Consider the following 52,924-nt stretch of genomic DNA (forward strand, 5'->3'; position numbering starts at 1 on the left):
AGTATTCAGGCAATAATAACTTGAGTAGGTCTTCTGTTTTCATCCTCTGCAAAAATATCAATTTTTAATATTAATCCCCAACTTTTGTTACTGATCCATGTAAACACCTGATATTATTGATTGTAAACCACCCCGTATTATATGTAAACCACCCCGTCAAAATTTTATCAAATTTTGCCACCCCTCCAAAGGAGGGGAATTTTAAAACAAACTCTCATCCACAAAATTCGGCAAGGTCACTTTCAGATTGGGTTCTGCTTCCATGGCACGTTGGATGGCGAAAATAGCACCTTCATTTCTTGCCCAGCTTCGTCGGGAGATACCGTTGTTCACATCCCAAAAGAGCATCGATTTTAAACGTCTGTCGGCATCATTGCTACCATCCAAAAGCATCCCGAAACCACCATTGATAACCTCGCCCCAGCCAACGCCACCTCCATTGTGGATACTCACCCAGGTTGCTCCGCGGAAACTGTCGCCGATGACGTTCTGGATTGCCATATCTGCCGTAAATCTGGAGCCGTCATAGATATTGGAAGTCTCACGGTACGGCGAATCTGTCCCCGAAACATCGTGATGGTCTCTACCCAAAACCACTGCCCCTATTTCTCCGTTTGCAATGGCTTTGTTGAAGGCTTCTGCAATTTTCATTCGACCTTCTGCATCGGCATAGAGAATTCTCGCCTGCGAGCCAACTACTAATTTGTTTTCCTGAGCCCCTTTAATCCATTGGATGTTGTCTTTCATCTGCTGTTGAATTTCTTCGGGCGAAGTTTTAATCATTTCCTCTAAAACTTGGCAGGCGATGTCATCGGTTTTTTGCAAATCTTCCGGTTTTCCGCTTGTACACACCCAACGGAAAGGGCCGAAACCATAATCAAAGCACATTGGTCCCATAATATCCTGAACATAAGATGGATATTTGAATTCTCTTCCCAAGCTCGGATTGGGGTTCATTACATCAGCTCCGGCTCGCGAGGCTTCTAACAAAAACGCATTTCCGTAATCGAAGAAATAGGTTCCTTTTACGGTATGTTTGTTGATGGCTGCAGCGTGTCTTCTCAACGTTTCCTGAACTTTTTCTTTGAATAATTCAGGATTTTCTGCCATCATTGTATTCGATTCTTCAAAACTTTGCCCAACCGGATAATAACCGCCCGCCCAAGGATTGTGAAGCGAGGTTTGGTCTGAACCGATGTCAATTCTCAAATTTTCTTCATCAAATTTTTCCCAGACTTCAACAATATTTCCGAGATAAGCTAACGAAACGGTTTCTTTATTTTCTCGAGCTTTTCTTACTCTTGCTACCAATTCATCCAGATTTTCGTGGATTTCGTTCACCCATTTCTGGTCGTGACGGATTTTGGTGATTTTCGGATTCACTTCTGCAATCACCGTTACACAACCTGCAATATTACCGGCTTTTGGCTGAGCTCCGGACATTCCGCCCAGACCAGAAGTTACAAATAATCCGCCTTTTGGTTCTTTATTGATTTTTCTGAAAGCGTTGAGAACCGTAATCGTCGTTCCGTGAACAATTCCCTGCGGACCGATGTACATATAACTTCCCGCCGTCATTTGCCCGTACTGAGTCACCCCCAACGCATTGAATTTTTCCCAATCATCCGGTTTGGAATAATTCGGGATCATCATGCCGTTGGTTACAACCACTCTTGGAGCATCTTTATGGGAAGGAAACAAGCCCATCGGATGACCGGAATACATCGTCAAAGTCTGTTCGTCTGTCATTTCAGAGAGATATTTCATCGTCAGAAGATACTGTGCCCAGTTGCTGAAAACTGCGCCGTTTCCGCCATAGGTAATCAGCTCGTGCGGATGTTGTGCTACGGCATAATCCAGATTATTTTGGATCATCAGCATAATGGCTTTCGCCTGTTCAGATTTTCCAGGATACTCTGCAATATCTCTGGCTTTCATCTCGTAATCCGGGCGGAAGCGGTACATATAGATTCTTCCGTATTGTTCCAATTCTTCCCGGAATTCCGGCAACAATTCTGCATGAAATTTTAGATCAAAATACCGTAAAGCATTTTTAAGCGCAAGTTTTTTCTCTTCTTCCGTTAAAATCTCTTTACGTTTAGGAGCGTGGTTGATGCTGTTATCGTATGGTTTTGGCTGAGGTAATTGAGAGGGAATCCCTTGTTGTATTTGCTCTTTAAAAGTCATGATATTGGGTAATCTTCTTTAATTTAAGGTTGAAATTACAATTGAAAAATCAAGTTTTAAAGATATAAAGAAAAATTTACCCGTGAAACAGACTGCAATAGATGTTCAGAGTAAGAAATGAAAAATATTTTGAGATTATTTGCGTGTTTTTAGGATAAATTTCATTGAAACTATTAAAAAAACAAAGCAAGTTGTTTATATTTGGCACTTCACAATAAGGAGATAAAATCTTTGTAATATTTGCAGGTTATGGAAGAAAAATTTATTGTTTATTATGCCGGAAACAGAAAAGGACCTTTTACAATTGAAGAATTAAAGCAATTTAAAATACAGAGATATGATCTTATTTGGCAGGAAAATACTTCTACCTGGATTGAAGCCCATAAAGTTGAAGCTCTGAAAAGTCTTTTTGATGATTTTTTACCCGCTCCAAGAAAAGAAAATTTGCCAGAAGTTGATAAAAAAGTAATGTACAGCAATTCCAATATCGGTAATATTGAATTTCTTTCTAACCGTACTGTAAAAATCTACTATCCCAATTATATTGTGCATTATCGTTATGCAAGCTTTATAGAAAGGCTGTTAGCGAGAATTATTGATATTTTCATCATTATTATTCCTGCTGCAATTATTCCTATTTTACCGGCTTGGCTGTACTTCTCTCTCATGCATTGCAGTACAGACCAACAGACTTTGGGACAAAAAGTTTTCAATATTAAACTGGAAAGTGCAGACGGAAAAAAAGTAACTTTCGGACAGTCTACCGGTAGATTTTTTGCCAATATACTTAATGCTCTTACTTTTCTTATTGGATATCTAATGTTTTTCTTCAACAGTAAAAATCAGTGCTTACACGATATGCTTGCGGATACCATTGTAGTCTCTGAAATTGGGAGGGAAAAGAGATAACAAGAATATAAATATCATGTTATCAGGCTTTATCGTGCTTCACCCAAATTAAATGATCTGTATTATATCCTAACTTTTGGGCTTTTGCAATAAATCTCTGTTTGAAACTTTCGGGAATTTCGGTGGTTCGAGATAAAATCCAAATGTATTTTGTATTATTTCCTACCACTAAAGCATATTGATAATTTTCGTCGATATCAATAACATTGTATCCAGACCAAATAGGTTTAAAAAACGAAACTTTAAACCTTGCTTCGGATTTATCATTAACAAATTTTGCTTCTCCTATAGATTCTTTCCATTGTTTTTTCACATAATCGTAGCCACGATTCTGAACTTTAATGGTTCCATCCGGATTTAGAGAATAAGAAGCGGTAACATTATCCAGATTTTTCTCGAATTTATAATCGAATCTCGCAATTTCGTACCATTTGCCGAGATATTGATCGGAATTAAAATTGTTAACAGCTACAGCTCCCTTGGGAATTCCTACTGAACAAGAATTCAGAATCACAAATCCTAAAACACCTAAAGAAATCGGAATGGCAATTTTTTTAAAGCTTTTCATAATATTTTGTTTATGATATATGAAAACTCAAAAACAATGCCCAAAATAGCCTTTTACAACTGATTACGATATAAAAATTTTAGAATTTTTACGCAAAAACTTTCAGAAACTGATCTTTAAAGCTTCCTGAAATTTCAATCTCTGTTTGATCGGAAAGTGTTGCGGTTCCGCTTTTGTGATACGATTTCACAAAATTGGTATTGATGATATGAGAACGGTGAACCCTTACGAAAGGCTTTTCCAGCAAATCATCAAAATGCTTCAGAAAGCGGCACACCATTTTCCTGGAACCGTCCGTAAGATAGACCTGAGTGAAGTTTCCATCTGCCTGAAGTCTCATAATATCTTCCGTTTTAACCACATCAAAACCTTGGAGAGTTGGCAGAATCAGCTGTTGCTTTTCGGGCTTTAATTTTAGATTTTCGAGGAGAATTTTATTTCGGTTGAGTTCTTCTTTATTCTGAATGCTGTCTGCTGCTTTATTTACCGCCAAAATCAGCTCCTGAATGTCTATCGGTTTTAAAATATAATAGCTCGCAGATTTGTTTAAAGCCTGAAGAGAATACTGTGAAAATGCGGTAATGAAAATAGTTTCATAGGAGAAATCTTTGGTAGCTTCCAATACGTCAAAAGCATTTCCGTAAGGCATTTCAACATCAAGAAAAACCAGTTGCGGCTGTTTTTGGGCAATCATGGGAACAGCTTCTTTAATATTTTCCGCTTCACCCAAAATTTCAATCTGCGGACAGTATTTTGCGAGATAACTCCGGAGAACTTCTCTTGCAATAAGTTCGTCATCTACAATTACGGCTTTTATTTTCATTCTGTAGTTTTGATTTAAAGTTCAACCTTTTAAATTAAAATCTAGTTTGATAATTTATAAGTTATTTCAACAAAAACGCCTTGTGAATCTATCTTATCCGTGATTTTGCATTCTATATTTTGTTTGTACAAATCATTCAGCAAGGCAATCCTTTCAAGTGTATTTTTCATTCCGCGGCCTTTTCGGGTTTTCTGATGTTCGGTTTTTTGTTTTTTGCTTTCTTCAATGCCGATTCCGTTGTCTTCAATGGTAATTTTCAGGCTTTCTGAAGATTTTTCGAATTTTAATTTTAAAAAACCTTTAGTTGTTCGGTATCTTAAGCCGTGCCAAACTGCATTTTCCAGAAAAGGCTGCACCAGCATTCCGGGAACTTTCAGGTTTTGAGTGTTTAAATTTTCATCAACTTCAATTTCGTAATCAAATTTGTCGGCGAAGCGGGTTTTTTCTAAAGCTAAGTAATTTTCCAGCAAATCTAATTCCTGCTGAAAAGGAATAAAATCATCCGCAGAATTTTCCATCACGCCACGCATCAGTTTTGAAAATTTGGTTAAATATTGGTTGGCTTCCATCTCATTATTCGTTGCTATAAAATGGTTTACGGAGTTTAAGCTGTTAAATATAAAATGCGGATTCATCTCACGGCGAAGCGACTGTAAAGCAATTTTTTTGTTTTTAATCTGAACTTTTTTCAAGGTCCTGAAAATGAAAAAGATTAAGCCTATTAAAATAATTAAAGCACCCATTAAACTGTAATTGAATAGATTTTTTTTGCGGATAAGCTCGTCTTTTAATTTTTTTTCCTGCTCAAGCTGTTCAATTTTCTGCTCGGTATCTTCCAGAATTTTTTCATCTACCAGACTTTTGTCTTTAGAGACCAGGGCGGGTAATTTCCCCAGAAAATCTCGGTATAAACCTATGGATTCATCAATATTTTTAGAAACCTGATACAAGCTGTCGAGCTTTTTTACACTTTTCTGAGCTTCCAGAGTGTGACCTTTTTCAAGGGCAATTCCGTAAGATTTTTTCAATAAATTAATAGCTTCTTTAGGGTCATCTTTCTTGATGTAAATATCTGCAAGCTCCTGAATTTGCTCAACCTGCTTTTTTGAATTTTCTTTTACGAAGTCTTCTTTTAAAACCTTTTTTTTGACTTCAATTGCTTTGTCAAAATTTTTATTTTCAACGTAAAGGTCTGCTAATTTCTGATTAATCGCTATTGCCTGCAAGGGGGCTTCCTCTTTAGAGATTTTATAGGCTGTATTAAGGTTTTCTTCTGCCTTAGGAACATTATTCTGTTCAATATTTATGTCTGCCATCTGGCTGTATCCTGCAGCAAGATCTTCTTTATTATTCTCTTTTTCGCTGATGACAAGATTGTTCTTTATTGCCAAAGCTTTTTGCACGGTTGAAGGAGCAGAAACTCTGGATGCATCATTAGAATTCATCGTTTTCGCTGCTTTGGAATATCCAATTTTTGATGCAGTTTCGTAATTGGACACGGCATCTTTAAGCTTATTCTGGCTTTCCTGGGATTGGGCGAGCTTTCTCGTGGCTTTTTCTAAATTCTTTTTGTCATTGATCTTTTCGTAAAGGTTTTTCGACTTTAAAAAATACTCTTCACTTTTGGCAAAATTTCCGTTTTTCAGATAAGTTTCTGCAATATTATAGTAAGAATCGGCTTCTGCAGATTCGTCTTTAGAATCCACTGCTTTTTTGAGCTTTGAAGATTCTGCCACAATTTCTTTTGTGTTCGCACTCTGCGAATAGAGACAACCCACAGAAAATAAAAAAGAAAACAGCAAAAAAGTCCTGAACAAATTCATAAAACAAAGATATACATATAATTGATGTGCAGAAAATGATTCACCAAGTGAAAAGTTTGCTTCACCAAGTTTAAGGCAATATGCTTTTGGTAAGCCACTAAGTTTGCTTCATAATTTAAAAATTAATCGTTATGAAAAATCATTTTTACAACATCAAAACTCAAATTTTAATTGTTTTAGTTCTCTTTGTTTCAACAATTTTGATTAAATCACAAATATCTGGAAATCAAGTTTATAAAAACCAAAATTCTTATCAGAACAACCGAGTACAAATTTCAGACTCAAAAAACATTTATACAACCGATTCTACAATGGTAATAAATGTGAATGTACTACTCAATAAAAAAGCAGATTTTTTAAAAATTACATTAGGGTTGAGTGAAGAAGCTGAATCTCCTAAAAAAGCAATTGAAAAAATTAATGTACGAATACAAAATTTTATCAGAAAACTTAGTCTTCTAGGTATCAAAAAAGAAAATTTCTTTGTTGATTTTATTGCGCAGACAAAAGTGTATGATGTGAGTCTTTCCGACGATAAAAAACTAATCAGTGAAAAAATAAAAGGATTTGAAATTAAAAAAAATATCATTATTACAATTTCTAATCATTCTGAAATTGAAAAAATAATTTCCTATGCATCAGATTATCAAATTTATGACATTATAAAAGTGGATTACATGAATGATGATTTAGAAAAAATTCATCAGGAATTACTATATGAAGCAAACAAAATTGCCAACAGAAAAAAAGAGGAGTATTTAAAAAGCTATAAAAAAGAAATTATTGGAAATCCAACTATGAATTACAGTTTAAACTATATTTTTCCTGCATCGCAATATCAACAATACTCTGCATATGAAAGCTCTGATTTTGATTTGATGAGAGGATATTACAATAATGATTTGATGATTAAAAAAATGGAACGCAAAAGTAAAACTTTTTACTATGAAGGAATACCTTACAACGGTTTTGATAAGATAATTAACAATCAAGATCCTGAAATCGGAATACAATATATTATGAATATAAGTGTTAAATACGATTTTAAAAAGAATCGTTAAAATATTAAAACTGAAACTAAAAAACCGTCTTGAAATACTCTTCAAAACGGTTTTTTACAATATTTAATCTAAATTTTATAAACCTGCCACCAAATCTTTCCACTCCTGAAGTTCAGGAACACCAGGTTTTCTTTTTCCGAAAAGCTGAACGATAAATTCTCCATCTTTATTAAAGACCTCAACTGCAGTAACTTCTCCATCTTCAGTAGGTTTTTTCACAATCCACGCTTCTGCAATTTTGGTAACGTCCAGATGAAGATTAAAATCCGGATCCATCACGTTAAACCATTGCTGATGCCATAGAGTTTTTTTCACATTTCCTGTATGAATCTGTATAATTCCTCTGTTTCCTACAAAAACCATGATAGGAAACTGTTTTTCTGAAGCATCTTCAAGCAGATTAACCACTTTAGAAGGCTCTATTTTTATGGCAAAACCTTCAGGAGCCAGTCTTAAAGCCTGTGTTCTGCTTACTCCGAATTTTCTGGTCATCATAAAGAAATCATGGGTATCTTTAAGGTTTGTCCAAGCATTTTGGAATCCTTCTTTATCAATTTCAGAATCGGCTTTTTCAGGAGCTTTTGGTGCAACAGATTCAAATTCTGGCTTAATATTTTGATCTTCTGCTGAAAACTGTTCTACCAAAGCTTGAAAAGCTTCTTCATTGCTATCTTTTGTAAGGTAAATTTTATGCAATGCCAAACCATCTTTCCCGAAAAACTGAATGCTCTTTTTATCTCCTTCTACAACTGCAACTGCAAATTTCCAGTGATTAAGGAAAATTCTAAGATCAATATCCTCACCCACAAAAAGCTGAGCATGAGGGCTGCTGAAATCACCATTCTGGTAAATTCCTTTTCTTTCGTGCACACATTCGTCATTTCTCGTGAGTGCCATTACTTTTCCTAATTTTTCTACTTCTGTTAAGATATTGGCAAATTCCGACTTCAATACCGTAACTCCTTCACCTACATTGGTTAACAGTAATTCTGCTTCGCTTACCCCAAGCTGATCTGCTGCATTTCTTATTCTTACATGTGGGTTTTCTGCTTTTAGAGCTTCCCATTTTTCTTTCAGTTCGTTTACTAATGTGCTCATTTTTAATTATTTATTTATGGTTAAAACTGTGTATTTTCTTTTAATAAATTCTTCTCCGGTTTTGCTTTTTATTTCTTCTTCTTTTTCGGAGATTTTCATTCGTTTGAAATGGCTTTCAGAAATCAACTGTTCCATTTCATCATTATTGTAAAGCTTAAAATTATAGGGCGTAAAAGGTAATTTCTCCATGAAATTTCTTTGCCCAAATGTGAGAACAAATGTTCCGTTATCTTTAAGGATTCTGTAAATTCCGTTTAAAAAATTCACTGGATTTTTCCAGAAGTAAACAGTGTTTACGGTAAAAATTTTGTCGAAAGTTTTATCCTCAAACGGAAGTATTTCTCCTTCATATAAAACAAATTCAGCCTTATCTTGAAATTTTGTATTATTTTTTTCTGCTTCAATATGCATTGTTTCAGAAATATCAATACCTATATATCGTAGATTTTCTGCTCTCGCCAAAAGGTTTTCTACGTGTCTGCCATTGCCATGTCCGATTTCCAGAATATGGTTGCCATCTTCAACCGACAAAGCTTTTATGCTTTCTAACGTCATCCCAAGATTGGTTTCATTCATCATTTCTCCAATCTCAATACCTTTCTCACCTTGCGGATTTGCAAGATTCTGTGCCAATATTTTCAGTTCGTTCTGTTCCATTTATCCAAAAACAATCATTGGGTTATCATTTACGGGATGTTTGCAAATTGTACAAGGGAAATGATATGCTGCCGAAATATTTTCTTCGGTAAAAACTTCCTTTGGTGTTCCGTATTTTGCAACTTTCCCTCCTTTCATCAGCAAAATTTTATCTGCAAACTGGGCTGCAAGATTCAGATCATGAAGCACCACTATGGCAGAATTCGCTTTTTGAGTAAATTTTTTAATGATCTCTAATGCTCTGTACTGATGCTTAATGTCTAAATTATTAAGAGGTTCATCCAAAAAAACCAATTTGTGAGCGATTTCATTTTTCATCTGTGCCATAACTCTCGAAATATGCACCCGTTGCTTTTCCCCTCCCGACAAAGAATTATAATCTCTCTCTTTTAAATGAATAATTTCCGTTTCCAGCATCAATTCATTTACTGCTTCTACATCATTTTTGTGCGGTTGAGCATCAAAATAAGGATAGCGTCCCATCATCACCACATCTTTTACCTGTAAAGGAATTTCGGCAGAGTTATGCTGGGAGAATTTAGACTTATGTTTTGAAATTTCTCTCAAATCCCAATCGGCAATCGGCTTATTTTTGAATATAATTTTGTCTTTTTCTGCTTTCATTTCATTGGCAAGAATACTGAGAAGACTAGACTTCCCTGCTCCGTTTGGACCTACTATGGCTAAAAATTCTCCATATTCTACCGAGACGTTTACCGCATTGAGAATATGAAAATCTTTGTGCTTGTAATTAATATGATCTGCCTTAATCATTACAGTGTTTTTCTGAATTTAATTAAAATAGCAATGAAAACAGGACCTCCCATTAATGCCGTTAAAATTCCTATTGGCAATTCTGACGGGGCAACTATGCTTCTGCTTATTGTATCTGCCGACAAAAGCAATATACTTCCAAAAACTGCCGATAACGGAAGTATGAAAACATAATTAGATTTAAATAAAAGCCTAAGAATATAAGGGACAATTAAACCTACAAAGCCAATTGTTCCTGAAAACGCTACACAAGTTCCTATCATGAGTGCTGTGGTAAGAACTATTTGCTTTTTCAGTCTTTCTACATTAATACCCAAATGTTCTGCATCTTTTTCGCCCAACATCATTGCATTCAAAGCCTTTCCTTTCGGTAATAAAATGAGATAGGAAACTATAAGAACAACAGTAAGGATGAGATTTTTCGTCCATGTTGCTGCTGCAAGACTTCCCATATTCCAAAAAGTAAGATCTCTCAGCTGCTCATCTTTGGCGATATAAATTAAGAATCCAGTAATAGAGAATCCTATTGCGGTAATGGCAACTCCACTTAGTAACATCATTACAACATTGGTTTTTCCTTCACTAGTAGAAATCCTATACACAAGAAGCATTGCTAATAACGCTCCCACAAATGCAGAAATTCCTACTAGAGAAAACTGTACTGCTTCCGGCAAATATTCTTTAAAATAACTGCCTAAAACAATTGCTATTGCTGCAAGTAATGTTGCTCCGGAGGTTAACCCTATTAAATCTCCGGTTGCCAAAGGATTTTTGAACATTCCCTGAAGACTTGTTCCAGATACCGCAAGAAGGCTTCCCACCAAAACAGCCATCACAATTCTGGCACTTCTCACTTCCCAAATTACATATCGGTCGCTTAAAGAGACATCTGTACTACCCGACAATATTTTTTGCAGAATGATGAATGGTGAATTTTCTCCGAAATCGTAAACACCAATATTAAGAGAGCCTATTGCCAGTAAAACCAGCAATAGAAAACTCAAAAAGAGATAAAAATATAATTTACTTTGTGCTTTCAACTAAAAGTTTGTTTAATGCTACCGCTGCTTCACCTAATCTTGGTCCGAATGACGAAACCAAACCACCGTCCATTGCAATAATTTTCTTATTCTTACCGGCATTTGTCTGCAAAACTCCCGGCATTTTCAGCACTCCTTCATTTCCGCCTGCACCTTGCAAACCAGAAGAAAAGAAGAACAATACATCCGGATTGGCTTTTACAACAGCTTCAGGTGTAAGAGGTTTAAAATCCTCAAAATCTTTTACTGCATTTTCTCCGCCTGCAATTTCTATTAATGAAGCCATAGGAGTATTTTTACCAGAAACCATCATCATATTTCCTCTTGCATAAATAGAGAGCACTCTAGGCTTTTTTGCAATGGGCTGAATCTGTTTTAAATCTGCATCTATTTTATCATTAAGTTTTTGATAATCTGTATTTCCTAATGCTTTTGCTACTTCTTCAATCAGCTTTTTGGTTCCGTCTACCGTATATTCCTGTTTAAAAAGTTCTGTTTTAATTCCGGAAGATTTCATTTTACCTAAAAGTTCAGGATTAATGTCTTTATCTGAAGCCAGAATTAAAGTTGGATTTACTGCCATAATTGGCTCAATTGTCATAGATCTTACGTGTCCTAAATCTTTGGAAGTAGATTTCAGCGATTCGGGATAGGTACTGGTAACATCGTTTCCTACAATTTCATTTTCGTGTCCCAGAGCACTTACAATTTCTGTAATTCCGCCACTTAGAGAAACAATTTTCTGATTAGATTTCGGAGTTTCCGAAGCAATTTCTGTTTTATTTTCTGCCTGATTCTGATTTTCTTTTTTACAAGAATAAACTACAGCCAAAAGAGAGGCTGCAAGAATTATTTTTTTCATTTTTACTATATTTTTATAAAGGTTGATATTCGAATTGAGGATAACCGCGTTCTCCCAAAGTATTGGTTATTCGTGTAAATTTTAATTTAAAATAAAATCCGTCTGCATCTTTTATAACATAAAAACGATCTCCATACACTTCCAGACCATTGGCTCCTACAGGATTCCTCCAGTTTCCGCCAATAACTCTCTGGTCGTTATAAACCAGTTTGGAAGGATCTATATTTTCTGCCTTAAAATTATTATACGCTTCTGTTCCCGATGTCTGTGCTGCTACTTTAACTTCATAAGCTCCAACTCCACCAACATTATTATTTAAAACAAAATCTGCATATACATAACTTCCTGCATTGGAAATTATATTGGTAAATACTGTGAAACACAAATCCCACTGTTTCTTCTCCGGCTGAATAAAAACTTCTTTATCCTTTGTAAGACTTACAAAATTGTAATTATATGAAGGATTTTTTTCTACCAGCAATTCTTTATGAGTTGTATCATTCAGTTTGGCATATTTTATTTTGTACCCCGAAGAATTTCTTACAACCTGAACTTTCATCCAACCTCGGGAATCTCCACCAGTAGCTACAGAACCAACTGCAACGCTTCCAGTGTAAATTTCTTTACCCATATTTACAAGATAAACAGCATTTTGTCCTTCGTTTTCTTTTATACTTTCTATTGCTGTATAGCCCGTTGGGAAATTTCCTTTTACATCATCTATATAATGTTCGTTATCCGGATTGAAACTTCCTACCTGAACCAGTTGCATTAAAGCAGAAACATCCGACTGAGTAACAAGATCAATATTATTGGCACCTTCAATTTTAGCTGCCGCCATCATTATGGATGAGTTGAGGATTACTTTAAAATCGTTTCCGGTATATAAAGCAAGATCCCAATCGGTACGTTTGGTAAGAATTTCTTTTCCTTTGCTTAAATCGAACCATATTTGGTTAGGCTGCGTTGCTCCTCCAACATGCGGACTTACAACAGAACCCTGAACCGGTGCAACAGGCACAGGATCTTCATTATCATTTATGCAGGAATGAGAAATAAAGGACGTTCCCAAAATGAACGCAAACAGTATTTTTTTCATATCTAAATTTTATTTTTCTTGTTGATGTATAATCTTACAGATTTCTATGCTTCAAAATTTAAAACTGATAATTGAGTCTCGCGAAATAGCTTCTTCCATAGAATAAATTTTGTGATCCTGTTCCGGAATTGTGTGCACCACCGGAAATCACCGTATTTCTTACATCAGAAACATCAAAAATGTTTTTAACGCCAAGACTTACCTCTAAATGATTATTAAAAAATGGCTGACTCACCGTAAAATTCATCATATTAAATGCCCCTATTTCTCCCAAAACATACTCTGGTGTTTGACCAGGATTTTCTAATGCTTTCTGCGTAAACTGTTTTTGCACACCTGTATATTTATAGTAGAGCGCGAAAAGCGTTTTCACTTTTGGAAGGGTATAATTTGCAGAGAAATTGGCTTCTGTATAAAATTTGTAATTTTCTGGTGAATTCATATTGCCCGTTGTAAGACTTTGTGAAATCCCCATCACTGAAACCCCACCATTGAATGAAAGCTGATCTTTTCTCACACTGAAACCTCCTCCAAAAAGCAAAGAATTATAATTATTGACATTCAGAAATGTATATTTTAGCGGACTGTTGCTTACAATAACACTTTCAATTCTGTCTTTCACATCCAGATACATTGCCGAAATACTGATATTGGTTCTCCATGCATTGGTTTTAGAATTGCTGAAATCATAAAACAAACCTAAAGAATAGCCCGTTTCCGGTTTAAGATTTTCATTTCCTCTGATGTCGTGGTTGTTATCTACTACAAAAGTGTAGAGTTCATCGTAGACAGGAAATCTGTTTGACGACCCAAAAACAGCCCTAAAATCTGATTTTTCTGATGGATTAAATCTTGCCGTAAAAGAATAATTATATTGAGAATCGAATTTATCACTCAATGCTAATCTTACGCCGGGACGAAAGGAAATTTGGTTGTTTACTTTCCATTCAGCAGAAAGAAAATTGGCATAATTAAAAATAGATCTGTTGATATTAATCCCGTTGTTGTTAAATGCAAATGTTTCAGATCCGGCAAAACCACTGGTACGATCTAATTCGTAACCCAACTGAAAATCTATTTTTTCGTTATCCAGAAAATTACTGAACATTCCTCTTGAATAGAATACCTTAGATTCATAGAATAATTTTTTATCTTCTTCAGACAACGTTTTTCTGTTGGGAATATCGTAAACAAAGTCCTGAGATTTTCGTTCCTGACTCTGATATGAAAAATCTCCCAAATAATTAATTCTAGAACCTATTTTTGTCTGAATATTAAACTGATGAATCCATCTTGTAGTAAAATAATTCCTATCGTTTGCAATATAGGTACGGTTACCATTTCCTAAAGGTAAATCTTCAATTACGCGGTTATAAAAGTTAATATTTTCGTTGAGAAAATTCGATTTTAAAAAGAATGAAGTATTATTTTTAGAATATCTTACGGCTGCATTAGCTGTAATCTGGTCTTTTGGCAACCAATTATAACCTCTTTTTTTATCATTATTATCGCTAAAATATTTGTAACCCTCTAGTTCGCCCTTATATCCCTGAAAATCATTACGGTTGACATCTGCTGTAAGAGACCAGTTTTCTGAGATCCTGAAACCCAGATTAAGGTTCTGAATATGGCGACCGTTTCCTTTTTTATACCAATCATAATCTTTACCAACAGTTTCCTCCTGCAATGAAACCAAGGCAGAAACTTTTTTAGAATAATTTTTCTTGGTGATAATATTAATAACTCCCGCAACAGCATTATTACCGTACTCTACACCCATCGCCCCTTTTACGATTTCAATTCTTTCGATGTTGTTTACGTTAATTTTACTTAAGTCAACCTGATTTCCCATACCCTGATCGCTTACTACAGGAATATTGTCGATTAAAACTTTAGTGTAAGCTCCTCCAAGTCCCATGATTTTAGCATTAGAATCTCCACTTCCACTATTAGGCTCAATAAGGATATTAAGATTCTGGCTTAAAACTTCAGATGCGGTTGTTGCAGCCATATTTTTAATCTGTTGTGCATCAATCACTTCAACTTTATAAATTGATTTATTAATAGACTGCTGCTTATACTGACCGGTGATAACCACCTCATCTATTTTTGAGAACTGCAAAGAGTCTTTATTCTGAGCTTTTATCCAAAAAACAGCAGACAATAAACCAACAGACAATACCTTCCTATTCATTACCTAAATAATTTTCAGCAAATATATAATTTTATTTAGAATGAATAAAAATTAATTATTACTTTTGTGGAATAATTCTAAATAAATTTAAATAATATATTATGAAAACAAAGCTACTTTTAGCAGCAGGACTTATTTTAGGCATTCAGCAGGTAAACTTTGCACAGACAGATGCCAATGGTTACACCACAGTAAATATGTCTATGGGCAATGGTTACCAAAACAGAGTATTTTTCGATTTATCTTCTAATACAAGCATTTCGCAGGCAGCAGATACTTGGGATATTGCATTTTACAGAAATAATGCAATGGATAAAGGAATAAAAATTAACGATGCCAAAAATGTAACCGTTTATCAGACTTCTGCTACTCCTTCGTCTTTCGATACGGTATTACCTTCGCAAAAATCTTCTTGGGGAAGTCCTATTTATAACCCAGATCAAACAACAAGGATTCAGGACGGGGTTTTCGATTCTGCAACACTAATTCCTGCATGGAATTTGAATTTTGGCTGGGGAACCTACGACGTGGCAACTCATAAAGTATTGGGACAGGTGGTTTTTGTACTCGATTATGGTAATGAAAATTATTATAAATTCTTCATCAACGAATTTTCTGGGGGATATACATTTAAGTATGCCCAGTGGAATGGTACTTCTTGGAATGCAACCCAAACCAAAACACTAGCCAATGGTACAGATGATGCTTTCTTCAATTACTTTTCCTTTGCAACAGGTGATAAAGTGAATAATCTGGAGCCACAGAAAACCAATTGGGATTTTATGTTCACCAGATACTACACAAATTATACTTATCCGGGTGGAGCAATGATGTATAAAATGGCGGGAGTTATTCAGAATCCAAGTATCTCAATAGCAAAAGTACAGCCAGAAACACAAGCTACTTCAACAGCAACATTACCTGCTTCGACATCTTTTTCAAATATTATTACCAGTGTTGGTCATTCTTGGAAACCTGCTTCTGGAGCACCTTACTCTGATGTTGTATATTATGTAAAACAGGGATCAGACTATTACAGAATGTATTTTATTACAAACGAAGGCACTGCTACGGGAAATATGTATTTCAAATATAAAAATATTACTTCTACATTAGGTGTAAAAGAAATTGGTAAAGCAGCAAACTTCGGAATTTATCCAAATCCTACAACCGCTGACAAAAAAGTAACTGTTCTCTTTGATGTAAAAGAAAAATCTGACAGCAAAGGAAATATTGAAGTATTCGATATGAATGGCAGAAAAGTTTACAGTTCCGAACTTACCAACAATACAGGCTTTTATAAGCAGGATATCAGTTTATCTCATCTTACATCAGGAAATTATTTAGTTAAAATTACTTATGCAGGAAAAACCGAAACCAAAAAACTGATTGTTAAGTAACATCATCTCTTACACAAATAACAAACTCTTAATATTAGTACTTTCTATTTTTTCTAAGAAAGGCAGATTCAAACCACTGAATCTGCCTTTTGCTTTTAATAGATTTTAAATCCTTTATACACCTGTGTACTTTCTTCTAGAATTGAAGAAATATTTTTTCTGAAATCCACGAGATGCTCAACACTGTCATGAATATGATGATGTTCTTTGCTTTCCCAAAGCTCAATAAGGAAAAAAGTTCCTTTATTTACAGAATCTTCAATTAAATCATACTGAATACATCCACTTTCTTTTCTTGTTGCATATACCAGTTTCTGAAAAAGCTCAACAGCTTCCATCAAATGATTTTCTTTAATTCTGAAAAGTGCAACGATATGTAAATTCATATTTTATTTTTTTCGAATATAAATGTATAAAAATTTTCCTCTGAAAAGAGGGCTTAAATAATTAATTCAGCCAAAATTCAAAACTGTAATCTGTTTCATCAATGTGAGTATTTGATGGTTTCGATAAAAAAATCACTAACTTTGAAGTTCAATTTTTAGAAATGGAGAATTTAGTTCAGGATACAACCGTTCAGAAACCGAAATGGATTAGAGTAAAACTTCCTACCGGTAAAAATTACCGAGAACTTAGAACTTTAGTAGATAAGTATAAACTCAATACCATTTGCCAGAGCGGAAGCTGTCCTAATATGGGAGAATGTTGGGGTGAAGGTACAGCAACTTTTATGATATTAGGAAATATCTGTACCAGAAGCTGTGGATTTTGCGGTGTAAAAACGGGAAAACCTCTTGATGTAAATTGGGATGAGCCCGAAAAAGTGGCGAGATCCATCAAACTCATGAAAATAAAACATGCTGTTTTAACTTCCGTAGACAGAGACGATTTAAAAGACATGGGTTCTATTCTCTGGGCAGAAACTGTAAATGCTGTAAGAAGAATTTCTCCAGGAACTACAATGGAAACTCTTATACCAGATTTCCAAGGAATTACAAAACATATCGACAGACTTGTGGATGTGGCACCCGAAGTAATTTCCCATAACATGGAAACGGTTAAAAGATTAACACGCGAAGTGAGAATCCAAGCTAAATATGAAAGAAGTCTGGAGGTTTTAAGATATTTGAAAGAAGCTGGACAAAGACGTACCAAAACCGGAGTTATGCTTGGTTTAGGAGAAACAAAAGATGAAGTTTTTCAGACCATTGAAGATATTAGAAATGCCAATGTAGATGTAATTACGCTTGGGCAATATCTGCAGCCAACCAAAAAGCATCTTCCTGTAAAAAAATTCATCACTCCTGAAGAATTTGATGAGTTTGGGGATTTTGCAAGAAATTTAGGTTTCAGACATGTAGAAAGTTCTCCACTCGTAAGAAGTTCTTATCACGCAGAAAAACATATACATTAAAACTTAAAAATCGCTTCTTTTTCTTTAATGAAGCGATTTTTTTATAAATATATTTCCTAATCCAACTAAACCTCTACTCTACTCAAATGTTTCTTTTTGAATGCAGATGGAGTTTCTCCAATATATTTTTTAAATAATTTATTGAAATAAGAAAGACTTTCAAAACCCACATGAAAGCAGACATATGTTATAGATTCATTCTGAAGAAGCAGTAATTTTGCCTGATTGATTCTGTAATTATTTACAAAATCTGTAAACGTCATGTTCGTTTGTTTCTTGAAATAACGACAAAAAGCAGGTATACTGAGATTTACGTCTTCTGCAATTACATTTACATTGGGATTTTTATCATAATTTTCATGAATATAATCATAAATAGTTCCCATTCTGATTTTATCATTAAAGAACCATTTCACTCTTGTATCTTCTGTATTCAATTCTTTACAATCATAACTTTTAGACAGAATTTGTAAAATTTCTATTAAACTCATAAAAGAGTTAAAAGAATCTTCATTTTTAATTTGAAGAAGCTTTTTTACAACCATTTCTTTGGTTTCTCCGAAGAATGATAAACCGAGATAAGAACGTTCCAACAATTCTTTAATACCTTGAAATTCTGGAACAGGCATTATTACTTCATGAAAAAAATTTTCTCTCATCTGTAAAACAAGCTGCTTGCATTCGGTCTGAATTTTATAATCGAAATTGAGATGCGGAACATTAGAACCAATCAGCAACAGATCACTTTCTTCAAAATCAGAAATATTTTTTCCGACATGCCGAATTCCTTTCGATGCTTCCACATAAACCAATTCTATTTCGGGATGATAATGCCAGAAGAAACAATCCTTCAAAGAAGGCGAAAATAATTTAAAAGATTGATTATCTTCAAAACAAATTTCTTCTTTCTGAATTTTCATTTTGTTCTCATTTGATTAATATTATATTCAAAAATAATTAAAAAAGTTAATACAGAGCAAACAATTATCATTTCAGTTAAAGTGAGAATAATAAATTCTTTAGAATTTTGCATCTTAAAAAGTAAAATATCATTTTTACTAAAAAAATAGGTTTTAAAACATTTTCAGATGCAGATTGATAAAAGAATAATTCCGCTCGCAATTGGCGGTTTGGGAATAGGTACGACAGAATTTACCATTATGGGACTGTTACCCGATGTAGCAAAAAGTCTGCATATAACGATTCCGGAAGCAGGTCATCTCATTTCTGCTTATGCTTTTGGAGTAGTTGTTGGTGCACCGCTATTAATAGGATATTCGGTAAAACATCCTCCGAAAAAGGTTTTAATAGCACTTATGATTATTTTTACATTATTCAATGCTTTATCTGCGATTGCTCCGGATTACGGAACGATGATGGTTATCCGATTTTTATCAGGACTTCCACACGGTGCATTTTTTGGGGTAGGAACCGTTGTTGCAACAAGAATGGCAGCCAAGGGCAAAGAAGCTTTCAATATTTCTCTAATGTTTACAGGCCTTACTATTGCCAATTTGGCAATGGTTCCTTTGGTTACCTATATTGGGCACGAATTTCACTGGCGGTGGTATTTTGCTATCGTTGCCGTAATTGGGCTTTTCACTTTATTATTCCTTAAATTATGGTTGCCCGCGATGGATGCGAATCAGGACACCCATTTCAAAAAAGAAATTAAGTTTCTTCAGAGAAAGCAGACATGGTTCGTTCTTGCCATTACGGCGATAGGTTTTGGTGGTCTTTTTACATGGTTCAGTTATATAACGCCTTTAATGACGGTCGTTTCAGGAATTTCTCAAAGCAATATGGCGTATGTAATGATTCTTGCCGGTGCAGGTATGGTAGTTGGAAATCTTGTCGGCGGTTATTTATCGGATCGATTAAGTCCGGAAAAAACATGCATTATTCTTCTCGCATTAATGATGACAGCTTTATTAGGAGTGTTTTTATTTTCAAAATATCAAAACCTTTCTTTAGTTCTTACATTTATCTGTGGTACACTATCCATGTCTGTTGCACCTCCTATTAATATCATGATGATGAAGACTGCTCCAAATAGTGAAATGATGGCGGCTGCTTTTATGCAGGCTGCTTTTAATATCGCCAATGCAATGGGAGCATTTTTGGGCGGAATCCCTTTAGATCAGGGTTTTTCTTACAACTACGCGTCTTTAGTAGGTGTTTTTATGACATTAATTGGATTGATGATCAGTATAAGATACTTTTACAAATACAGCTCTCAGAAGTCATTAGAAGAGAACGTAATGATGTAATTTCATTGGTTTTAATATAAAAAAACAACAGCCGATTCAATATCTGAATCGGCTGATTTATGATGTATGAAGAAATATTAGAAACCTTTAATTTAACTCTGAACTTCATTACCGTTTTGGCACCAAAACAGAGCATTATAAAGGTTTTCTCTAGGAAAAGATTTGAATTCTCCAGGCATTAAAACACTAAATATTTCCGTAAAATTTTGTATTCCGGATTTATCTGTTACAATCGCTGCACGATTCCATTTAGAAAGATTTTTTATACCCAGTAAAACATCCTGAAACCAAGCTCCTGCGGTAAAGTTTTCTAAATCTGTATCTAAATACATAAGATAATTGAGTTCATCGAACTGTTCTACTTTCTTTTTAACGCGCGGAATAACAACATTTTCGAAATCTTCTTTGGTAATCTCTCCACTTGCACAGAATGCGGCAACATTTTCTGGGGTATCATTAATAATTGTGATCATATATTTAAATTTTTATTGGTGTTTGTGTGATGAATTTATCAATAATTAAACCATATCGAAAAATTGTGACAGTTAAGGCTTAATTATTGATAAGTTTTTGAAAAATAAATTTTTATGGATCTGAAATCTAATGAACCTTTTTGGCTGATTAAAAATGGATTGATTTCTTCTTATCCGTCCTTGAAATCTGACGAAGAATGTGATGTTCTGATTATTGGAGGCGGAATTACAGGAAGTCTTATCGCCCATCAAATGATAAAAGACGGACACAAAACTATTCTCATCGATAAACGAGAAATCTGCAACGGAAGTACTTCTGCAACAACCTCCATGCTTCAATATGAAATTGATACTCCTTTATACGAATTAATGGAAATGATCGGCGAAAAAGGAGCAGTAGAAAGTTACAAAGCCTGTTCAAAATCTATAGATGAATTGGAAAAACTTACCAAAGAAATAAAATCCAGAGCAGGCTTCAAAAGAAAACAATCCCTTTATTTTGCAAGTAAAAAGAAAGATGCGGTATGGCTGGAAAAGGAATTTGAAGTCAGAAAAAAAGCAGGTTTTGAGGTTTCTTGGCTGGATAGTAAAGATGTAGAAGAAAAATTCAGTTTTCAGAATACTTATGGAGGAATTTTATCTAAACAGGGTGCAAGTATTGATGCTTTTAAATTCGCCCATGAACTCCTCAGATTTAATGAAAAGAAAGGACTTAAAATATTCGACAAAACCGAAATGAAATCGGTGAAATATCTGCGAGATTACAATTTGGCTTTAACGACAACAGGACATAACATTAAGGCAAAAAAAATAATTTATTGTGTTGGGTATGAAAGCAGTACAATGATTAAAGAGCATTTTGTAGATTTAAAAAGTACGTATGCCGTTGTGTCTGAAATAGATCAGGATAAATTTAAAAATATTGAAAGTACCTTAGTCTGGAATACCGATGATCCTTATATTTATATGCGAACTACCGACGATAACAGATTGTTGATTGGTGGTGGCGATGAAGATTTTTCTGATCCTATAAAAAGAGATTCTCTTATTGACAAAAAAGAAAAAGAAATCTTACGTGTTCTGAAAAAAATAAAACCCGATTATCCTTTTTACACCGATTTTGTCTGGACAGGAACTTTTGGCGAAACAAAAGACGGACTTCCCTACATCGGAACGCACGATAACTTTAAAAATTCTTATTTTGTTTTAGGTTTTGGCGGAAACGGAATTACTTTTTCTGTTACGGGAATGGAAATGGCTTCTGCCTATCTTAAAGATAAAAAACATCCACTTACAGAATATTTCAGATTTGGAAGATAGTTTACTTTATTATTTCATCTTGTAAATTATTGGGCACGGCAAAGCCGTGCCCAATAATTAAGAAATATTTTCTCATCAGAAACTGTAACCATTTTTCTTTGCAATTTCTTCAATAGATTTTCCTATTGCTTTTCCCAAATCATCTTGATCTGAATTACCCCGTTTTTTAACTTCAGAATTAATAAAATCTTGTCGTTTTTTAGCTAAAACTTCAATTTCTCGTTGAATTTTTTCTCTATCGGCTGATTTTTGAGAAATAATCTTTGTAATTTCAGCTTTTGTTTTTCCTTTCAGTTCCGAAGGTAAATCTTCCTCTTTGAGAGTTGAAATATAAGACTGATCTTTTTCTACCTTATCTACCAAATCCCAATGATCGTTTTTATAAGCATTTTTCTTAGATTTACTTACTGTTCTTTCTACAGCATTAGAGGCCGATAAAGATTTTGCATTCGAATCCTGCAACATCTGTTTATTTTTCATCTCATAGCCTTTGTTTCCGTAAGAAATATAAGTATCATTAAGCAAACCGTTGCACTCATAAATTTTCTCATCAAAAGGAGTTTTAATAAAGATCACTTTCTCGTTACTGTCGATATTGAAATATTTTCCTTCACCCAAAACAGCACCATTTTGCCATAATGCCTTAATTCCTTCTTCCTTTCTGCCACAGAAAATCGTATTGGTATAGATATTTTTATTTTTTGCCTGATTAACAGCATCTTTATAATTAATTCTGCCTTGGTTAAACGGTTCATTTCCGGCTATATAAATGAGTTTCATGCTTTTTTCGTTGGCATCCCAATTCAAATTTTCAGATGCATCTCGAATTACCGCTCCACAATATTCGTTTCCCCCATTGGTTTGTAAGGCGAAGAGTTTTTCCGAAATCAAATCTAAATCCTGCGTAAGCGGAGTCACCTGTCTTATGTAATTTTCGTCCTGCAATCCGTCGTTTCCATATTCATATAATGCAATTTCCACTTCGGGAGCTTTTCCGTTATACTTTAAAGTTGTTAAAGTGTTTACAATATTCCAAAGTCGGGATTTTGCCTGTTCGATAAGTCCGTCCATACTATTGGAAGTATCCAGAAGTAAAGCAACCTGAATTTTATTTTCACTATAAACTGAATGCTTTGGATGAAATGAAACATTTTTTTGAATTATTTTCGAGTCCTCAATTTTTCTACTGTTGAAATTTTTAAAAATTTCTTCTGTCCCGATAAAAACAACGGAAGTTGCAGCTAATGCTATAAATTTTATTGTGTTCATAATGATTTTTTTTATTAATATTTTTGATGAATTTGCAATTGAAACCAATATCTGAACTCCTATCGACTGTAATATTGAATCTGCATTTCTTTCGGATATTTTATCTCATAAGAAAAACTGATTTTTTCGGTAGCTCCGCTGTTTATTTTTCTATTCCAAAGAATGCTTCCTGTTTTATCATCATACAACCCATCTCCGATATTTAAAGTTTTAACGGTAATTTTCTGATTTTCACTTAGCGGAATCTGGTCTAAAATTTCGAGTTCAATATTTTCTTTAGTATTGTTTCTTACAGATATTTCGTAAGCTTCGGTTTCAAACTTATTGGAGCTGAAAGATTTTTGAGCAGTTTTGTCCTCCACTTTATTTCGTTTTACCACAATTCTTTCATCACCACCGAGAGAAATAGGAAATTCATCCTTTACATAATTACTGGTAATGTTGGTTTTCCCGATATAATTGTCTTCAAAATAAATATTTGCTTCGCCGGAAATAAGGTTTAAATTCTGCCAGTTTTTCACAAATGCCATTAAGAATACCTGATTGTTTATCTTCGGAACTGTGTGATATTTATATGTAGATTCCACATTCTTTTTATCTAAAATGACATATTGCTCTTTTTCCTGACTCAGAATTGTTTGGCTGTAATTCAATTCATACAAAATATTCATCTGACTGTCTGAAACGGTTGCTACAGGAATCTGACTAGGTGTTGCAACTTCAGCTCTCATCTGGTAAGAATTGGATATATCGGCTGCCACTTTCTTAGTATATCCCAACTTTACGTCTTCATTATTATATGCTCTATATTCTGCAACATACAATGGAGATAAAATAGGCCGGTTTTGGTTGTAAGAAGGTCTGTAAGTAGAAACAAAAAGCTTAATATTACTCCAATCCTGACCGGTTTTTTGGTAAATTTTACCTTTATAGACAATTTCTAACGGTTTTTTAGTAGATAAAGCCCTCAAATCATACGATGGAACCCAACCTGCATTAGAAACAATATAACTTAGTCCGAGATTCAGATTCATTTCATTTTCTGCAAGAATCTCAAGAATCAATTCTTTTCTGTTGGTATTTTTATGAGTCTGTTCTTCAGAAAACTGATTGTTGATTTTGGTAATACTTTCATCCAAAACAGATTTTTTTTCATTAAGTTCAAAAACCTGATTATCTATTTCCAGCATTCTTTTTCTGTAAAATTCAGTCAGTTTTATAAGCTGTTCCTGAGGCGTAGATTTATCATTGGTAGAAACTTTAAGATTATCTTGAATGATGTTTTGTTCACCATTAAGATTTTTAATCTGAATAGCAAGCAAATTTACCTGTCTTTGCAATTTTTTTCTTTCAACGTCGAGTTTTTTTTCGCTCTCTGTAAGTTCATCGTTTTTAAGATAATTGCTTTGCGGTGTAATGGATAGAAGTGTTGTTGTTTTTTCCAGATTTATTTTGTAGGTATTTTCGTCCAGATCATTAGGAAGATTAAAAATGGTAACGGTATTTCTACCTTTTTTAAGATTTACATTGGTGGTTCCAAAAACTTTGGCACCTTGCAGAAATACAGTTGCCTGTTTTACCTCAATTTCTTTTTTGATTTCCTGAGATTTCAAAAACAAAATCGCAAAAACGAGTATGAGAGAATAGATTTTCATTGTTTATTATTTAAAGTTCTAGAGTAAAATTACCCTGAAATAACAATGAATCTCTTCAGACTTGGTAAACTGCCATTTTCACTTGGTGAAATTTAAACTAAATTGAATTCTTATAACTGTTTTAAAAATATTTTCAAAAAATGAATACAATTTTTCTTAAAATGTTTTTACAAGATGATTTTTATCTATTTCAATTCTCAAAAAAAATTGAAACTAGTTGAGAAAACATACACTTAATTGAAAAAAACTTCACGACCTTTACATGCTGTAACCATTTTATAATTTTTATGAAAAATATTCTTGTTGCGATTTTCGTTGTAGGGTTTTCGGTCTTAAATGCGCAAAACTTTAAGCCATATCAGTTTTATAATAAAAAAGGAAAAGCGGTGAAAGCAGAGAAAATGATTAAAAATCTGGCAGATTACGATGTCGTTTTCTTTGGTGAATTTCATAATAATTCAATCGTACATTGGCTTCAGCTGAAAGTTACCCAAGCTTTGTACGAAAAAAAGAACAAAGAAATTACGCTGGGTGCTGAAATGTTCGAAAGGGATAATCAGCCACAGATTAACCAATATTTAGCCGGAAAAATTGATGCGAAAAACCTGAAAGATTCTGTTCGTTTATGGAATAATTACAACACCGATTACCAACCTCTTTTGAATTTTGCCAAAGATAAGAACCTGAATTTCATTGCCACCAATGTACCTAGAAAATATGCTTCCCAAACAGCCAAAGAAGGTTTAGAATCTCTCAATAAACTGTCCCAAAAAGAAAAATCTTATATCGCAGAATTGCCCATAGAAGTTAGTTTAGAAACCCCGGGGTATCCCGAAATGAAAAAAATGATGGGAGACCACGCCGAAGGAACCAAAGTAATGAATTTTATTTCTGCACAAGCTATAAAAGATGCTACAATGGCAGAATCTATCATGCGAAATTTACAGCCGGGTAAAACTTTCATTCACTTTAACGGTAATTTTCACACTAAGGAATTTGGCGGTATTTATTGGTATTTAAAAAAGAAAAATCCCAATCTTAAAATAGCGGTTATCTCAGTTTTCGAAACGGAAAACCCGGAATTAAAGACACCTGAAAAAGATTACTTCCCAACAGATTATAATTTAATTATCCCAAGTGATATGACAAAAACGTACTAAAAATTCTATAAATTTTAATTTTTTTAAAAATATTCTACTTACAAATCTGAATTTGCTCCATAATTTAAAATGAAAAAAAGCCTATTATTTTTTATTGTATTCACTACTTTTTTCCAGGCACAGAAACTATCGAGAGCTGAAATTAAGCTCATTAATGAAGGCGATATTCATTCGGCGTTACCCATTTATCAGTCTACAGACGAACTTCAGCATCAAACTTTGCTTGCAGTTTCCCAAGAAATAGATCCTTTGGATAAAAATACTGCGGTTCTCGTAGATAGAATGAAACTTGCACTACTTTCTACCGATAGCGGTGTAGGAATTGCCGCTCCACAAGTCGGAATTAACAGAAAAGTAATTTGGGTACAGCGTTTTGATAAACCTAACGAACCTTTAGAATATTTTATCAATCCAATTATCACCTGGAAATCTGAATTGCAGAATCTCGGACCGGAAGGAGATTTGTCGATTCCTGAGTTTAGAGATCTGTTTTACAGAAGTAAAGTCATTCAGCTTGAATATGTAGATCTACAAGGTAAAAAACATACAGAAATTGTTGAAGGCTTTACAGCAGTTATTTTTCAGCACGAAATCGACCATCTTTTCGGAATTTTAATTTCAGATAAAAAAAAGAAACAAGAAAATGATGAATATCTTAAAGTGGATGCCTTTAAAAAGAGTGATTCTCTCGGAAGATAATTCTGCATGGTGTTTAAGATTCATGCGTTCATTCATATTAAATTATATATAACAAAAAGTTCTAAAGTTTCATGTTTTGAAAGGCAAAATTGTAGTACAAAACGATTATTTAATCTTCCGGAATTTCGCTATTTCTTAAAAAAACACGACATTTGTACACTCAAAATTCATGGTTGTGAAGCATTACAAAAGTGATGAATTCACCATCTGAAATTTAAATTTTAAAATTCTACCAATGAAAATATCAGGTAACTGGCTGAAAGAATACATTAAAACAGATTTAAAAACCGAAAAAATAGGAGAATTTCTTACCGATATCGGTCTTGAAGTAGAAGGAATTGATAAGTTTGAAAGCATAAAAGGAAGTCTTGAAGGCATCGTTGTAGGAAAAGTATTAACCTGCGAAAAGCATCCTAATGCTGATAAATTAAATAAAACAACTGTAGATGTTGGCAACGGAAAAATCCTGAACATTGTTTGTGGTGCTCCCAATGTTGCAGAAGGACAAACAGTTCCGGTAGCTGTTGTAGGAACTAAAATTTATGCGAAAGACGGTAGCTTTTTCGAAATTAAAGAAGCAAAAATAAGAGGTGAAGTTTCTCAGGGAATGATCTGTGCTGAAGATGAATTAGGTTTAAGCAACGACCACGGCGGAATTATGGTTTTGGACGAAACCAAATATGAAGTCGGAAAAAACTTTGCAGATTATTTTGAACTCTCCAACGATGAAGTTTTCGAAATTGGTTTAACGCCGAACAGAACAGATGCCATGTCTCATTATGGTGTAGCAAGAGATTTGCATGCATATCTATCTACCAATCAGCAGAAATCTGAGTTTGAAAAACTTTCAAGCGTTTCTTTAAACAACGAAGGCTCTCATAATTTCAGCCTGGAAGTAGAAAATACAGAACTTACCCCTAGATATATTGGTGCTGTAATTAATGATGTAAAAGTTACAGATTCACCCGACTGGCTGAAAAACAGACTGAAAGCTATTGGATTGAGTCCTATTAATAATATTGTAGACATTACCAATTATATTCTTCATGGTTTGGGACAACCGCTTCATGCTTTTGATGCAGATAAAATTGCCGATCAGAAAATAAAAGTTGGAACCGTTGCAGAAGGAACAAAATTCACCACATTAGACGGTGTTGAAAGAACGTTGAACGGTTCTGAAATCATCATTAAAGACGGAAAAGATACTCCATTATGTATTGCCGGTGTTTTTGGAGGTTTAGAATCTGGTATTTCTTCCGAAACAAAAACTATTTTCTTAGAAAGCGCCTATTTTAATCCGGTAGCCATAAGAAAGGCAGCAAAAGCTCATGGTCTAAATACAGATGCATCTTTCAGATTCGAAAGAGGTGTAGATCCTAATATCACAAGAACTGCCATTACACACGCTATCAAAATGATTGAAGATTTGGCAGAAGGAAAACTTACAGGAGAACTGCTTGAAGAATATCCTAAAAAAATTGAAGATCATTATATCATTCTTAGATTCTCAAAAATAGAGCAGATATTAGGAACAAAAATTCACAGAGAAAAAGTGAAAGAAATTCTAAAAGCTCTTGAAATTCAGGTTCTAAATGAAATTCAGAATGGCTTCGAGATTTCGGTTCCTGCATACAGAGCAGATGTTACCCGAGAAATTGATGTGATTGAAGAAATTCTTAGAATTTACGGTTATAATAAAATAGACGCTCCTCAGAAAATATCGTTCACTCCTGTAAAACTGAGTAAAAACGATCAGGATGAATTAGAAAATTCTTGGGCAAGAACTTTACAGAGTTTAGGTTTTAATGAAGTTATGAACAACTCTCTTACTTCTGTAAAAGACGAAACAGATGCTGTAAAACTTCTTAATCCTTTAAGCGGAGATTTGGCATTTATGAGAAAATCTTTACTCGAAGGGCTTTTACAGAATGCTGCCTATAACATCAACAGAAAAAGCCAAGATATTAAGTTTTTTGAATTCGGAAAAATCTATCATAAAAAAGAAAAATACGAAGAAAGAAAACAACTGGCTGTTTTAGTTTCTGGAAGAAATGTTGCCGAAAACTGGTTGCAGCCTAAATCTGCTACCAATTTTTATCATCTTAAATCTTTTGTAAAAGTACTTCTAGAAAGACTTTCTATAGATTATAAAGAAGTTGCGTTATCTGATGATAGATTTTCGGATGCTATTGCGTACGAATGCAACGGTAAAACTTTGGTAAGAATAGGAAAAGTTTCTGCCCAACTTCTGAAAGATGCAGATATTAATCAGGAGTGTTTCTATGCAGAAATAGAACTGGAATTGGCTCAGCAACTGCGTTCAGACAATCAGCTTGTATTTAGAGATATTCCAAAATTCAATAAAATAAGAAGAGATTTGGCTTTGTTGATCGATAAGAATATTACTTACGAAGAATTATTTCAGTCTGCAAAGAAAAACAAATCGCCTTTCATTAAAAACATCAACCTTTTCGATGTATACGAAGGCAAAAATTTACCTGAAGGTAAAAAATCTTACGCAATGAGTTTTGAACTTTTAAATGAAGAAAAAACTTTAGAAGATAAAGAAATTACCCATGTAATGGATTCTTTAATTAAAACTTTCCAGAAAGAATTCAGTGCAGAATTAAGATAAAACAATATATTTTTCATATAAAAACGGGCTTTTGTCCGTTTTTTTCATTTTAAAAGCATAATTTTAAGTTTTTAGGTTTACATATGAAAAACGAACAGCTATTTCCACTTATCCAAAAGGCAATAGAAAAAGATCAAAAGGCACAAACGCAGCTCATTAATATTTTTTGGGTAGATGTTTTTTCTTTTGTGATGAAGAAAGTACAGGACGAAAATGATGCAGACGAAATTACTGTAAATGTATTTTCTAAAGTCTTGTCTAAACTGGATATGTTTGATGCTCATTTTCAATTCAAAACCTGGATATTAACGATTGCCCAAAACACTATTATTGATTTCTGGAGAAGAAAATCCAAAGAAAACCAAAATACAACGGAAAATCTGGAAGAAGTAAAAAATCAGTTTGCCAAATCCCCTGAAGAACTGATGATATCGGAAGAGGAACAGAAAAAAATCATTAAAACTATAGAATCTTTAGACTCAAATTATCGGGATATTATCCGTTTGAGATTTTTTGAAGAAAAAAGCATTAAAGAAATTGCAGAAGAATTGGGAATTTCTGTAGCCAATACCAAAGTCCGTGTAATGAGAGCAAAAAAAGTACTCGCAGAACTTCTGAAAAATAACGGTTTGGGAGATCACAGCTGAAAGAGATTACCCAACCAAATCCAAAAGTGTTTTTTCTTCCAAGATTTTAAGCGAAGCATCCCTTACTTCAATTAAAACATCGTGCAAACCGCAATGATCTTCTGTGCAGTTTTCACATTTTTCGTAAAAATTAAGACTTACACAAGGCAGTAAGGCGATAGGACCATTCACCAATCTTATAATTTTAGCCAAATTAACTTCTCCCGGTTTTTCTCTGAAGAAATATCCACCGCCTTTCCCTTTTTTACTGTCTAAAATTTCTGCTTTTTTAAGCTGAAGAAGTATATTCTCTAAAAATTTTAGCGGAATTTTTTTGTTTTCCGCAATTTCAGAAATAAGAACAGGACCTTCATTTCTCTTTTCTACAAGATACGAAAGTGCTTTAAAGGCATATTGAGATTTTTTTGAAAGCATTACAGCAAAAATAATAAAAAGTTAGGATATTTTACAGTTTCAGAACTTTAACTGCAATAGGTCTTCTTTATAAAATATTATCTTTGTATTATGTTCAGTAAGCAGGAAGCCCAACAGTTAAAAAAAGAATTTTGGATCGCATTTGGAAAATCGTTTCCAAGAAAATGGATTTTATATGACACGAAGATTAAAGATTTCTCGTTCAAATTTTATGCAGATAAAAAGAAAGCAGAAGTTTCTATAGATATAGAAATGAAAGATGAAATTTTCCGAAATGCTTATTATGAGAAAATCTGGTCTTTAGAGGATATACTTAAAGATTTTGTAGGAGATTTTTTTAAAGACGAGTACTATACATTGGAAAACGGAAAAGTAATTAGCCGTATTTGGGTAGAAAAATATGATGTTTCTGTTTTCAATAAAAATACATGGCAGGAAATTTTCGAATTTTTCGTTGAAAAAATGGACGGTTTCGAACGGTTTTATTATGAATATGAAGACTTTATAAAAGATGTATAAATTTCATCAAAGAAAAAAAGATTTGAAAATTTAAACCATCATAAAAAAAGACATCCGCAAAAGCAGATGTCTTTTCTCAGTGAAAACATCAACTGAATTATTTTTTACCAGCTTTTACATCAACGTTAATCTCGATATCTTTGCTGATCATCCATTCTGCTGGATCAGTTTCATCTGTTCCGAATTTAATACCCCAATCTGCACGGTTTACAGTAAACATAGCTTTAAGAGAAGCAGAAGTTTCTACAATTTCTACTTTTGCAGGGAATGTTACATTCATTGTTTTACCTAATAATGTAAGATTTCCGCTGATTGTTTTGTTCGCTCCTTCTACAGCTTTTGTAGCACCTGCTGCTAAATCTTCAACTTTGGTAATTTTAAAGTCTGCAGTAGGAAACTTCTCAACATCAAAGAAATCTGCATTTTTAAGGTGAGCTTCAAGCTCTGTATATTTTTTGTCTTTTTCGGTTACCGATGCAGGATCTACTTTTAAAGATTTCATATCGATTACAAATTCACCGGAAGCCAGATTATTTTCTGCTACAGTAAGCTCTCCTTTACTTACATTAAGAGTTCCCCAACGTGGTGCAAAACCTCCTTTGTGGAAAGCTTTCCAGTCTACTTTAGATGCCGCAGCGTCTACTGCAAAAACATCACCGCTTTTTTCTGCTACTGTCTGTTCCTGAGATGTTGTTGCATTTTCTGCTTTTTTATCGCCACAAGATGACAAAAGCAAACCTAATCCTGCTAAAGCAATTACTCCAAATTTTTTCATTTTTTAAAATTTTAATTTATTATTGAATATTTTTTGTTCATTTTATTTTGCAAAACTCCGAAAATTTATTCTTGAACCCATTGACTTAGGATAAGATTTTTCATTTACTGAATTTTATGATATATAATTTCATTTAAGAAAAGAACAGTTCATTCTGTGGGTTTTAGTGTTCAATGATACAAAAAAGTTTTGTTTTGAAAAAAAAACAGACTTCCATTTATAAAATTATAACAATTTAAAATATGCTTTTTAAACAAAAAAGAGAAACCTCAACAGTTTCTCTTTTTAATATTTTAACCAAACTTTTTCTTTCTCAACCAGAAGAATAATCCTCCCAAAAGACCAATAATCGCTAATGGCAGAAGCAAATTAAGATATTGCCATTTAGATCGCTCTTCGCTTATTCTGTGACGGTCTAGAAGTCGTTCCTCAATATTTCGGTTTCTGAGATCCATAATATTGCTGTCATCCAAAAGATAATCTAATGAATTTCGAAGAAACTGTTCGTTACCAAACTGCTCGTCGGTTAACATATCTACACCCAAAGGCAAAGGTTGCCCTTTAATCACTTTATTTCTACCTACATCTCCATCTGCAATAACGATCATTTTATTTTCCGGACTTGTAGCTTTGAATCCCGGATAAGATTTTCTTTCGATTCTTGATGCATAAGCAGAGCTGAATTTCCCTTCCAAAGCAACCGCAAAAATCTTCGGAGTACTTGGTTTTTCCATTTGCCCAAGGCTGTCTACACTTGCAATTTCTTTCAGCTCAACATAGTTGGGAACCTGCTTTAATAAAGTTCTTTCACTGGATTCAAACAAAACATGGGTTTTAAACTTTCTTCCTCCCAAAGTATCTATTGATGTTGGAAATTCCAGCTTTACAGGATTAATATTTTTGGTAATCGGATGGTCGTGTTCTGCAATACCCAATGGAAAATAAGGCCACGGAAGACTTGTATATTGTGCATTACCTCCTACTTCTCCGGTAACCAGTTTTAAAAGTGTATATTTCTTCACATCTTTTACCAGAGCCGTATTGATTCTTAAACCATAATTAAAGAAAAAATCGGTCATATTGATATCTACAGGGAAAGGCATTACTTTTTTGGATCTTGTTAAAGTATCCATTTCAGCATTTACTGCATCGATCATCCAAAGCGTTTTTCCGCCGTTCATAATAAACTGATCCAAAATAACTTTTTCACCGTCTGTAAAAGCTTTTCTAGGCTTGGCAATTACTAAGGCATCCATTTTTTTCAAAAGAGGAAGATCTGCCAAAGTTAATTCTACATTATTTTTTGGAACAACAGGACCTGCATCGTAATTTTCTAAAGCAAGATGCATAAATCCTTCGAATTCTCTTGGACCCAACTCATCCTGATTTACGAGAATACCAACTTTTTTTCTTTTATTTTCTGAAACAGATTTTATATTTGAAACCAGATTGTATTCTAAATTTTCTATAGATTTTCTAAGCTGTTCGTCTGCGTTAATATTTGCCTGCTCTACCACCAAAGGTATAGAAACACCTTTTCTATTGTATTTTATGACAGCATACGGAAAAAGACGAATCTGGGTAACTTTACCATCCTGAACATCGGGAAGAATAGAAGGCTGCATTCCCATCGCCATTAAAGTATCCTGAGACATTTTGGTTTTGATGGGATCTATAAACTTATAATCTATTTTAGGATTAATTTTTCTGAATTCTTCCAGCATAAATTTTGTCTCGCTCTGAAGCTGCTTAAAACTTGCCGGAAAATCTCCTTCCAGATAAACCTCAACAGTTAAAGGTTTCTTTACAGATTCTAAAACCTTTACAGTACTTTCTGAAAGTGTATATCTTTTCTCTTTTGTTAAATCTAATCGTATTCCGGAAAACATCATGATTATTGCCAAAGGCAAAATAATGATAAGTAAAATTCCGAATGGAGATTTCAAATTGATCTTCTTCATATTCTTACTTCTTTTTGGTAATAAAATGATTAGACAAAGCTAAGCTCAAACCGATGACAAAAACGAAATATGCAACATCTCTGAAATCAATTAAACCGCGTGTAAATGCTAAAAAATGGCTGTAAAACCCAAGGTTCTGCAAGATATAATCTGCTCCACCCAAAAGTTTGTAGCTGGCTAACTGCTCAATTCCGAAATACATAATGAAGCACATAAAAACTCCAAGCAAATAAGCCATAATCTGGTTTTGGGAAAGAGAAGATGCTAAAATTCCTACTCCTGCAAATGCTGCAATAAGAATAATGAGTCCAAAATAACTTCCTAAAGTCATACCGCTGTCGATATTTCCTTCCGGAACACCGAGAACAAATACTGTATAATAATAAATTACTGATGGAATAAGGCATAAAATTCCGACGATCCATACCGAGAAAAACTTACCAAAAACCAAATCGGAAATTTTGATAGGTTGAGAAAAAAGCCAGTTTAATGTTCCCGTCTGTTGTTCTTCGGCAAAAGTTTTCATGGATAATGCAGGAATGATGAACATCAAAAGCCACGGAACCAAAACGAAGTAACTCTGCAACGAAGCCAGACCAATATCGAAAATATTAGAATCATTTTCGAAAAAAAACAAAAACAGTGTTGTAATCAGACTGAAAGCTGCAATGATTACCCATGCGCTCCAGTTACCGAAATAACTCCAAAGTTCTTTTTTTAAAATTGCAATCATGTAATATTCAAAAGTTTTAGAAGGTAAATAGGGGGTTACAGCTCCTCATTTACCGTAATATCTGTTATTAATTTTTATTTTTTCCTTTATTCACCAATTTTACAGTCATCATAATAAGAAATACCAAAACGAAAAATCCTGTAATTAATTGCCACCAATATTCAATTACCTGAGATTTTAATATTACCGTAAAAACCACTAAGAACAAAATAAAAGTAGCAACTTCATTTGCCTGTCTTAGTTTTAAGTTGGGTGTCTGTAAAGTATTTCCGTTCAAAGCAATTATTTGTTTTACTTTTTTCCAGCACCAGTAATGGTAAACGGCAAGTCCGATCAAAAAAGTGAGCTTAAGATGAAACCAAGGCATTTTCATCAGACCAAAATTCAGAAAAATCATTGTAAGACCGCAAACCGTCATGATTATCCCTGCAGGAACGGTGATAATATTCCAAAGCCTTCGAGCCATAAAAGCATACTGCTCTCTAAGGATTTTCTTTTTTTCGTCCTGAAATGCATCTGTATCTTTATAGTAAACAAAAATTCTTACGAGGTAAAAAATCCCCGCAAAATAACTTACCATAAAAACAATATGCAATGCTTTGATGATGATATACAACATCCTCTAAATTTGTGTGCAAATATAACGATTTTGCAGATGATGAGTTTAAAAATTATTTTGTAAAAGAAAGACTATCAACTTTTTTCCCTTTATCGTATTTCTTAATATATTTCAGATTTCCTTGCTCATCATAATACTTCCAATCTCCGAAATAATACCAGTGGCGTTCATTTGTGGAAATATCTACTTTAGACATTCCTTTTTCCATTACTTTTCCGTTTGGATGATACACTTTTGTTTTGGTAACATTATTTCGAGTTACATCTTTTTGGTATAGTTTGTTTTGATATATTGTTTTCCAAACTCCAATTTTTTCACCATTTCTATATCTTCCGGAAGCTGTCATTTCTCCCTCTATTGCAGGATAATGCTCAACCCATTTCCCGTGTCTTTGCTGGGCTTTTCCCGGAACTTTGATGTACTGATTTATTTTTTGATTGCAAGAAAACAAACAGATTAGCATAAATGCAGATAAAATTTTATGAATTTTCATCAGTTAATATTTTTGATAAAAAAGATTAATATAGCCCAAAGTGGCTAATAAAGAAGAGTTTACAAGAACCGAAAGTGCTATCGGTAACGATTTAGTAATGGTGCTTACTGCACTCGCTTTCATCTGATTACCTTGTAAATCATTACTGCAAATTTAATAAAAAAAGGGTTAAGTCGTAGCGTACTTAACCCTTTTTCTGTTTTTTCCTATACACATCATAAAGCGTAATGAAAATAAATCTTTCCCAATATGGGGGCAACCTGTGATATTGGTTCCATTATTATTTCCAAGTTTTGACAAATCAACAAAGATGTTATTCCGAAACAAGTAGTGCTAATCTTTAAATGTCTAAGCTATGGAAATCGTGTTGAACAAAATATTATCGGAAATTCAGCGTCAGGAAGACAGGCTATCTTCTCAAATGATGCAAACTGCGGATGAGGCTTACCAAATGACCTTATTCTTAAAGGAAATGCTGTTTACTATAAAGATGAAAGTCTTACAGACCGGATTTAAGGACGAACAGCAGGAAATCAACTTTTTCAGGAACACTAAGCCGCAGATTTTAGGAAAACTCATTTATTACAATAAAGTATTCCGTATTGAAACTACCTGCCCCGTAAGTACCGGGAGAATACACCAAAGTTATTTTGAAAACCAACTGAAAATCCTGAAATCCGAATATAAGGATAGCATATCCAATGAGGATTTTTACAGGTACTACCGTGCAGGCAGAACAGACCGTGACCATAGTTATTTCAGGCTCGGAAACATTAATTATCACGATGGTTTAAAGAGTGCCGTATTTGAAATTGACCTTAGCTTTTCTACATATTACGATAACAAAGTTGCCCATATTATTGCCAATGAATTACTCTATACTTTTCTACTTACCAAAATAAACCCTGAAAAAAATCCCGATACCATTTTAATAAACGGGGATGCAAACAAAGACATTTCGTGGACTAACTCGCAAAATGCACTTATAGAATTGATTTACGCCCTGTATGCTTCCAAATCTATTGCACACGGTAAAATAGGCATCAGAAAATTGGCGTTGATTTTTCAAATCTTATTCCGAACGCCCTTGAACGATATACATCATTCTTTCCACCGGATGAAAACAAGGGCAGGCTCCCGGACGGTGTTTTTAGACCAACTCAAAATTTCCCTCGAAGAATATATGGATAAAGACCTTTAGCTATGTCAGCACAGGGATTGAAAGCAGTACACAAAATGTACTGCTTTTTCTTTGCCCATATATGCCAATTGGTAAATGTTGGCACAAGGCTACCGTAAAATATCCTAATTCCCCTAAAACCCTTATTAATCAAGGATTTTACTCGTTGTAAAAATTTTCAAAAAAGTGCCAAACCAATGGGTAAGCATTGGCAGACAAACACTGCCACACTTCTGAATTTTGCCCTGTGAACATTAAACAACAGCGCAATGAATATTATAACAGTTGACGAAGAAGTGTGGAAGCACCTCAACGAACGGTTGAAAGCCATTAGCGAATATATCCTCAAACTGGAAGATACAAGCTACGATAGCTTGTGGCTCAACAATCACGAAGTCTGCCAGTATCTACACATCAGCGAAAAAACATTGTGGCGTATGCGTACCAATGGGCAGATAGCTTTTTCAAAAATGTACGGGCAATATTACTATACGATTGGTGCTATCAAGGAAATGCTAAACGCTAACGCTGTGCAAACTACCGATGAATATGTAAAGCAGCTTATGGCGAAAGGTAAAAGCTATATCGAAAAAGGCAGAAAGCTGAAATCAGGTAATCATTAAAAGCGTACACGTATGAATATTGACAAAATGGAATTTGTGGCGTGGATGGAACGCATAATGGATAGGCTTGACATTCTCGGCAACCACATAGACGATTTACAAAAGAAGCGCAACAGCATAGACGGCGAAGAATTACTCGATAATCAGGATTTATTACAAATGCTGAAAATCAGTAACCGTTCCCTGCAACGGTATCGCTCCATAGGTAAGCTCCCTTATTATACCATTAGCGGAAAACTGTATTACAAGCTATCCGATGTGCATCAGTTCATCAGGGAAAGTTTTAACCCTCCGTTACCTAAACTGGATGCCAATAAGTGACAAACGCTGCCTTTGAGTGCCACATAAAGCAAATCAGTGAAGGCTTCCTTTACATTCGATCGTGAAATTTTGAAATTTTCAGATTATGAGCGAAGAAACAACTAATAAACAGGAAATGCCCGAACAGCTTTCGGACATCTTACTCGTACTGGATAAAGAGAAAATGAAAATCCAGGCAGTAAAGAGTATAGACGAAAACGGGAAAATGGAAACCGTTGACCCCACGAAGAAAAATCAAAACCAGTTTATGCGTGTGGATAAAAGCGGTGATTTCTTTTCCAACTTCTTTTCCAATTTTTTCAGCCAGTTAAAGAACCCCACAAACTTTACTTTCTTCAAAGTGCCTGCCCCGGTTGCTGCTGAAAAAGCAGAGGAACTGCAAAAGCACGTAGATAAGCCCAGTCCACAAGGCGAAAAAGTGCTGAAAGAACACGAAGTGAAAGCAGAACCCCAACAGGATAAAAAACAAGAAAATCAAAATAATATGGCAACAGCACAAACAACAACGGAAGCAAGCGAATATCGCTACAAGCCGGAGCAGATTGATTGGGACACAATGAAAAACCTCGGATTGAGCAAAGAGTATCTTGAAAAAAGGAACCTGCTCGACCCTTTGTTACGAGGTTATAAAACCAATGAGCTTTTACCGATAGGTATCAACCTCGGGGGCTCTATCCTCCGCACGGATGCCCGCCTGTCTTTACAGCAAGCGGAAGACGGCAATGTTATCGTGGCAATACACGGTATCAAAAGAGAACCTAACCTCCACTTTGAATTTTTCGGTCACAAGTTTACGGACGAAGACAAGAAAAACCTGCTCGAAACGGGTAATATGGGGCGTGTCGTCAATTTGGTAAACTCCAAAACAGGCGACCTGATGCCGTCCATTATAAGTATTGACAGGCTGACCAATGACGTGGTTGCACTGCGCACGGAGTTTATAAAAATTCCCGATGAAATTAAGGGCGTAAAGCTGAATGACGAACAAAAACAAACGCTGATGGAGGGCAAACCACTCTATTTAGAGGGTATGATTTCCTCGAAAGGAACGGAATTTTCGGCAACGGTACAATTCAATGCGGACAAACGATACGTTGAGTTCCTGTTTGACAGAAGCAACAACAATCAGCAAGCGCAAACGAACCAACAGAATACTCAACAAAGCAATCAGCAAAGCCAACCGCAGGAAGCTCCAAGAACTTTCAGGGGTAAAGAACTGGATGATGAGCAGTACAACAAATTCAAAGCCGGACAAACCATATACGTTGAACTGAAAGACAAAAAAGACCAACCGTATAAGGGTTATATCACTTTCGACAAAGATACCGGAAAGACCAATTTTGAGTTCCCCGGTCAGTATAAAGCACGGGTAGAACCTGCTGAAACCCATAAAACGCAGACTGCCGTCAATTCGGAGGGTAAAACCAACGAAGCGACCAAGAACGTCCAAGAGCCTTTGAAGTCCGGGCAGCAAAGACCGAAAAACGAAAAGCAGCAGGAACAACAGGACAACAAACCTGCAAAATACAAAGGCAGAAAAATGTAATACAGTATGAAAACAATCATTGCAGAAAAACCAAGCGTAGCAAGGGAGATAGCCGGACTTGTGGGAGCATCCGATAAAAAGGATGGCTACCTGACAGGTAACGGCTATTTTGTTACGTGGGCATTCGGTCATTTAATAGGACTGGGAATGCCCGAAGATTACGGCATTTCGGGATTTGATAAAGCATCCCTGCCGATATTGCCCAACCCGTTTTTATTGACCGTCCGCAAGGTCAAAAAAGACAAAGGGTACACCGCCGATACTGGCGCATTAAAGCAACTGAAAGTCATTGAGCAGCTTTTTAAGCAAAGCAACAGCATCATCGTTGCTACCGATGCAGGTCGTGAGGGCGAACTCATTTTCAGGTACATTTATGAATACCTGAAATGCAACAAACCTTTTGAACGCCTTTGGATAAGTTCGCTTACCGAAAAGGCAATAAAGCAAGGCTTCAACAACCTAAAAGACGGGGCAGCATTTGACGGACTGTATCAGGCAGCGCAAGGCAGAAGCCGTGCCGACTGGCTTGTAGGCATCAATGCTACACAGGCATTGAGCATTGCCGCAGGCAACGGTATCTATTCGCTCGGAAGAGTGCAAACGCCCACACTGGCTTTGATATGTAAACGCTACCTCGATAATAAGAATTTCACGGTAAAGAAATACTGGCAGATACAATTATCGCACAACAAAGCACAGGTTGATTTCAAAAGTATTTCCGCAACCAAATGGGACGAAAAGCAGCTTGCCGATGATACCCTTAAAGCTATTCAGCGTGGCGCAACGCCTACCGTTAGCTTGGTAGAAACTAAAAGCGTTACAGAACAACCGCCCTTGCTTTTCGACCTGACAGGCTTACAAAAGGAAGCCAATAAAAGGCTGAAATTATCTGCTGAAGCAACGCTCAATATTGCACAAAGCCTGTACGAAAAGAAGTTTATCACTTACCCACGTACCGGAAGCAAATACATCCCTGAAGATATGTGGGCAGAAATTCCAACCCTTGTGCGTGCATTACAGAACCGTGAAGATTGCAAGCAAGCCCTTACCAAAATCAAATGGGGACGGTTCAACAAACGTATCGTGAATGACCTCCGTGTAACGGACCATCACGGTTTGTTGATTACGGACAAAGTGCCGTCCGTACTCAATGCAGACGAAAACAAGATTTATAATATGATTGCGCTTCGCTTGCTTGAAGCCATATCGCAAGCCTGTGTCAAAGAAATAACCGATGTATCATTACAGGTATTGCATTACGACTTTACGGCAAAAGGCTGTAAAATTCAGGAAGCGGGTTGGCGTTCCATAAAAGGAAGTTTTACCGATGACGGCGAAGAGCCAGTGCAGGAATTACCTGAACTGCATAAAGGCGACGAACTTGCCATAAAGGAAGCCGCAGTTTTGGAAAAGCAGACCAAACCACAAGTGCTTTACACCGAAGCCGGGCTTTTGTCGGCTATGGAAACCGCAGGGAAAGAAATTGAGAACGAAGAAGAACGCAAAGCCCTCAAAAATATCGGCATCGGTACTCCTGCAACAAGAGCCGCCATTATCGAAACCCTGTTTACCCGTAATTATATCCAACGGGATAAACGTTCTTTAATCCCTACGGAAAAAGGATTGCAGGTGTACGGGCTTGTAAAAGACCGGAAAATTGCAGACGTGGCAATGACTGCCGAATGGGAATTGGCGTTACAGAAAATAGAAAATAACGAAGCGGATGCCGGAACATTCCAAAAGGAAATGGAAACCTGTGCCAAATCTATTACCGATGAATTGCTACAAACCTCTATTGCAAGCACCAACCAACCCAAACTAACCTGCCCGAAATGCAAAAGTCAGCAGCTTATTATCCGTGACAAGATTGTGAAATGCCCTGATGAGGCTTGTAACTGGGTACAGTTCCGCACCGTCTGCGGTGTACAAATCAGTATCGAAAACATAACAAGCCTTGTCAATAAAGGCAAAACCTCTCTTATCAAAGGAATGACAAGCAAAGCCGGAAAGAAATTCGATGCGTACATCGTATTGAAAGAAAACGCCGAAAGTTCCTTTGAGTTTGAGAAAAATAAAAGCACAAAACGCAATGGAAAATAAACCGTCAATCGTACCCAAAGAAATCAGGAACCTGATTTATACCATCCGAGGCAAACAGGTAATGTTGGATAGTGACCTCGCTGCCTTATATCAAGTAGAAACAAAGAACCTGAACAAAGCCGTTAAAAGGAATATTGAGCGATTTCCTGTATCATTCTGCTTTCAACTGACCGAAGAGGAAGTTGAAAACTTGAGGTTCCAATTTGGAACCTCAAGTTTGAGTTACGGCGGAAGACGTTATTTGCCCTATGTTTTTACAGAACAAGGGGTCGCAATGGCTTCTGCTATACTCCGTTCAGATATAGCGGTTAAAATCAGTGTTGAAATTATGGAAGCCTTTGTAGAAATGCGAAAAATGCTTATCAGCAATGCCGCTTTGTTTCATCGTTTGGATAATATAGAGCTGAAACAATTAGAAGCCGACCAAAAATTTGAAGAGATTTTTAAGGCTTTGGAAAGCGATAAGCTCCACAGCGAAAAAGGTATCTTTTACAACGGGCAGGTTTTTGATGCCTATGCCTTTGTTTCCGATATTATCCGAAGTGCAAAAAACTCCATTATCCTATTGGATAATTATGTGGACGATACGGTGCTGACCTTATTGGGAAAACGCAATGACAATGTAACCGCCACTATCTATACCAAAAATATCGGCAATCAGTTACGGCTGGATATGCAACGGTACAACAGCCAATATCCTCCCATTGAAATAGAGATTTTTTCCGATGCTCACGACCGATTTTTGATTATTGACCATACGGAACTCTACCATATCGGAGCTTCCCTTAAAGACCTGGGCAAAAAATGGTTTGCCTTTTCGAGAATGGATATTGAAGTCGGCAGGATGCTCCAAATCTTAAATAATGAATAAAAAACCTCTGATAATTCGGAGGTTTTTCGCTAAATAGGTTATACTCACAAATTTAGACAAGTAGCTTTCTAAAGTAAATTATTAAGCTTCTCTTATTTACAACAGCTATTTCCTGCTTGTATTGGCGGGCATTTTACAGTACCATAACTGCAATACACACAACAATCCCCCTGTAATGGTTTTAATCTTGTTTTGCAATTTTCACATTCATAAAAATACTGGCAAGCATCTGTTGGCATTGTTTCCTCTTTTTTGTGTCCACAGTTTGGGCAAGTTATTATTGATTTTAATTTAATTTCCATTATGATATAACTTTACTTTTTAGTGATTTATAACCTGTCGAATTGATAGCTTTTTCGATTTCGGCAATACTTGTTTGCTTGTTGTCAAACTTAACAATAGCGTTGCCTTTCTCATAGGAAACGACAACTTCGATAATTCCTTTTAGTTTGCTAATCTCTGTTTTAATATGATGTTCACAACCTGAACAAGTCATCCCTTTGATTGTAAACTCAACTTTCTGGATTTTGGAAGTTTGGGTAATAATTGCTTTACTTTCGGTCTTTGGAAAAAAGATGTGGGCATAAAGGGGAAATGACAAAAGTAAAGCCGCCATAACAGTAATAATTCCTAAAAATGATTTTGTTTGCATAAAATTCGGTTTTTCATTTATTTCACATTCACAGTCAATTTGCTTTTTGGGTTTCAACTTTTGAAACCAAGCAAAACCAAGCACTAAAATTGTCAAGCCAATAAAATATGGTCGGAAAGGTTCGAGCCAAGAAAAGGTTGAAGCAATCCCGCTTGTCCCTGCTATTAGAGCTAAAACAGGCGTAATGCAACATAATGACGCAGCAATTGCTGTAAAAAGTCCAGTGCCGATTAGTTTGTTGTCCGTTTTCATATAGTTTATAAAATTTTATTATCATCAAGTATTTCAAAAAATGGGGTCAACATTTTTTCATACTCTTTTGTCAATGAATAAAAAATAGTTTGTGCTTTTCTTTCCGTTTCAATTAGTCTACGGTCTTTGAGCTTTCGTAAATGTTGAGAAATTGCAGAAATTGTCATACCGAGAATATCGCTTAAATCACAAGCACATAGTCGTTTTTCTTCATAAATCAGAAACAGGATTTTCAGTCTTACATTGTTTCCCGCCAATTCAAGTCCATTCGACAAATAGTCAAACGAACCGTGAAGTTCTGAAACTCGTTCTTTACAGCGATTGATTTGTTTAATGTCCGCCTGTTGTCTTATACAAGAAGTACTATCCATGTTGCAAATATAGTTAATTTGCTTATTTAAGCAATTGCTAAAATACAAAAAGTTAAAACCGGCTTGGTTGAACTGTTTGTTCCTACTGTATATTTTCGTAAAAGGTTAGTAAATTTCCGTATAAGTCCAAAGTTGCAAATTCTCTTGTGTCGTAGTAAGTGGTTTCTATTTCGGTTTTTTCATTGTGTAATACTTCCTTTTCTTTTAGTTCTTTATACAGTTCGTCAATGCCTTTTATTTCAATCCGGCAACTGTGTGTACCTGCCAAAAAACTTTCCGCTCCGCTACTAATCGGTTTGAGAAATAAAAAAATACTTTTCCATTTCCAGCTATAATTACAGGAAGCCCATAAATGTAAGTCTATACCATTCCTAATTAATATTGCAAAGGTTTCTTCCATATGTCTGCAATCAAAGCCCAATCGGGCTTTATAAAAGGCAACTGCTTTTTCAATATCCCGAACAGGAAATGCAGGTATGGTCTTTATTAGTTTTATCATTTTCGCGATATTATTTTAATTATTGAACCTTATATTTTTTGTACATCTGTTGAAATCATATTGCCATTTCATAACTTTTGCTTGTTTCTAACTGTAATACTTCTTCTTTAACCATAAACTTGCACGTACTAATAGAATTAGTACCGGAACTTCTACCAACGGTCCTATAACGCCTACAAACGCTTGTGGGGAATGAATACCGAAAACGGCTATTGCTACCGCTATTGCCAATTCAAAGTTGTTTCCTGTGGCTGTAAATGCGATTGAGGCGTTTTTGTCGTAAGGAACTTTAAGGGATTTGTTGATAAAGAAGCTGACGAAAAACATCAGTACAAAATAGATGATTAACGGTATAGCTACTTTTACCACATCCATTGGCAGTTCTAATATTTTATCTCCTTTCAGACTGAACATTAATACTATAGTAAAAAGTAAAGCATATAATGTAATGGGCGATATTCGGGGTACAAATTTCCTGTTATACCATTCTATACCTTTTGATTTTACCATTGCGTAACGGCTTATAAAACCTGCTAAGAAAGGAATGCCTAAGTATATCAATACGCTTTCTGTAACATCTTTCATTGATACGCTTACATTGAAATTTGCCAATCCTAATTTGCTTGGTAATACATTGATGAACAGCCAAACTAAGAAGCTGTAACTTATTATCTGAAAAACACTGTTTAACGCCACTAACATAGCTGTATATTCTCTGTTTGCTTTAGCTAAGTCACACCATACGATTACCATTGCAATACATCTTGCCAAACCTATCAATATCAAACCTGTCATATAATCGGGTTCATTGCGTAAAAACAAAACGGCTAACCCGAACATCAATATTGTACCGATAACCCAATTGAGCAATAAGGATATACCGATTACTTTTTTATCCTTAAATGCTTGGGGCAATAATGAATAATCCACTTTTGCCAATGGCGGGTACATCATCAGTATCAGACCTATTGCCAATGGAATGTTTGTAGTGCCTACGGATAGGCTGTCCGTAATTTTTGAGATACCCGGAAAGAAATGCCCCAACCCTATACCTGTTGCCATTGCAAGGAATATCCATAAGGTTAAGTATCTGTCTAAGAATTTTAGTTTTGGTTGCATAGCTTGGCTAATTTGTAAGTTCTTTATATTGGTTTGATGTCAATAAATTTTCTAATTCTGTAATGTCTTTGATTTCAATTTTTATCAGCCAACCATCTTTATAAGGGTTGTCATTGATAAGTGTAGGTGCTTTCAATAGTAGTTCGTTTGTTTCAATGATTTTACCCGATACAGGCATAAATAAATCGCTGACCGTTTTAACCGCTTCAACAGAGCCAAATACTTCGTCCTGCTGAAAACTATATCCAACATTCGGTAAGTCTGCATATACGATTTCTCCCAATTCACTTTGTGCAAATTCTGTTATACCTATTGTACCTGTATTGCCCTGTACGCTTATCCACGTATGTTCTTTTGAATATTTTAAATCGTTTGGAAATTCCATTTTTCTGATTTTTTAGATTAATAACCTCTCCTTAAATTTTCTGCGTATTCGTTGGGTAATGGGCTTTCTTCAACTGCTTTTGCGGCTTTTTCAATATCATAATCAAAGCGTATAAATTCTACACTGATACTGTCTTTATCCAATACAGAACTATCTTCATTGATTATAAGCATTACATAACCACCTCTTACATCGCTATCTTTCGGCTTTCCTACCGAACCTATATTTATGGCATGTCTGAAATGATTTTGTCCGTCAATGTCCGAATTTAAAATACGGTGGTATGGCTTGTGCGTATGCCCAAAACACATTATGTCTGCATCAGCTTGTTCCATTATCCTAAGCATACTTTTTTCTTCCCTGTCCTCAAATAAGTATTCATTTATCTTTCTTGGGCTACCGTGTACTAATAATAAATTGAGTTTGTCCTCGTTCAACTGAAATTCTACTTTGATATGTGCCGGAAGTGTACGCAAATAGGCTCTTTCCTCATCTTTCATAATAGAGTTGGTAAAGGAAATAGATACGCTGCCGTTGCCTTTTTCACTATCTGTTTTGTACGCACATCCGCAATCATTGCTCATACGTCCGATGCCAAAATCATAATTTCCTGCAATGGTTGGTATTTTCCTTTTACGGATTTCGTTTACTACTTCGTTTGCCCAAATGTTATATCCTACCAAATCGCCTAAGCAATAAATACTGTCGGGGTTTCTTTTTTCTACATCTTCAAAGAATGCTTCTAATGCAGGTAGATTGGCGTGAATGTCGCTGAATAATGCAATTTTCATTTTATTGATTTTTTATATGATAGTTTAGGTTAACAACATCCCGAATTAGGCGTACAGCAAGCATCTTTTAATTCTGCCAAGTTTACTTTTTGTTTTTCCGCAGGAATGCCGCAGGCATCACTCGCCAGGCAAGCGGTTTGTTTGTTCTTTAATACAAAATGGTTTCCGTTAAAATCCAAATCATATTTACCAATCGTTTCGCTTTGGTATTCTACCTCTATCTCGGCATCTTCGATACCCAGTTTTTCTTCAGATAGTTTGATGATGTTTAATAGTTTGGTTGGTTTTAACCTATGTTCAAAGTCGTTAGCATTCCATAATTGGAAATTGACAACTTTTTCTTTTCTAATCGTTCCACCACAATCAATAAAGTGTTTGGTAATAACGCCTACCTCTGTAACGTGAAAATGTTCCGGTACAAATGTTCCGTTCTCTAATTGAAATTCAACATTATCTAATGCTGGTAAGATTTCTTTGATGTTTGATAGTTTCATTGTTTTTTATTTAATTGCTATATTGCTTTATTACGATTGATACATTTAAAAAAATGCTTAACAGCATTTATCAACCCCTACATTATCTACAAAGAACATATTGAGTTCATTTTTTAGCTTCTGCCAAACATTTTCATCAATGCAGTAACATACACTGGTTCCCTCGATACTTCCTTTGATGATGCCAATGCTTTTCAGTTCTTTCAAATGTTGTGAAATGGTAGCCTGTGCCAATCCTAATTCTTCCACCAAGTCATTACAAATACAAGCATTCTGTTTAATGATGTATTGTAGGATAGCTATACGGGCAGGATGAGCCAATGCCTTTAAAGAGGTTGCCAAGTTGTTTTGCTGCTCTGTAAATATTTCAGTTTTTGTTACGCCCATAATACACTTAATTTTACATCGCAATATTACGATAAATATTTAAACCACAAAAATAGTTTGTGAAAAAACATATATCCAAGCACCAATTCTGTACAAATTATCATTTCAAATTTCTATTGTAAATAGCCAAATCCCGCCACTCAACGCCAAACCCTACCACATTCTCAAAGGCATTCGCTCCCGCATCTAATTTTAGAATTTAAGTAAAATTCTAAACAAATAAAGTATGGATGTACAGCAAAAAGACCTGTCGTATTTCAGATTACGACTGCAAGAATTATTAAACAGCAGCTTTCCCGAAAAGGCACACGACCAAAAATTTATTGACCAACGGTCTTCGTGGGCTGCCAATGCTTATGAGGGTGCTTTCCGTTCGGGAAACGCCGTTGAGCAATGCGACGAAATAGCCAATTACATACTTTTTGAGGGCTTGCACTTCTCCAAGTTCGACACGGTTTTCAAAGTGGTATGCAATGAGTTTGATACCATAATGGCAGACGAGGAACTGCGACTGTTCGCCCTGAAAATGTTCCCTGTATGTGAGCCTGTTTTCGCAGGATACAAATTAACCGATGATTTCGCCTATGGGTATGAGTTTGATGTACTCTACACCGAACTGACTGGAACCATCTCAATATGGATTGAGGAAAATGGGCTTCAGTAAACGGTTTCATCTCCAACAGAATATTGATGCCCTGCGAATTGTTTTTAAACTGGAAAAGGAGAAACGGCAAGCCACCGTAGGCGAAAGACTGCTAATGATGCGATACAACGGATTTGGCGGTCTTAAATTCGTTCTGAACCCCATAGAAAACGAAATAGATATCAATCATTGGAGAAAAACAGAACACGACCTTTTTCCACTCACGCAGGAACTCCACCAACTACTCAAAGAAAATTCCCAAGACGATAAGCAATACCGCAGGTATGTGGACAGTATGAAAAGTTCCGTACTGACGGCTTTTTATACACCGCCAAAGGTTATAGATGCCATTTCATCTGCCTTGCGGGATAATGGTCTGCACATTGATAAATTCCTCGAACCCTCCGCAGGTATCGGTTCATTCATCCAATCCTTTTCGGAAAATCAGAAAGCAAGTGTTACCGCTTATGAAAAGGACTTGCTTACAGGCAAGATTTTAAAGCAGCTTTACCCCGATAGCAATATCCGTATAAACGGTTTTGAAGAAATCCCCGAAAGGGAACAAAACAGCTATGATATAATTGCCAGTAATATCCCTTTTGGCGATACTTCCGTATTCGATTTATCCTTTTCCCGAAGCAGGGACGATGCCAAAGTACAGGCTGCCCGAAGCATACACAATTACTTTTTTCTGAAAGGTGCTGATATGCTCCGTGAGGGTGGTTTGTTGGCTTACATCACTTCGCAGGGCATTCTGAATAGCCCTAAGAACGAACCCATACGCAGGGCGTTGATGCAGGATAATAATTTGGTTTCGGTTGTAAGACTGCCCAACAATCTGTTTACCGAATATGCAGGTACGGAAGTGGGCAGCGACCTGATTATCCTGCAAAAAAATACGGCAAAACAAAATCTGACCGACAGGGAAGATCTGTTTTGCCAAAGCAAGCCAACCGAATACAATACGCCGGGCAATGCGCTCTTTCAGGACGGTACAAGAATTATCCATACCGACCAAAAATTAGATACCGACCCATACGGTCAACCTGCCTTAATCTATACGCATAAAGACGGTGTTGAGGGTATTGCCAAAGATTTGAAACAAATGCTTTCCGAAGATTTAGGGAACCATCTGAATTTGAATTTATACAAAGGCGAACGCAATGATGAGCCTATGATACAAATTCCGATTGAACCAAAGGTTACACCTTCGGTCATAGACCCTGCAATCGTTCAGCAAAAACCGCAGCTTATAACCACTCCGGTAGTCCATCAGGAAAGCCCACAGGAACTAAAACAACTAAGCATTTTTGACCTGTTTGAAAGTGCGGGTGAGCCTGTAATGGTGCTTGCTCCACCTAAAAGAACTACCCAAAACAAAAGGCAAAGTAGTAATAAAAGAAGAGGCACAATAGGTCGTCAACCCGACCTGTTCAGCAGTGCCAGGCAGCAACCTTATACACCGCTAAAATCCAATGGTGCTACCAATGGAAAAAGCCAAGTAAACAGCAAAAAACAGGAAGCCATCGGCGACCTGTTTTCACAAATAAACGGCAATGGCCAGTCTGATAAGACTGCCATTCCCGTTACCGATATTAACACCGTTCCTGAACCTGCTCCGTATAGCGGCGAACTGCAATTATTCCACCGGAATGATTGCCTTGTGGTGGATAACGGTTGGGTCGGCTATTTGCAAGAGGTGGATAAGGAAGACAAAAAAGCTATCTTTCATCCATTGCAATTGCCGTCGGCACAGAAAGCAAGAGCCGAAGCCTACATAGCCGTAAGGGACAGTTATATCAACCTGTACCAAAAAGAAGCTGAAAAACAGACCGAACACAGGGAAGAACGGGAAACCCTGAACCTGCTGTACGATGCCTTTACCAAAAAATACGGCAATCTCAATACTGCCGACAATGCCAAGCTGATAAAAACAGACAGTGCAGGTAAAGAAATCCCCTATCTGGAGCGTGTCATTGGCGGCATAATCCATAAAGCGGATATTTTCAGCCGTCCCGTTAGCTTTTCTACCATTACGTTAGCAACCGACAATCCCGAAGAGGCTTTAGCTGCCTCCCTGAACAAATACGGAAATGTGGATTTGGACTTTATGTCCGAAATCAGCAGCCTGCCTGCCGATACCCTGAAAGAAGCCCTGCACGGGCGGTTGTTCTACAATCCGCTACAACAGGAATATGAAATAGCCGAACGTTGGATTGCAGGCAACGTGGTGGAGAAAGCAGATGAAGTAAGAGCCTATCTCGAAAACTATCCCGATGATACCGAAGCCAAAGAAAGCCTTACCGCTTTAGAGGAAGCCCGACCAAAACGTATCGAATTTGAGGAACTGGATTTTAACCTCGGCGAACGGTGGATACCTACCGGAATTTATGCCCGTTTCGCTTCGCATTTGTTCGATGCGGATGTACTGGTTCATTACTCCGAAAGCTCCGACGACTTTTCCGTAAAGTGTCATCAGGGCAATATGCACATTTGGGAAAAATATGCGGTCAAAGCGGAAAGCCGCACGTTTGACGGTATTGCCCTGCTTAAACACGCCCTTGTCAATACCACGCCTGATATTACCAAAAAAGTAATGGTTGGCGACCAAGAGGTTAAAGTACGGGATATGGAAGCCATACAAATGGCGAACACCAAGATTGACGAAATCCGTACCGCCTTTACCGACTGGCTACACGCACAGAACGATGAGTTTAAAAACAGGCTGACCGACCAGTACAACGATACCTTTAATTGTTTCGTTCGCCCAAACTATGACGGAAGCCATCAGGAATTTCCGGGATTAGACCGCAAGGGAGCAGGCATTGAAGACCTGTATTCAAGTCAAAAGGACACCGTTTGGATGATAAAGCTGAACAACGGTGCTATCTGCGACCACGAAGTAGGCGCAGGAAAAACGCTGATAATGTGTACCGCAGCGCAGGAAATGAAGCGTTTGGGATTAGCCCATAAGCCGATGATTATCGGGCTGAAAGCAAATATACCTGCCATTGCCGAAGACTACCGTAAAGCCTATCCACGCGCCAAAATCCTTTATCCGGGTATTGATGATTTTACGCCGAAAAAACGCCTGCGGATTTTCGGGGATATTAAAAATAATGATTGGGATTGCGTGATACTTACGCACGACCAGTTCGGAATGATACCGCAATCGCCCGAAATACAAAAGGAAATCCTCGAAATAGAACTGGACAGCGTAGAGCGCAATCTCGATGCCCTGAAATCGCAGGGCAAGGAAGTGACAAGGGGAATGCTCGCCGGGGTAATCAAGCGGAAAGAAAATCTTGAAGTAAAGCTGAAAACGCTGCAACACGATATTGAAAACCGTAAGGATGATATTGTGGACTTTAAGATGATGGGCATAGACCATTTGTTTGTGGACGAAAGCCACCAGTTCAAAAACCTGATGTTCAACACCCGTCATACACGGGTTGCCGGACTGGGTAAGGTGGACGGCAGCCAAAAGGCTTTGAACCTGCTCTTTGCAATCCGCACCATTCAGGAACGGACAAATGCGGATATGGGAGCAACCTTTCTTTCGGGTACAACTATCAGCAACTCATTAACCGAACTGTACCTGCTGTTCAAATACCTGCGGCCAAGAGCATTGGAAAAACAGGGTATTCATTCCTTTGATGCGTGGGCAGCTATCTATGCACGGAAAACGACCGATTATGAATTTTCGGTAGCTAACAATATTGTAGCAAAAGAGCGTTTCCGCTACTTTATCAAAGTGCCGGAACTGGCACAGTTCTATTCTGAAATCACGGATTACAGAACGGCTAAGGATATTGGTATTGACCGCCCCACTAAGAACGAGGTATTGTACAACATACCGCCAACGCCCGACCAAGATGCCTTTATCCAAAGCCTGATGCAGTTTGCCAAAACGGGCGATGCTACTTTGCTCGGTAGAGAACCATTATCGCAAAGGGAAGAAAAAGCAAAGATGCTCATTGCGACGGACTATGCCCGTAAGATGTCGCTCGATATGCGTATGGTAAGTGGTATATACGACGACCATCCCGACAACAAGGCTTCGCATTGTGCGGTAAATATCGCCAAGTATTACAACCAGTTCAACGCACAGAAAGGAACGCAGTTCGTTTTCTCGGATTTAGGAACCTATAAGCCCGGCGAATGGAACGTGTACTCCGAAATAAAACGCAAACTCGTGGAAGACCACGGCATACCTGCGCACGAAGTAAGGTTTATTCAGGAAGCGAAAAATGATAAGCAACGTAAGGAACTTATCAACGGAATGAACGAGGGCAAAATCCGTGTACTGTTCGGTTCTACAAGTATGCTCGGAACTGGCGTAAACGCACAGAAAAGAGCTGTTGCCGTTCATCATTTAGATACACCGTGGCGACCGTCTGACCTTGCCCAAAGGGACGGGCGGGCAATCAGAAAAGGCAATGAGATTGCCAAATTCTTTGCCGATAATAAAGTGGCTGTGATTATCTATGCAGTTGAAAAATCGTTGGACAGTTACAAATTCAACATGCTGTATAATAAGCAGCTTTTCATCGACCAGTTAAAGACTAACAACCTGACCAAAAGAACGATTGACGAGGGAAGTATGGACGAAAAATCGGGAATGAACTTTTCGGAATATGTGGCAATCCTGTCAGGAAATACAGACCTGTTGGATAAAGCCAAACTGGAAAAACAGATTGCCGGACTGGAAAGCGAAAAGCAGGCGTTCAACCGCTCTAAATCCAGTGCCAAATTTAAGGTACAGGATTATATGGAAATGTTGCAAAGCACTCAATCCCGTTTGAGCCGGATGAGTACCGACTGGGAAAACTTACAGCAACGCCTGCAAAAGCGTTCGGACGGTACAATCGAAAACCCTGTGCTGTTAGATGGCTTGCCGCCCAATGCAAATCCGAAACAAATAGGCGCAAAACTGAACGAGATTGCGAACAAAGCCCGCACGGCAGGCGACTATCGTGAAATAGGCAACCTCTACGGGTTTCAATTATTGGTTAAAACAGAACTTCCAAAGGATAATTCAACCCAAATTCCGCAATAGAAAAAAAAGAGTATTTTAGTATTCTAATATCCAACTGCGTAGCAGTAGAAAAAAATAAGCGATGAAATTCGATCTATCCT

Annotated in this window: 50 protein-coding genes; 19 read left to right on the forward strand and 31 right to left on the reverse strand. The window is 36.1% G+C overall.

Going from position 1 to position 52,924, the window contains the following annotated elements; genetic code table 11:
- Nucleotides 1-201: 201 nt before the first annotated feature.
- Nucleotides 202-2,187, reverse strand: a complete 1,986-nt coding sequence (locus tag IV513_RS05610) for a urocanate hydratase (protein ID WP_209389635.1) — start codon at nucleotides 2,185-2,187, stop codon at nucleotides 202-204.
- Between the two features lie 249 nt (nucleotides 2,188-2,436).
- Here IV513_RS05610 and IV513_RS05615 point away from each other — a divergent pair, with 249 nt between their 5' ends.
- Nucleotides 2,437-3,096 (forward strand): RDD family protein, encoded by a 660-nt coding sequence (locus IV513_RS05615; RefSeq protein WP_209389636.1) that lies wholly within the window; start codon nucleotides 2,437-2,439, stop codon nucleotides 3,094-3,096.
- 22 nt (nucleotides 3,097-3,118) lie between these two features.
- Here the strand turns inward: IV513_RS05615 and IV513_RS05620 are convergent, their stop codons facing one another.
- The 3 genes from IV513_RS05620 to IV513_RS05630 all read right to left on the reverse strand — a co-directional run bounded on the left by IV513_RS05620 (nucleotide 3,119) and on the right by IV513_RS05630 (nucleotide 6,223).
- On the reverse strand, nucleotides 3,119-3,664 hold the full coding sequence (locus IV513_RS05620) for a lipocalin family protein (RefSeq protein WP_209389637.1): 546 nt from the start codon (nucleotides 3,662-3,664) through the stop codon (nucleotides 3,119-3,121).
- Nucleotides 3,665-3,752: 88 nt separating this feature from the next.
- Nucleotides 3,753-4,487, reverse strand: coding sequence for a LytTR family DNA-binding domain-containing protein (locus IV513_RS05625; RefSeq protein ID WP_209389638.1), 735 nt, complete (start codon nucleotides 4,485-4,487; stop codon nucleotides 3,753-3,755).
- 41 nt (nucleotides 4,488-4,528) lie between these two features.
- Nucleotides 4,529-6,223 (reverse strand): histidine kinase, encoded by a 1,695-nt coding sequence (locus tag IV513_RS05630; protein ID WP_317196400.1) that lies wholly within the window; start codon nucleotides 6,221-6,223, stop codon nucleotides 4,529-4,531.
- Nucleotides 6,224-6,441: 218 nt separating this feature from the next.
- Here IV513_RS05630 and IV513_RS05635 point away from each other — a divergent pair, with 218 nt between their 5' ends.
- Nucleotides 6,442-7,371, forward strand: coding sequence for an SIMPL domain-containing protein (locus tag IV513_RS05635; protein ID WP_209389640.1), 930 nt, complete (start codon nucleotides 6,442-6,444; stop codon nucleotides 7,369-7,371).
- Between the two features lie 75 nt (nucleotides 7,372-7,446).
- Here the strand turns inward: IV513_RS05635 and IV513_RS05640 are convergent, their stop codons facing one another.
- The 7 genes from IV513_RS05640 to IV513_RS05670 are packed head-to-tail and all read right to left on the reverse strand — an operon-like array spanning nucleotide 7,447 to nucleotide 15,095.
- Nucleotides 7,447-8,469, reverse strand: coding sequence for a hemin-degrading factor (locus IV513_RS05640; protein ID WP_209389641.1), 1,023 nt, complete (start codon nucleotides 8,467-8,469; stop codon nucleotides 7,447-7,449).
- Between the two features lie 6 nt (nucleotides 8,470-8,475).
- Nucleotides 8,476-9,126: a class I SAM-dependent methyltransferase gene (locus tag IV513_RS05645; RefSeq protein WP_209389642.1), complete on the reverse strand. Its 651-nt coding sequence runs from the start codon at nucleotides 9,124-9,126 to the stop codon at nucleotides 8,476-8,478.
- Nucleotides 9,127-9,900, reverse strand: coding sequence for a heme ABC transporter ATP-binding protein (locus tag IV513_RS05650; RefSeq protein WP_209389643.1), 774 nt, complete (start codon nucleotides 9,898-9,900; stop codon nucleotides 9,127-9,129).
- Nucleotides 9,900-10,940: an iron ABC transporter permease gene (locus IV513_RS05655; protein WP_209389644.1), complete on the reverse strand. Its 1,041-nt coding sequence runs from the start codon at nucleotides 10,938-10,940 to the stop codon at nucleotides 9,900-9,902. Before IV513_RS05655 ends, IV513_RS05650 begins: the two co-directional genes overlap by 1 nt.
- Complete coding sequence (locus IV513_RS05660; RefSeq protein ID WP_209389645.1) at nucleotides 10,924-11,802, reverse strand: hemin ABC transporter substrate-binding protein; 879 nt, start codon at nucleotides 11,800-11,802, stop codon at nucleotides 10,924-10,926. The genes IV513_RS05655 and IV513_RS05660 overlap by 17 nt, the downstream gene beginning before the upstream one ends.
- Nucleotides 11,803-11,815: 13 nt before the next feature.
- Nucleotides 11,816-12,901: an HmuY family protein gene (locus tag IV513_RS05665; RefSeq protein WP_209389646.1), complete on the reverse strand. Its 1,086-nt coding sequence runs from the start codon at nucleotides 12,899-12,901 to the stop codon at nucleotides 11,816-11,818.
- Nucleotides 12,902-12,959: 58 nt separating this feature from the next.
- Nucleotides 12,960-15,095 carry a TonB-dependent siderophore receptor gene (locus IV513_RS05670; RefSeq protein WP_209389647.1) on the reverse strand — a complete coding sequence of 712 codons (2,136 nt, stop codon included), beginning with the start codon at nucleotides 15,093-15,095 and terminating at the stop codon, nucleotides 12,960-12,962.
- 101 nt (nucleotides 15,096-15,196) lie between these two features.
- Between IV513_RS05670 and IV513_RS05675 the strand changes: the two genes are divergently transcribed.
- Nucleotides 15,197-16,495, forward strand: a complete 1,299-nt coding sequence (locus tag IV513_RS05675; RefSeq protein ID WP_209389648.1) for a T9SS type A sorting domain-containing protein — start codon at nucleotides 15,197-15,199, stop codon at nucleotides 16,493-16,495.
- A 95-nt stretch (nucleotides 16,496-16,590) separates the two neighbouring features.
- On the opposite strand, the gene IV513_RS05680 is transcribed toward IV513_RS05675, so the two are convergent.
- Nucleotides 16,591-16,881: a putative quinol monooxygenase gene (locus IV513_RS05680; RefSeq protein WP_209389649.1), complete on the reverse strand. Its 291-nt coding sequence runs from the start codon at nucleotides 16,879-16,881 to the stop codon at nucleotides 16,591-16,593.
- 161 nt (nucleotides 16,882-17,042) lie between these two features.
- On the opposite strand from IV513_RS05680, the gene lipA reads away from it, so the two are divergent.
- The gene (gene lipA / locus IV513_RS05685; protein ID WP_209389650.1) at nucleotides 17,043-17,909 is read left to right on the forward strand and encodes a lipoyl synthase; all 867 of its coding nucleotides are present in this window, start codon (nucleotides 17,043-17,045) and stop codon (nucleotides 17,907-17,909) included.
- 65 nt (nucleotides 17,910-17,974) lie between these two features.
- On the opposite strand, the gene IV513_RS05690 is transcribed toward lipA, so the two are convergent.
- Nucleotides 17,975-18,829, reverse strand: coding sequence for an AraC family transcriptional regulator (locus IV513_RS05690; protein ID WP_209389651.1), 855 nt, complete (start codon nucleotides 18,827-18,829; stop codon nucleotides 17,975-17,977).
- 168 nt (nucleotides 18,830-18,997) lie between these two features.
- Here IV513_RS05690 and IV513_RS05695 point away from each other — a divergent pair, with 168 nt between their 5' ends.
- On the forward strand, nucleotides 18,998-20,179 hold the full coding sequence (locus IV513_RS05695; protein ID WP_209389652.1) for an MFS transporter: 1,182 nt from the start codon (nucleotides 18,998-19,000) through the stop codon (nucleotides 20,177-20,179).
- 92 nt (nucleotides 20,180-20,271) lie between these two features.
- Here the strand turns inward: IV513_RS05695 and IV513_RS05700 are convergent, their stop codons facing one another.
- Complete coding sequence (locus IV513_RS05700; RefSeq protein WP_209389653.1) at nucleotides 20,272-20,652, reverse strand: STAS/SEC14 domain-containing protein; 381 nt, start codon at nucleotides 20,650-20,652, stop codon at nucleotides 20,272-20,274.
- A gap of 114 nt (nucleotides 20,653-20,766) precedes the next feature.
- On the opposite strand from IV513_RS05700, the gene IV513_RS05705 reads away from it, so the two are divergent.
- Entirely contained in the window at nucleotides 20,767-21,972 is a 1,206-nt protein-coding gene (locus IV513_RS05705; RefSeq protein ID WP_209389654.1) for an FAD-binding oxidoreductase, read from the forward strand.
- 75 nt (nucleotides 21,973-22,047) lie between these two features.
- On the opposite strand, the gene IV513_RS05710 is transcribed toward IV513_RS05705, so the two are convergent.
- Complete coding sequence (locus IV513_RS05710) at nucleotides 22,048-23,241, reverse strand: VWA domain-containing protein (protein ID WP_209389655.1); 1,194 nt, start codon at nucleotides 23,239-23,241, stop codon at nucleotides 22,048-22,050.
- Between the two features lie 59 nt (nucleotides 23,242-23,300).
- Nucleotides 23,301-24,896: a DUF4139 domain-containing protein gene (locus tag IV513_RS05715; protein WP_209389656.1), complete on the reverse strand. Its 1,596-nt coding sequence runs from the start codon at nucleotides 24,894-24,896 to the stop codon at nucleotides 23,301-23,303.
- A 287-nt stretch (nucleotides 24,897-25,183) separates the two neighbouring features.
- Here IV513_RS05715 and IV513_RS05720 point away from each other — a divergent pair, with 287 nt between their 5' ends.
- The 4 genes from IV513_RS05720 (at nucleotide 25,184) to IV513_RS05735 (ending at nucleotide 30,037) form a co-directional block, all read left to right on the forward strand.
- Entirely contained in the window at nucleotides 25,184-26,056 is an 873-nt protein-coding gene (locus IV513_RS05720; protein ID WP_209389657.1) for a ChaN family lipoprotein, read from the forward strand.
- A 69-nt stretch (nucleotides 26,057-26,125) separates the two neighbouring features.
- Complete coding sequence (locus IV513_RS05725) at nucleotides 26,126-26,755, forward strand: peptide deformylase (RefSeq protein WP_209389658.1); 630 nt, start codon at nucleotides 26,126-26,128, stop codon at nucleotides 26,753-26,755.
- Nucleotides 26,756-26,990: 235 nt separating this feature from the next.
- Complete coding sequence (gene pheT, locus IV513_RS05730) at nucleotides 26,991-29,390, forward strand: phenylalanine--tRNA ligase subunit beta (protein WP_209389659.1); 2,400 nt, start codon at nucleotides 26,991-26,993, stop codon at nucleotides 29,388-29,390.
- 83 nt (nucleotides 29,391-29,473) lie between these two features.
- Nucleotides 29,474-30,037, forward strand: coding sequence for an RNA polymerase sigma factor (locus IV513_RS05735; protein WP_209389660.1), 564 nt, complete (start codon nucleotides 29,474-29,476; stop codon nucleotides 30,035-30,037).
- A gap of 6 nt (nucleotides 30,038-30,043) precedes the next feature.
- Here the strand turns inward: IV513_RS05735 and IV513_RS05740 are convergent, their stop codons facing one another.
- Nucleotides 30,044-30,451, reverse strand: coding sequence for an Rrf2 family transcriptional regulator (locus IV513_RS05740; protein ID WP_209389661.1), 408 nt, complete (start codon nucleotides 30,449-30,451; stop codon nucleotides 30,044-30,046).
- Between the two features lie 90 nt (nucleotides 30,452-30,541).
- On the opposite strand from IV513_RS05740, the gene IV513_RS05745 reads away from it, so the two are divergent.
- Nucleotides 30,542-30,970 carry a DUF4268 domain-containing protein gene (locus tag IV513_RS05745; protein WP_209389662.1) on the forward strand — a complete coding sequence of 143 codons (429 nt, stop codon included), beginning with the start codon at nucleotides 30,542-30,544 and terminating at the stop codon, nucleotides 30,968-30,970.
- 97 nt (nucleotides 30,971-31,067) lie between these two features.
- Here the strand turns inward: IV513_RS05745 and IV513_RS05750 are convergent, their stop codons facing one another.
- The 5 genes from IV513_RS05750 to IV513_RS05770 all read right to left on the reverse strand — a co-directional run bounded on the left by IV513_RS05750 (nucleotide 31,068) and on the right by IV513_RS05770 (nucleotide 35,551).
- Nucleotides 31,068-31,745: a YceI family protein gene (locus IV513_RS05750; protein ID WP_209389663.1), complete on the reverse strand. Its 678-nt coding sequence runs from the start codon at nucleotides 31,743-31,745 to the stop codon at nucleotides 31,068-31,070.
- A 293-nt stretch (nucleotides 31,746-32,038) separates the two neighbouring features.
- The gene (gldG, locus tag IV513_RS05755) at nucleotides 32,039-33,706 is read right to left on the reverse strand and encodes a gliding motility-associated ABC transporter substrate-binding protein GldG (RefSeq protein ID WP_209389664.1); all 1,668 of its coding nucleotides are present in this window, start codon (nucleotides 33,704-33,706) and stop codon (nucleotides 32,039-32,041) included.
- A 4-nt stretch (nucleotides 33,707-33,710) separates the two neighbouring features.
- Nucleotides 33,711-34,439 (reverse strand): ABC transporter permease subunit, encoded by a 729-nt coding sequence (locus IV513_RS05760; protein WP_209389665.1) that lies wholly within the window; start codon nucleotides 34,437-34,439, stop codon nucleotides 33,711-33,713.
- Between the two features lie 67 nt (nucleotides 34,440-34,506).
- Nucleotides 34,507-35,058 (reverse strand): CopD family protein, encoded by a 552-nt coding sequence (locus tag IV513_RS05765; protein ID WP_209389666.1) that lies wholly within the window; start codon nucleotides 35,056-35,058, stop codon nucleotides 34,507-34,509.
- Between the two features lie 52 nt (nucleotides 35,059-35,110).
- A complete protein-coding gene (locus tag IV513_RS05770; RefSeq protein WP_209389667.1) occupies nucleotides 35,111-35,551 on the reverse strand; it encodes a hypothetical protein in 441 nt (146 codons plus the stop codon).
- Nucleotides 35,552-35,906: 355 nt separating this feature from the next.
- Here IV513_RS05770 and IV513_RS05775 point away from each other — a divergent pair, with 355 nt between their 5' ends.
- From IV513_RS05775 to IV513_RS05800, 6 genes are all read left to right on the forward strand, one after another.
- Nucleotides 35,907-36,752 carry an RteC domain-containing protein gene (locus IV513_RS05775; RefSeq protein WP_209389668.1) on the forward strand — a complete coding sequence of 282 codons (846 nt, stop codon included), beginning with the start codon at nucleotides 35,907-35,909 and terminating at the stop codon, nucleotides 36,750-36,752.
- A gap of 248 nt (nucleotides 36,753-37,000) precedes the next feature.
- Nucleotides 37,001-37,354 carry a helix-turn-helix domain-containing protein gene (locus IV513_RS05780; protein ID WP_209389669.1) on the forward strand — a complete coding sequence of 118 codons (354 nt, stop codon included), beginning with the start codon at nucleotides 37,001-37,003 and terminating at the stop codon, nucleotides 37,352-37,354.
- A gap of 12 nt (nucleotides 37,355-37,366) precedes the next feature.
- A complete protein-coding gene (locus tag IV513_RS05785) occupies nucleotides 37,367-37,675 on the forward strand; it encodes a helix-turn-helix domain-containing protein (protein WP_002978404.1) in 309 nt (102 codons plus the stop codon).
- An 85-nt stretch (nucleotides 37,676-37,760) separates the two neighbouring features.
- The gene (locus tag IV513_RS05790; RefSeq protein ID WP_209389670.1) at nucleotides 37,761-39,221 is read left to right on the forward strand and encodes a DUF3945 domain-containing protein; all 1,461 of its coding nucleotides are present in this window, start codon (nucleotides 37,761-37,763) and stop codon (nucleotides 39,219-39,221) included.
- 6 nt (nucleotides 39,222-39,227) lie between these two features.
- The gene (locus IV513_RS05795; protein WP_209389671.1) at nucleotides 39,228-41,321 is read left to right on the forward strand and encodes a type IA DNA topoisomerase; all 2,094 of its coding nucleotides are present in this window, start codon (nucleotides 39,228-39,230) and stop codon (nucleotides 41,319-41,321) included.
- Nucleotides 41,311-42,192 (forward strand): ORF6N domain-containing protein, encoded by an 882-nt coding sequence (locus IV513_RS05800; RefSeq protein WP_209389672.1) that lies wholly within the window; start codon nucleotides 41,311-41,313, stop codon nucleotides 42,190-42,192. Before IV513_RS05795 ends, IV513_RS05800 begins: the two co-directional genes overlap by 11 nt.
- 92 nt (nucleotides 42,193-42,284) lie before the next feature.
- Here IV513_RS05800 and IV513_RS15785 read toward each other — a convergent pair whose 3' ends face one another.
- From IV513_RS15785 to IV513_RS05840, 9 genes are all read right to left on the reverse strand, one after another.
- Nucleotides 42,285-42,494, reverse strand: coding sequence for a GDCCVxC domain-containing (seleno)protein (locus IV513_RS15785; RefSeq protein ID WP_078704224.1), 210 nt, complete (start codon nucleotides 42,492-42,494; stop codon nucleotides 42,285-42,287).
- Nucleotides 42,494-43,096, reverse strand: a complete 603-nt coding sequence (merTP, locus tag IV513_RS05805) for a mercuric transport protein MerTP (protein WP_003002375.1) — start codon at nucleotides 43,094-43,096, stop codon at nucleotides 42,494-42,496. Before merTP ends, IV513_RS15785 begins: the two co-directional genes overlap by 1 nt.
- Before the next feature lie 5 nt (nucleotides 43,097-43,101).
- Nucleotides 43,102-43,467 (reverse strand): metalloregulator ArsR/SmtB family transcription factor, encoded by a 366-nt coding sequence (locus IV513_RS05810; RefSeq protein ID WP_209389673.1) that lies wholly within the window; start codon nucleotides 43,465-43,467, stop codon nucleotides 43,102-43,104.
- Between the two features lie 82 nt (nucleotides 43,468-43,549).
- On the reverse strand, nucleotides 43,550-43,966 hold the full coding sequence (locus tag IV513_RS05815) for a VOC family protein (RefSeq protein ID WP_003002379.1): 417 nt from the start codon (nucleotides 43,964-43,966) through the stop codon (nucleotides 43,550-43,552).
- Between the two features lie 87 nt (nucleotides 43,967-44,053).
- Nucleotides 44,054-45,085: an ACR3 family arsenite efflux transporter gene (gene arsB, locus IV513_RS05820; protein WP_162031334.1), complete on the reverse strand. Its 1,032-nt coding sequence runs from the start codon at nucleotides 45,083-45,085 to the stop codon at nucleotides 44,054-44,056.
- A gap of 7 nt (nucleotides 45,086-45,092) precedes the next feature.
- A complete protein-coding gene (gene gcvH, locus IV513_RS05825; RefSeq protein WP_209389674.1) occupies nucleotides 45,093-45,470 on the reverse strand; it encodes a glycine cleavage system protein GcvH in 378 nt (125 codons plus the stop codon).
- 17 nt (nucleotides 45,471-45,487) lie between these two features.
- Nucleotides 45,488-46,261: a metallophosphoesterase gene (locus tag IV513_RS05830; RefSeq protein WP_162031332.1), complete on the reverse strand. Its 774-nt coding sequence runs from the start codon at nucleotides 46,259-46,261 to the stop codon at nucleotides 45,488-45,490.
- A 29-nt stretch (nucleotides 46,262-46,290) separates the two neighbouring features.
- Nucleotides 46,291-46,755 carry a DUF6428 family protein gene (locus tag IV513_RS05835; RefSeq protein ID WP_162031331.1) on the reverse strand — a complete coding sequence of 155 codons (465 nt, stop codon included), beginning with the start codon at nucleotides 46,753-46,755 and terminating at the stop codon, nucleotides 46,291-46,293.
- Nucleotides 46,756-46,812: 57 nt separating this feature from the next.
- On the reverse strand, nucleotides 46,813-47,142 hold the full coding sequence (locus IV513_RS05840) for a helix-turn-helix transcriptional regulator (RefSeq protein ID WP_162031330.1): 330 nt from the start codon (nucleotides 47,140-47,142) through the stop codon (nucleotides 46,813-46,815).
- A gap of 226 nt (nucleotides 47,143-47,368) precedes the next feature.
- Here IV513_RS05840 and IV513_RS05845 point away from each other — a divergent pair, with 226 nt between their 5' ends.
- Both IV513_RS05845 and IV513_RS05850 read left to right on the forward strand, forming a co-directional pair.
- Complete coding sequence (locus IV513_RS05845; protein ID WP_031504389.1) at nucleotides 47,369-47,806, forward strand: DUF1896 domain-containing protein; 438 nt, start codon at nucleotides 47,369-47,371, stop codon at nucleotides 47,804-47,806.
- Nucleotides 47,793-52,844 carry an N-6 DNA methylase gene (locus tag IV513_RS05850; protein ID WP_245168871.1) on the forward strand — a complete coding sequence of 1,684 codons (5,052 nt, stop codon included), beginning with the start codon at nucleotides 47,793-47,795 and terminating at the stop codon, nucleotides 52,842-52,844. The genes IV513_RS05845 and IV513_RS05850 overlap by 14 nt, the downstream gene beginning before the upstream one ends.
- Nucleotides 52,845-52,924 lie beyond the last annotated feature (80 nt).

The organism is Chryseobacterium sp. RR2-3-20 (assembly GCF_017808115.1).
Classification (GTDB): domain Bacteria; phylum Bacteroidota; class Bacteroidia; order Flavobacteriales; family Weeksellaceae; genus Chryseobacterium; species Chryseobacterium oryzae.

Excerpts from the sequence above, each read along its gene's own strand:
- IV513_RS05610 (WP_209389635.1), bottom strand. The coding sequence starts at position 2,187 with ATGACTTTTAAAGAGCAAATACAACAAGGGATTCCCTCTCAATTACCT.
- IV513_RS05615 (WP_209389636.1), top strand. The coding sequence starts at position 2,437 with ATGGAAGAAAAATTTATTGTTTATTATGCCGGAAACAGAAAAGGACCT.
- IV513_RS05620 (WP_209389637.1), bottom strand. The coding sequence starts at position 3,664 with ATGAAAAGCTTTAAAAAAATTGCCATTCCGATTTCTTTAGGTGTTTTA.
- IV513_RS05625 (WP_209389638.1), bottom strand. The coding sequence starts at position 4,487 with ATGAAAATAAAAGCCGTAATTGTAGATGACGAACTTATTGCAAGAGAA.
- IV513_RS05635 (WP_209389640.1), top strand. The coding sequence starts at position 6,442 with ATGAAAAATCATTTTTACAACATCAAAACTCAAATTTTAATTGTTTTA.
- IV513_RS05640 (WP_209389641.1), bottom strand. The coding sequence starts at position 8,469 with ATGAGCACATTAGTAAACGAACTGAAAGAAAAATGGGAAGCTCTAAAA.
- IV513_RS05645 (WP_209389642.1), bottom strand. The coding sequence starts at position 9,126 with ATGGAACAGAACGAACTGAAAATATTGGCACAGAATCTTGCAAATCCG.
- IV513_RS05650 (WP_209389643.1), bottom strand. The coding sequence starts at position 9,900 with ATGATTAAGGCAGATCATATTAATTACAAGCACAAAGATTTTCATATT.
- IV513_RS05660 (WP_209389645.1), bottom strand. The coding sequence starts at position 11,802 with ATGAAAAAAATAATTCTTGCAGCCTCTCTTTTGGCTGTAGTTTATTCT.
- IV513_RS05665 (WP_209389646.1), bottom strand. The coding sequence starts at position 12,901 with ATGAAAAAAATACTGTTTGCGTTCATTTTGGGAACGTCCTTTATTTCT.
- IV513_RS05670 (WP_209389647.1), bottom strand. The coding sequence starts at position 15,095 with ATGAATAGGAAGGTATTGTCTGTTGGTTTATTGTCTGCTGTTTTTTGG.
- IV513_RS05675 (WP_209389648.1), top strand. The coding sequence starts at position 15,197 with ATGAAAACAAAGCTACTTTTAGCAGCAGGACTTATTTTAGGCATTCAG.
- IV513_RS05680 (WP_209389649.1), bottom strand. The coding sequence starts at position 16,881 with ATGAATTTACATATCGTTGCACTTTTCAGAATTAAAGAAAATCATTTG.
- lipA (WP_209389650.1), top strand. The coding sequence starts at position 17,043 with ATGGAGAATTTAGTTCAGGATACAACCGTTCAGAAACCGAAATGGATT.
- IV513_RS05690 (WP_209389651.1), bottom strand. The coding sequence starts at position 18,829 with ATGAAAATTCAGAAAGAAGAAATTTGTTTTGAAGATAATCAATCTTTT.
- IV513_RS05695 (WP_209389652.1), top strand. The coding sequence starts at position 18,998 with ATGCAGATTGATAAAAGAATAATTCCGCTCGCAATTGGCGGTTTGGGA.
- IV513_RS05700 (WP_209389653.1), bottom strand. The coding sequence starts at position 20,652 with ATGATCACAATTATTAATGATACCCCAGAAAATGTTGCCGCATTCTGT.
- IV513_RS05705 (WP_209389654.1), top strand. The coding sequence starts at position 20,767 with ATGGATCTGAAATCTAATGAACCTTTTTGGCTGATTAAAAATGGATTG.
- IV513_RS05710 (WP_209389655.1), bottom strand. The coding sequence starts at position 23,241 with ATGAACACAATAAAATTTATAGCATTAGCTGCAACTTCCGTTGTTTTT.
- IV513_RS05715 (WP_209389656.1), bottom strand. The coding sequence starts at position 24,896 with ATGAAAATCTATTCTCTCATACTCGTTTTTGCGATTTTGTTTTTGAAA.
- IV513_RS05720 (WP_209389657.1), top strand. The coding sequence starts at position 25,184 with ATGAAAAATATTCTTGTTGCGATTTTCGTTGTAGGGTTTTCGGTCTTA.
- IV513_RS05725 (WP_209389658.1), top strand. The coding sequence starts at position 26,126 with ATGAAAAAAAGCCTATTATTTTTTATTGTATTCACTACTTTTTTCCAG.
- pheT (WP_209389659.1), top strand. The coding sequence starts at position 26,991 with ATGAAAATATCAGGTAACTGGCTGAAAGAATACATTAAAACAGATTTA.
- IV513_RS05735 (WP_209389660.1), top strand. The coding sequence starts at position 29,474 with ATGAAAAACGAACAGCTATTTCCACTTATCCAAAAGGCAATAGAAAAA.
- IV513_RS05740 (WP_209389661.1), bottom strand. The coding sequence starts at position 30,451 with ATGCTTTCAAAAAAATCTCAATATGCCTTTAAAGCACTTTCGTATCTT.
- IV513_RS05745 (WP_209389662.1), top strand. The coding sequence starts at position 30,542 with ATGTTCAGTAAGCAGGAAGCCCAACAGTTAAAAAAAGAATTTTGGATC.
- IV513_RS05750 (WP_209389663.1), bottom strand. The coding sequence starts at position 31,745 with ATGAAAAAATTTGGAGTAATTGCTTTAGCAGGATTAGGTTTGCTTTTG.
- gldG (WP_209389664.1), bottom strand. The coding sequence starts at position 33,706 with ATGAAGAAGATCAATTTGAAATCTCCATTCGGAATTTTACTTATCATT.
- IV513_RS05760 (WP_209389665.1), bottom strand. The coding sequence starts at position 34,439 with ATGATTGCAATTTTAAAAAAAGAACTTTGGAGTTATTTCGGTAACTGG.
- IV513_RS05765 (WP_209389666.1), bottom strand. The coding sequence starts at position 35,058 with ATGTTGTATATCATCATCAAAGCATTGCATATTGTTTTTATGGTAAGT.
- IV513_RS05770 (WP_209389667.1), bottom strand. The coding sequence starts at position 35,551 with ATGAAAATTCATAAAATTTTATCTGCATTTATGCTAATCTGTTTGTTT.
- IV513_RS05775 (WP_209389668.1), top strand. The coding sequence starts at position 35,907 with ATGGAAATCGTGTTGAACAAAATATTATCGGAAATTCAGCGTCAGGAA.
- IV513_RS05780 (WP_209389669.1), top strand. The coding sequence starts at position 37,001 with ATGAATATTATAACAGTTGACGAAGAAGTGTGGAAGCACCTCAACGAA.
- IV513_RS05785 (WP_002978404.1), top strand. The coding sequence starts at position 37,367 with ATGAATATTGACAAAATGGAATTTGTGGCGTGGATGGAACGCATAATG.
- IV513_RS05790 (WP_209389670.1), top strand. The coding sequence starts at position 37,761 with ATGAGCGAAGAAACAACTAATAAACAGGAAATGCCCGAACAGCTTTCG.
- IV513_RS05795 (WP_209389671.1), top strand. The coding sequence starts at position 39,228 with ATGAAAACAATCATTGCAGAAAAACCAAGCGTAGCAAGGGAGATAGCC.
- IV513_RS05800 (WP_209389672.1), top strand. The coding sequence starts at position 41,311 with ATGGAAAATAAACCGTCAATCGTACCCAAAGAAATCAGGAACCTGATT.
- IV513_RS15785 (WP_078704224.1), bottom strand. The coding sequence starts at position 42,494 with ATGGAAATTAAATTAAAATCAATAATAACTTGCCCAAACTGTGGACAC.
- merTP (WP_003002375.1), bottom strand. The coding sequence starts at position 43,096 with ATGAAAACGGACAACAAACTAATCGGCACTGGACTTTTTACAGCAATT.
- IV513_RS05810 (WP_209389673.1), bottom strand. The coding sequence starts at position 43,467 with ATGGATAGTACTTCTTGTATAAGACAACAGGCGGACATTAAACAAATC.
- IV513_RS05815 (WP_003002379.1), bottom strand. The coding sequence starts at position 43,966 with ATGATAAAACTAATAAAGACCATACCTGCATTTCCTGTTCGGGATATT.
- arsB (WP_162031334.1), bottom strand. The coding sequence starts at position 45,085 with ATGCAACCAAAACTAAAATTCTTAGACAGATACTTAACCTTATGGATA.
- gcvH (WP_209389674.1), bottom strand. The coding sequence starts at position 45,470 with ATGGAATTTCCAAACGATTTAAAATATTCAAAAGAACATACGTGGATA.
- IV513_RS05830 (WP_162031332.1), bottom strand. The coding sequence starts at position 46,261 with ATGAAAATTGCATTATTCAGCGACATTCACGCCAATCTACCTGCATTA.
- IV513_RS05835 (WP_162031331.1), bottom strand. The coding sequence starts at position 46,755 with ATGAAACTATCAAACATCAAAGAAATCTTACCAGCATTAGATAATGTT.
- IV513_RS05840 (WP_162031330.1), bottom strand. The coding sequence starts at position 47,142 with ATGGGCGTAACAAAAACTGAAATATTTACAGAGCAGCAAAACAACTTG.
- IV513_RS05845 (WP_031504389.1), top strand. The coding sequence starts at position 47,369 with ATGGATGTACAGCAAAAAGACCTGTCGTATTTCAGATTACGACTGCAA.
- IV513_RS05850 (WP_245168871.1), top strand. The coding sequence starts at position 47,793 with ATGGGCTTCAGTAAACGGTTTCATCTCCAACAGAATATTGATGCCCTG.